The following is a 54632-nucleotide window of genomic DNA, read 5'->3' on the forward strand; positions in this document are numbered from 1 at the left end:
AAGGAGGGGGAAAGGGGAAAAAAGGAGAACCGCGGGGGGGGGAACCGCGGACCCCCTCCGCGGGGGTTGGGGGGGGGGAGTCTGTTCCACACCCACCCCCCCCCCCCACGACCTCCCCTGGCGCGGGACACCCCCGTGCCCCCGCGCCTCACACCCGCCGGCGGTAGGCCCAGGTGGCCAGCGGGAAGAACACGATCACCGCGCCGGCCATCCAGGCGAGCGCACCGGCCAGCGGACCGGCGACGGCGCCGCCGTTCATCAGGCCGCGCAACGCGTTCGCCATCAGGCTCACCGGGCTGATGTCGGCCCACGCCCGCAGCCAGCCGGGCATGGTGGCCGTGCTGACGAAGACGTTGCTGCCGAAGGTGAGCGGCATGATGAAGACGAACATCAGCGCCTGCGCCGAGCCCGGCGACTTCATCAGCATGCCGACGAACACCGAGCCCCAGCAGAAGCAGAGGCCGAACGCCAGCGCCAGCAGGATCGCCACCGCGAACTCGCCGGGGCTGGTCGCGATCCGGTAGCCCATGATCGTCGCGACGACCATCAGCACCACCAGGCAGACGATGTAGCGCACGATGTCCGCGAGCACCGCCCCGATCAGGGGCGCCGAGCGGGCGATCGGCATGCTGCGGAACCGGTCGAACACGCCCTTGGTGATGTCGGTGTTGAGGTTCGTGCCGACGGTGAGGCACGCCTGCAGGATGTTCATCACCATGATGCCCGGCACGACCATCTGGAGGTACGCGTCGGTCGACCCGGACAGCGCGCCGCCGAACAGGTAGACGAACATGACCAGGAAGATGATCGGCATCAGCGTGACGTCGGCCAGCTGCTCCGGGTTCTTGCGGATCTTCAGGATGCCGCGCCAGGCCAGCGAAAGCGCGTGCTGGAAGCCCTTGGCGGGGCTGATGTGCCGCGGCGGGGCCGGGCGGTCGAGCGCCAGCGTGGTCATGCCAGGCTCCCTTCGAGGTCTCGGGTGTCGTCGGTGGACGCTTCGGCGGCGTGCCCGGTCAGGGCGAGGAACACTTCGTCGAGGCTGGGCAGCCGCAGTGCCAGCTCGTCCGCGGTGATCCCGGCTTCGTCGAGCTTGCGGACCAAAGTGGACAGCAGCACCGGGTCGCCGACCGGCGCGGTGAGCAGCCCGGTCGCGTCGTCGCGGGTCGGCCGGACGCCGGACAGGTCACCGAGGATCCGGTTGACGGCGTCCATGTCGGACAGCTGTGTCGGCCGCACCTGCAGCGTCTGCCCGCCGACGCGGCGCTTGAGCTCGTCGGCCCGGCCGTCGGCGACGACCCGGCCGTGGTCGAACACGGTGATCTTGTCGGCGAGCTGGTCGGCTTCTTCGAGGTACTGCGTGGTGAGCAGCACCGTCGCGCCGTCGGCGACCAGGCCGCGGACGACCTCCCAGACCTCGTTGCGGGCGTGCGGGTCGAGCCCCGTGGTCGGCTCGTCGAGGTAGAGGACCTCGGGCCCGCCGACCAGGCTGGCGGCCAGGTCGATCCGGCGCCGCATGCCGCCCGAGTACGTCCGGATCGGCCGCTTCGCGGCGGCGGTCAGCTCGAACCGGTCGATCAGCTCGGTGGCCCGCGTCCGGGCCTGGGCGCGGGGCAGGCCGTAGAGCCGGCCGATGAGCATCAGGTTCTCGATGCCGTTGAGGTCCTCGTCGACCGACGCGTACTGCCCGGTCAGCCCGATCAGGCTGCGAACCCGCACGGGGTCGGTGACCACGTCGAAGCCGCCGACCGTGGCTCTTCCGGCGTCCGGTTTCATCAGCGTCGCCAGGATGCGGACGGCGGTCGTCTTGCCCGCGCCGTTCGGCCCGAGCACCCCCACGACCTGCCCGAACGGGACCTCGAGGTCCACCCCGTCGAGCGCCTTGGTGTCCCCGAAGTGTTTGACCAGGCCCTCGGCCTGGATCGCGTGCGACATGGGCGTTCCTCCTTCGCTGTCGCTGTCGAGCCTCACTTTGGCGGGGGCCGCTGGCAGCACACGCACAGCGCGCTGGCACGGGCTGGCAGCCGCTGGTGGAGATCTTGTGGAGGAGTGGCCGGCACCCGGGCCGGGCGGCGGGCGGATCGGCATACTCGGCACATGACCGTTGTGGAAGAGACGCGCGTCCGGCGGAAGAACCCGCTGGTCACGGCCCTGCTGGTGGTTCCGGTGGTGCCGCTGGCGGGGGTCACCGCGCTGCGCCTGATCGGCTACGACGGCAACTGGTACACCCTCGTCGCGCTGGCGCTGACGCCGTACGTGGCGGCCGCGGGGGTGGTGCTCGGCGGGCTGGCCCTGGCGCTGCGGCGCTGGTGGGTCGGCGGGGTCGCGCTGCTGCTGGCGGTCGCGCTGGCCGTGCTGGTGGTCCCGCGGCTTTCGGCGAGTGACCAACGCGAGGTGCACGGCAAGACGTTGCGTGTGCTCGCGTCGAACCTCCTCTACGGCCAGGCGGACCCGAAGGCCGTGGTCGACCTGGTGCGGTCGCAGCAGGTCGACGTGCTCAACCTGGTCGAGATGACCCCGCGCGTGGTCGACGGGCTGACCGCGGCCGGGCTGTTCGAGACGCTGCCGTACCGGGTCCTGCACCCGGCGCCCGGCGCGTTCGGCTCGGGGATCGTGTCGCGCTTCCCGCTTAAGGAGGTCAACCTGACGGGTGATTCGGCGGCCAAGCAGCCGGGCGCCCAGGTCGACCTCGGCGACGGCGTGGTGGCCGAGATCGTCGCGGTCCACCCGATCTCCCCGGACGTCGACACCCCGCAGTGGGAGCGCGAGATGAAGGACCTGTCCCGCGCATCGGGCGAGCACGGCCTGCGCATCCTGGCGGGCGACTTCAACGCGACGCTCGACCACGCGGCGTTCCGGACGGTGCTTTCCCGCGGCTACAACGACGCGGCGGAGGCGCGTGGCTCGGGTCTGACGCCGACGTGGCCATCGTCATCGCCGGTGGTGACGATCGACCACGTCGTGGTGGACAACCGCGCGGCGGTGCGTGACTACCGGGTGTTCGGGGTTGCGGACAGTGATCATCGGGCGGTGTACGCCGAGGTGCAGCTGCCTTAGCCGAGGAGGGCGGTGAGCGTCTCCAGCGCGCCGGCGCCGTTAAGGCCGCGGGATCACAGGAGTTTGGCGACTTCGGTCAGCAGCGCGTTGACCCGCGCTCGCGGCGGAATATCATCCATTTCGATGAAGCTGGCCGACGCGCTGATCGGGCGATGCAGAACGTCGTCGGCCTGCACCTTGAACTCGACGAGGAACTTGATGTACTTCGCGTCGGTTCTCGACCAGGCGTGGTTCGCGGCCACTGCGCCGAAATGTGCCTGGCCGAAGATCGGTGGCACGTGATCGAGCACCGCCCGCAACAGGGCGTGGCAGGCGTACGGATTCTGCTGAGCGAAATTCTGGTTCAACTCGTGGATCAGTTGCAGGAGTTTGTCCAGGTTGAACGAGGCGCTTCCGCGCTTCGCCTCGATCGCTTCGGTAACGCGTTGGCTCACGTAAGGTTCTGAAGCGGCGGGGTGACTGCCGCTCTTGTGCGAAGGCGCGATCGAAGAAGCGACGTGCACGCTGGAGAAATCGATTCGCCCGTCTGCCTGCTCGACGAGCGCGGACACGCGTTTGACGTATCCGAGTACAGTCTCCGCCCCTTCGTAAGCGAGCGCCTCCTGGCCGATGGTCAGCACCCAGTTCGGCGAGTCGTTCGGCAGCGAGTAGTTGCTGGCGATGCCGAACGGCTCGTGCTGCACGATCTGCGGTAGCCGGGCGAGGAAGTCGTCGCTGAGGTCCAAGCCTGCCTTGAGTTCGGCTGCGGAGATCCGGGGATCGGTCAGGTCGACGGGATCGTTCGGCGCCTCGTGGATCCTGCGGACGCAAGCCTCCAGGAACCTCATGAAGTTCGCCCCTGTCCGGCCGTACTCCGGCAGGTGCAGCGCCGCGGCAATCGTCAGGAACACCTGGCTCTGCGGGTACAGGTTCCGGCGATCGCACCACACGGTGCTGTAAGTCGGGTTGATGGGTCCATGACTTCCGACGAGCGGAAGGGAATCGAGAACGTCGCGCCCTCGATGCCCTAGACGGCGCATCTCCGTTTCGACGTAGCGCCAGGTCGGGGCGACTTGCTTCGTGAGGACGGGCTTCGCGATCACTTGGAGCAAGGTCCGCTGGGGCTCGCTCAAAGCTGCGGTCAGGTCGCTCATGGCCGCTGCCCCGGTGACTCCATGCTCGCCCGGTGCGGACGGTCGCCCAGGAGGGCGGTGAGCGTCTCCAGCGCGCCGGCCGCGATCGAAACGCCGCGGTTGTGGCGGATCTCCGGCTCCCGCGGGTTGATCCGGATCAACGCGCCCGTCGCCGCGCTCGCCAGTTCCGCGTAGCGGCGGACCGTCGGGATCGCCTGGCCCGCGCCCAGTTCGACCACCACCAGGTCGCGCACCCCGCGTCGCCACGCTGTCAGCTCGCCGAGCTGGGCCTGGCCGCGGTCCGGGATCCACGAGTCGTCGCCGAACATCAGGATGTTGGGGCGGGCCAAGCCGCCGCAGCGGGGGCACGACGGCAGCGGTGGCACCGCGCGCATCGTTTCGGGGTTGATGGAAACGTCGGTTTGCGGCGCCGGCCAGATGGCGGGTGAACACCCGGCGAGGCACTGCAGGTGGTGGATCGAGCCGTGCACCTCCGAGACGAGCCCGAAGCCCGCCGTCTGGAACTGGCCGTCCACATTGGACGTGAACACGCCCGTGCCGCCGGGCAGGCGTGAACCCAGCTCGAGCAGGAGCCGAAATCCTTCGTGCGGCACGGTCTTGCGGTACAGCGAAAGCCGGTGGCCGTAGAAACCCCAGGCCAGCTCGGGGTCGTCGGCGAAGTGGCGCGGGTCGGCGAGCTCCTCGAACCGCAGCCCGAGCCGGGCATACGGCGGATACGCGCGCCAAAACCCTTCGCCGCCGCGGAAGTCCGGCAGCCCCGAGTCGACGCCCATGCCGGCGCCGGCGCAGATCAGCAGTGCGCCGGCGCCGTCCAGGAGCTTCGCCGCCCGGTCGAGCTCACTCACCCGGCTGAGAGCCGAGGACGACCTCGAACTCCAGGAGGTTCGCCCCGGTCGACACGGGCTTGGCCCGCTCGCCCGAGTGCGCCGCCGCGGCCGGGCCGCCCGTCGCCCAGGCCTGGTACGCCTCTTCGGTCTCCCACTTCGTGTAGACGAAGTAGCGCGTCTCGCCGGAGACCGGGCGCAGCAGCTCGAAGCCGAGGAAACCGGGCTGCTGGTCGACGGCGTGCATCCGCGCGGCGAACCGCTTCTCCAGCTCGGGGCCGGCGCCTTCGGGAACCTCGATCGCGTTGATCTTGACGACACTCATGGCTCCACACTAGTTGGCCCCGCGGTGTGATCAGTGCCACTGTGGAAGGCATGGGGAGCATCGAGCGCGACCTGGCCACCGACATCGCCCGGATCGTTCGCGCCACGGCCGACGAGGTCGGCGACGGCCGGGCCGGCGAGCTCATCGAACGCGTGACCGGCCACCTGGGGGCGCAGCTGCCGGAGGTGGTGGTCGTGACCCGGTCCTGGCCGATGTGGGAGCACGCCAACATCCAGCGCGGGGTCGACGCCTACCTGGCCGAGCACGGCACGCTCGTGGACTGGTTCGGGATCGCCGGCGGCCAGCGCAGCCACGAGGACCTGATCGGGATGCTCGTGACCGCGCGGATGCGGGGCACGTACGAGCTCGGCGCGGTGGACTTCGCCACGACGGCGATCGGCCCGGACCAGGCGACCGAGGCGGTGCAGCTCGGGCTCGTCGGCACGAGCGCCCCGGGCGGTGAGCCGGTGCTGCTCGCCATCCGCGGTTCGAACGTGCAGTGGGGGCTCGAGCAGTGCCGGCTGGAGGTCCTCGCGACGTCGCGGGTGACCGCCACCGAAGTGCGCGACCGCGTCGAGCGGCTGATGGCCGAGCACGACCTCCTGCGCGGGCAGGTGGTGGCCTTCGGCACCAGCGAGCACCGCGGCAACGAGCTGCTCACGTTCCTCCCGCGGCCGGCGCTGACCGGCGAGGAGGTCGTGCTGCCGGACGGCGTGCTCGACGCGATCGAGCGGCACACGGTCGGCATCGCCGAACACGGCGAGCGGCTGCTGGCGGCGGGGCAGCACCTCAAGCGCGGGCTGCTGCTGCACGGCCTGCCCGGCACCGGCAAGACGCACACGGTCCGCTACCTGATGGGCCGCCTGCCGGACACCACGGTGATCATCCTGACCGGCACGGCGATGAAGTTCATCGGCAAGGCCGCGGAGCTGGCGCGGCGGCTGCAGCCGAGCGTGGTCGTGCTGGAGGACGTCGACCTGATCGCGCAGGACCGCAGCTACGGCCCGATGGTCCAGCCGCTGCTGTTCACCCTGCTCGACGCGATGGACGGCGTGGGCGGCGACGCGGACGTGACGTTCCTGCTGACGACCAACCGCGCGAGCGAGCTGGAAAAGGCACTGGCCGACCGCCCGGGCCGGGTGGATCTCGCGGTGGAGATCCCGCTGCCGGACGCGGCCGGCCGCGAGGCGCTGCTCCGGCTGTACTCGCGAGGGTTGAAGCTGACCGCGGATCTGGGCCCGGTGGTGGCGGCGACCGAGGGGGTGACGGCATCGTTCGCGAAGGAGCTGCTGCGGCGGGCGTCGCTGCTCGCACTGGCCGCGCGCCCGGAGGAGGACGTCGTGGTGGGCGACGCGGAGCTGACGACGGCACTGCGGGAGATGCAGGACGCACGCAGCGCCTTGACGCGGTCGTTGCTCGGCAGCTCAGCTGCGCAGTGAGCCGGGGAAGAGGTCGGCGTCCGCGGGGAGCTTCGTCCCGCGGAACCACGCGTCGAAGAACGGCCGCAGGTTGCGGCCGCTGACCTGGGTCGCCGTCGCTTCGAAGTCGGCCCAGGTCGCGTTGCCGTGGCGGAAGCGGGCCGGCCACTCGTGCAGGAGGCGGTCGAACGCCGGGTCGCCGATTTCGCGGCGCAGTGCGTGCAGGGCCAGGATGCCCTTGTTGTACACACCCTCGAACTCGTGGCCCTGGCCCATGCCGACCAGCTTCTGCGACCAGAAGTCCGTGCTGCCGCGGGTGATCTCGATCGCCGCGCGGTAGCGGTCGTCCAGGCTCTGGCCCTCACGCTCGGCCCACAGCCACTGCGCGTACGACGCGAAACACTCGTTCAGGCAGATGTCCGACCAGTTCTTCAACGACACCGAGTCGCCGAACCACTGGTGGGCGGTCTCGTGGACCACCGTCGGCAGGTCGGCCCACTTCGCGTACGTCGGCCGCGTCTGCGTCTCCAGCGAGAAGTGGACGTCTTCGTTCAGGAAGATCCCGCCGGCCGCCGACTGCGGGTACGGCCCGAACTTGCCGCTGAGGAAGCCGAGGACCTCCGGCAGGCGGTCGCCGATCGCGCGGCGGTCCTCGGTGCCCTGCGCGTACGCGTTCACGACCGGGGTGCCGCCCGGCAGTGTCGACCTGTCGACACTGAACTTGCCGATCGCGATGGTCGTCAGGTAGCTCGCCACCGGGTTCGGCTCGGTCCACGTCCCCGGCGGGCCTTCGCGGCCGTTCGAGACCACCGTCCAGCCGGCCGGGACGTGCGCGGTGAGCGTGAAGGACGCCTTGTCGCGCGGGGTTTCGTTCACGGGGTACCAGAACGCCGCCGAGTGCGGCTCGCCGACCATGTACGCGCCGCCGTCCGCGGAGTGCTGCCAGCCGTTCTCGCTGCCGCCCTCGTGGGACGTCTTCGCCGGGTCGCCGCCGTAGCGGACACGCGTGCGGAACGTCGTCCCGGCGCGGATCGGCGCGGGCGGCGTGACGACCAGTTCGAACGCCTTCTCGCGGGTGAAGCGGGCCGGCTGCCCGTCGATTTCGACGCTGTGGACGTCGAGCCCGCGCAGGTCGAGGTCGAACCGGCTCAGGTCCTGGGTGGCCTTCGCAGTGACGGTCGTGTCGCCATCGAGGTGCCCGCTCGGCGGGTCGTAGGTGGCGTCGACGTGGTAGTTCAGCGCGTCGTACCCGCCGTTGCCGTCATCCGGGTAATACGGATCACCGGCGCTGGCCGCACCCGGCGTGGGGTGCAACGGCGGCGGCTGGGGCGCGCCGGAGACGGCGTCACCGGTGCACGCCGCGGCGACGACCACCGCGGCGCAGACGGCGAGGGCGGCGAGTCGGCGGCGCATGCACCCCACCATAGGTGATGGAGCGCGACCGCTCGGTCACGTTCCGCACCAGGCATTTTGTGGTTAGGTGGCCGCGTGCTCTGTTTCGGCGGCAGCGGTGTGCCGATCGTCCTGCTCCACGGCCTGATGGGCCGGGCGCGGACGTGGTGGCGGGTCGCGGAGTGGCTCCGGCTCTACGGCGCGGTGTACGGGCTCGACGCGCGCGGCCACGGCAGCGCGCCGCGGGTCGGGCCGTGGACGACCGAGCGGTTCGCCGACGACGTCGCCGACGCGCTGCGCACCCTCGACGCCGGCCCGGCCGTGCTGATCGGGCATTCGATGGGCGGCCTGCACGCGTGGGCGACGGCCGCGCGGTACCCGGAGCTGGTGCGCGCGGTCGTGTCCGAGGACTTCGCGCCGGACCAGCGCGGGCGGACCGTCGAGACGTGGCGTGGGTACTTCGAGAGCTGGCCGGTGCCGTTCACGTCGCTCGAGCACGTCCGCGAGTTCTTCGGGGACGCGGGCGAGTACTTCGCCGACTGCGTCGAGGAGCGTTCCGACGGGTTTCACCTGGTCGCGGACCTGGAGGACCTTTACGTCATCGCCGCCGAGTGGGGCCGCGTCGACTACTGGTCCACTGTGGACAAGATCGGCTGCCCGCTGCTGCTGGTCGAAGGGGAGCACACGGCCATGCCGCCGGGCCAGCAGGCGCTCGTCGCCACTCGTGTCCCCGGCGCGAAACACCTGGTCGTGCCCGGGTCGGCCCACCTGCCCCACGACGAAGCCCCGGAGACCTACCGCGGCGCCGTCGAGGCGTTCCTATCCGACGTCTTGCTGCGCTAAACCCGCATCTTTCACGGCGAAAGATGCGGGTTTGCCACCCACAAGGGGGAAGTTACGGTTGGGAAAGGTCGGATCGCCAGGCTGCTGTCGAGCGGTCCGACGGGACGATCAGCGGCCAGACGTCCGAGCCGAGGAGGCCGGTTTCGTCGGCCGCCTTCGCCGCGGTGCACGTGTCGCGCGGCAGCCCGGCCTGAACCGTCAAAGCGGCCACAGCGTCCTTTGTGGACTGACCGAAGACGCCGTCGGTCGGCACGCCGAACCCGGACGCGCGCAGGAACCGCTGCGCCTGCTGCACGTGACGGCCCGTGTCACCCGGCTTCAGCAGCGGCCACTCCGCCTCGGCGCGCGCGACCGTGACGCCGAGGACGCGGCCCACCGCCGTCCGCAGCTCCGGCAGCCGGTTATAGAGCACTGTGCCGGGACACTCAGTCGTGTTGAAGTCGCGGTGGCCCTTGATGAACTCGGGGCTGATGCCGTACTGGTGCGCGATGTAGGCGACCAGGTTCACCAGCGAGTCCCAGAGCGCCTGCGGCACGTCGACCGTGCTGTAGAGGCCCTCGTTCTCGATGCCGATGACCTCGCTGTTGTGGTTGCCGACGTTCGCGCCCTGGACGTGCTGGGTGCCGCCGCGCAGGATCTCCAGGCTGCGGTGCCTGCCCTCGGTGACGAACCCGCCGCGGCTGTTCGTGAACTGCTGGCCGCTGTCGATCCAGCCGTTCTTGTCCATGTGCAGGTTCTGGATGAACTTCGCGACGTAGAAGGCGCGCGCCAGCGAGAAGTCGTTGTTCATCGGCGGGTCGACCGCGTGGTGCACGACGATGTACGTCGGCTTGTGGTTCTCCACCACGATCGGGCCGGTGGCGGCTCGCGCGCCCCATTCGGACGTCGGGTGGATCGTCGGTGTCGGCACGGCCGCCGAGGCCGTGCCCGTGGTCGTCATCCCCAGTGCGCCGGCCGCGGTGGCGGTCACCCCCGCCTTGAGCAGGGTCCGGCGGTCAACGTGGACCATCGGGAAAAGGTAACCCCGCATCGCGCCGTTGACAACTATTGACCAACTTTTGTCGTAGCGCGTTAGTGTTCGCCCGGCAGTGCGAAGAGGCCACCGGCGGTCTGTTCGAGCAGGCCGTCGACCAGCAGCGAGTCCAGGCAGCGGTCACGCTGGCCGCTGTCGTGCCACACGAGGTCGAGGCGGGTCTTCTCGACGGGCCCCTCGGAGCCGCGCAGGACGTCGAGCAGCAGCCCGCGGACCTGCCGGTCGGTGCCGGCGAACTTCTGGACCGGCTTGGCCGGGCCGGCGTATTCGGGCTTTCCGGCGAGCTGCCACGCGCATTCGTCGTAGATCGGGCAGTCCGCGCAGCGCGGGCTGCGCGCGGTGCAGATCAGCGCGCCGAGCTCCATGATCGCGGCGGAGAACTTCGCGGCCGGGGCGTCGCCGGCGGGCAGCAGCGCCTCGACGTCGGCCATGTCCCGGGTGTTCGACGCGGGCCCGGCGTCCCCGGCCCCGTGCACCGCCCGCGCGACGACCCGCCGCACGTTCGTGTCGACGACGGGCGCGCGCAGCCCGTAGGCGAACGCGGCGACGGCGCGCGCGGTGTAGGCGCCGATCCCGGGCAGCGCGAGCAGGGTGTCCACATCGGACGGAACAACGTCACCGTGCTCCCGCGCGATCACGCCGGCGGCTTCGTGGAGCCGCAGCGCGCGCCGCGGGTAGCCGAGCTTGCCCCAGGCCCGCACGACCTCACCCTGCGACGACGCGGCCAGCGCGGACGGCACCGGCCAGCGGGTCATCCATTCGTGCCAGATCGGCTGCACACGCGCCACCGGGGTCTGCTGCAGCATGATTTCGCTGACGAGGACACCCCACGCCGAGCATTCGGGCTCGCGCCACGGCAGGTTCCGGCCGTGCGTGGAGAACCAGTCGAGCAGCACGTCAGCGTCCACAGCCACGCGCCCATTGAACCCGACGGCGTTCAGGCCGGGGACTCCGCCTCGCTCCGGTGCACCGCCGGGACGACGAGGACGTACGGGAAGCCGGCCTGGTTCGGCCGTCGGCAGCCACGTCAGCGCCCCGGTTGATCAGCTCGTTGGCCGAGTGCGCCGAGGCGCCAGTGCGTCATCGGACCTCGGTCAGCACCCCGGTCTTGACGTCGTACACGAACCCCCGCACGTTGTCCGTGTGCGGCAGGTACGCGCTGCGCCGCACGCGCTCGACCGACGTCCGGACGCTGTTCTCGACGTTGCGGAACGCCTCGACCGCCCACGTCGGGCGCAGGCCGGTGGCCTCTTCGAGCTCGTCCTTGAAGTCGTCTTCGGTGACCGTCGAGAGGCCGCACTCGGTGTGCTGCACGATCAGCACCTCGCGGGTGCCGAGCTTGCGTTGCGAGAGGGCCAGCGAACGGATCATGTCGTCGGTGACGACGCCGCCGGCGTTGCGCAGGACGTGGGACTCGCCCTGGAGCAGGCCGAACAGCTCGAACACGCGGATCCGAGCGTCCATGCAGGTCAGGATGGCCACCTGCAGCGACGGCTTGGCCGACGAGCGGTCACCGGGGGTGACGTTGCCCAGTTCCTGGTTGCGCTTGAGCAGTACGTCGATCGAGGTCATCGGTCACCTTCCGGCCAGTGGCCCCGCAGTGCGGGCGTACCCCACCATTTGACCGGCCGGACACCTCGCGGGCAATGCACTACGAGCAACGTCACGGCAAAAGCCAGTGGTCAGCCGCCGAACCAGGGCTCCTCGACCGTTCGCGGGGGCGCCGACGTCCGGCCGATACGCAGCTCGGTCGGCAGCGTGATCACCTTCGGCGCGCTCCGCTCGGCCGAGCCGAGCAGCAGCCGGCCCGCCGTCTTGCCCTTTTCGAGCACCGGCTGGTGGACCGTGGTCAGGCCGATCCGCTCGGCTTCGGCGATGCCGTCGAAGCCGGTGACGGTCAGGTCCTGCGGCACGCGCAGCCCACGACGCTCGGCTTCGGCCATGGCGCCGAGCGCGAGAATGTCCGAGGTGCAGATCACGGCCGTGATCTGCGGATACGCGTCCAGCAGCTGCCGGGCCGCGGACGCGCCGTCGTCCACCGTGTGGTCGAACCGCTCGACCACCGGGACGCCGGCCCAGTCGACACCGGCGCCGGAGAACGCCACGGCGAGGGCTTCGAGCCGGGTGCGCTGGACGTGGAAGTGCGCGCCGCTCTGACGCGCCGGCGACACGAAGTCGTCGTTGCGTTCGCGGGCCAGCCGCATGCAGATGACCCCCACCTGCCGGTGGCCCAGCGTCACGAGGTGCTCGGCGATCTTGCCGACGGCGGCGGCGTCGTCCGGGCCGACGCGGTCGATGCCCTCGATGCTCGGCTGGTCGATGATCACCGTCGGCACCGGCCGCTCCAGCACGGCGGCCAGGTGCGGGTCGTCGTCCGGGACGGAGTAGACGACAAAGCCGTCGACGCCCGCGCGGTGCACCGCCGCGACGTCCTCGCGGCCCGGGCTGGCCGGCACCAGGTGGAGGCCGACACCGGCGTCTTCGCAGGCCAGGGCCAGTCCTTCGAGGACACCGACGGCCGCGGGGTCGCGGAAAGCGTAGGAGAGGTTTTCGGTGAGCAGCAGCCCGACGGCGCCGGCCTTGCGGGTGCGCAGCGAGCGGGCGACGGGGTCGGGTCCGGGGTAACCGAGGCGGCGCGCGGTCTCGAGGACCCGGCGGCGCAGTTCCGGGGACAGCTGGTCCGGCCGGTTGTAGGCGTTGGACACCGTGGTCCTGGACACACCGAGCTCCGCCGCGAGCGACGCCAGCGTCGCCTGCCTCCGGGTGCGAATAGGACGTCCCATCAGCAAACCGTAACGGTTCAGAACGTTTTCCTGAAGAGACACCCCGCGTGGTCGATGTCTCGATCCGCATGCATGAAGTCGCATACACCAAGGTCCGGTCGGATGGCCAGGAAGTCATCCGGATGGGGTAAGGTGAATCTGACAACGGTTTCCATTTGCGTCTCCAGGAGTCCTCCGATGAGTTCCCGCCGCGTGCTCGCCGCCGCTTCGGCCCTGTCCCTCCTCGCCCTGGCCGCGTGCTCCGGCGGGACGTCCGGCGCCGACGGCGGTGGGCAGTCCGGGGGTGACGGCAAGATCAAGGTCGTCGCCTCGACCGACGTCTGGGGCAGCGTCGTGAGCGCTGTCGGCGGTGACAAGGTCGAGGTCAAGGCGATCATCCACGACCCGTCGGCCGACCCGCACTCGTACGAAACCACCGCGGACGACGCCCTGGCGGCGAAGGACGCGAAGCTGCTGCTGTCCAACGGCGGTGGTTACGACGAGTTCTTCGGCAAGCTCACCGACCAGGCCGGAGACGCGAAGAAGCTCGTCGCCTACGACATCGCCGCGACCGGCGACGAGAACGAGCACGTCTGGTACGACCTGCCGGGGGTCGACAAGGTCGCCGACCAGGTCGCGGCGCAGCTCGGCGAGCTGCAGCCGGCGTCGAAGCAGGCGTTCACCGACAACGCGACCGCGTTCAAGGCGAAGGTCGACGCGCTCGAGAAGCGCCTCGGCGAGCTGGGTGCGTCGCACCCGGGCACGAAGGTCGTCGTCACCGAGCCGGTCGCGCACTACCTGCTCCAGAGCGCGAAGCTGACGGACGCGACTCCGAAGGCGTTCTCGGACGCCGTCGAGAACGACACGGACGTCCCGGCCGGCGCGGTGAACGAGTACAAGCAGCTCATCGCCACCAAGCAGGTCAAGGCGCTGATCAACAACGCGCAGACGGTGACGCCGCTGACCCAGGACGTCGTCGGCCAGGCGAAGGCCGCCGGGATCGGCGTGGTCGACGTGACCGAAACGCTGCCCGCGGGTGTGACGGACTACATTGGCTGGATGACCGGGGAAGTCGACGCGCTGGCAGGAGCGTTGAAGTAACCATGCCCGCCACCTCCGTCCCCGACGACGTACGCCCCGCGGTCCGCGTCCGCGGCGCGGGCCTCGCGTTCGGCCCCCGCACCCTCTGGTCGGGGCTGGACCTCGTGGTCGAGCCGGGGGAGTTCCTCGCCGTGCTCGGCCCGAACGGGTCCGGCAAGAGCTCGCTGCTGAAGGCGCTGCTCGGCATGCAGGGCCTGTCTTCGGGCACGGTCGAGATCGCCGGCGGCCGCCCGGGCGGCGCGAACCGCAAGGTCGGGTACATCCCGCAGCAGCGCGCGATCGACGAGTCGCTCACGCTGCGCGGGGTCGACCTGGTCGGGCTGGGCCTCGACGGCCACCGCTGGGGCCCGGGCCTGTTCGGCATGGCGGCCCGCCGCCGCCAGGTTTCCGAGGCGATCGACGCGGTGGGCGCGACCCGCTACGCGAAGCAGCCGGTCGGGCGCCTGTCCGGCGGCGAGCAGCAGCGGCTGCGGGTGGCGCAGGCCCTGGTCGGCGACCCCGAGGTGCTGCTGTGTGACGAGCCGCTGCTGTCCCTGGACCTGGCGCACCAGCGCGCGATCAGCGAGCTGATCGACTCCCGGCGGCGCACGGCCGGCACCGCGGTGCTGTTCGTGACGCACGAGATCAACCCGGTGCTGCCGTTCGTCGACCGGGTGTTGTACCTGGTCAACGGCTCGTTCCGGATCGGCAAGCCGGACGAGGTCATGACCACCGAGACCCTCTCGGAGCTGTACGGAACCCGCGTCGAGGTGCTGAAGGTGGGCGGGCAGATCCACATCGCGGGCGCGCAGAGCGCGTTGTGCGAGGAGGAGCCGCACCACCACGAGCACGACGTCGAAGAGCAAGTGGGCTGAGTCTTGGATCTGTTCGACTTCGGCAAGACCTGGGAGCTGATCACGGAGCTTCCTGGTGTCCAGACGGCGCTGCTGGCCGCTCTCATTCTCGGTCTGGTGGCCGGCGTGCTGGGCCCGCTGATCGTGATGCGCCGCATGTCGTTCGCCGTCCACGGCACGTCCGAGCTGGCGTTCACCGGCGGCGCGGCGGCGTTGCTGCTCGGCATCGGCGTCGAGTACGGCGCGCTGATCGGCGCGGTGGTGGCGGCCCTGCTGCTGGGCATCCTCGGCGCGCGCGACGCCGACCGCGACTCGGTGATCGGCGTGATCCTGTCCTTCGGGCTCGGGATGGGCGTGCTGTTCCTGTCGTTCTACAAAGGACGGTCCGGGAACAAGTTCGGGATCCTCACCGGGCAGATCATCACGATCGACTCGACGAACCTGACGTTGTTCGTGGTGTCGTCGGTGGTGGTGCTGGCGGTCCTGGCGGTCGTCTACCGGCCGTTGCTGTTCGCTTCGGTGGACCGGAATGTCGCGGTCGCGCGCGGGGTCCCGGTGAAGACGCTGACGGTGGTGTTCGCGCTGCTGGTGGGCGTCTCGACGGCGTTGAGCGTGAAGGTGGTCGGCTCGCTGCTGGTGGTGGCGCTGATGGTGACACCGGCAGCCGCGGCGGCTCGCGTGACGGCGTCACCGTGGAAGGCGACGGTGCTGTCGATCGTCTTCGCGGAGGTGTCGGCGATCGGGGGGATCGTGCTGTCGCTGGCGCCGGGCCTGCCGGTGAGCGCGTTCGTGACGGCGATTTCGTTCTTGATCTACGTGGTCTGCCGGGTGATCGCCTGGCAACGCGACCGCCGCACCCGGGTGAGCGCGGTGGAGCCGGCCCTCGTCGCGGCGGCCTGAAGCTACGCTTTGCGCGACAAAGCCGCACTTTCACGTGAAAGTGCGGCTTTAGCCGAGCATCAGCAGGACCTGCAGCTCGCCGACCAGGAACCCGATCACCCCGCCGACCGCGATCAGCTTCCACTCGTCCTGCCGGAACGCCGGCCGCAGCAGGCCCTCGAACTCCAGCGGCGTCAACGCCAGCATCCGCTGCTCGATCACCTTCGCGACGTCCATCGCCTCGGTCAGGTACCCCTCGGCGTAGCGCGCCGTGTCCGGCAGCTGCTCCAGGGCCTTCACCGCTGCCGCGTGCTTCATCTCCTTCAGCCGCGTGCCGCCGACCGCGAAGGACAGCGGCATCTGCCGGTCCACCGCCGATGACACCATCTGCTCGACCAGCAAGGCGAGCCGGTCCGCCCGCGGACCCCGCAACACCGCGTCCAGCAGGTTCTGGACCGTCAGGACCTCGGTCGCGATCAGCTCGCCGTACTGCCGCGCCACCTCCGCGCGGCGGCGCTGGAACTTGCCCTGGAAGATCACGCGGCCCAGCCGCACCGGCTCGCGCGGCACGAAGATCAGCTTGATCGCCAGCCAGTCCGTGCACAGCCCGATCACGCCGCCGAACGCCGGGAGCACCCACGGCTCGCGCGTGAAGGCCCAGACCAGAGTCTGGATGAGCCCCAGCCCGAAGCCGAAGTAGATGCCCATCCGCGCGATGAACGCCATCTCCGGGCGGGACGTCTCGCGGATCAGCCGCACCAGCAGCGCCTTGTCCCGCGTCAGCCGCTGGACCGTCATGTGCTGGACGTCGAGGACCTCGTCGAGGTTCTCGCGGACGTCTTCGAGGAACTCCCGGACCAGCCGCGGCGCCGACGCCTGGACCTGCTTGATCAGCATCTCCTGGGCGAGCGTCGGCATGACCTCCCACAGCCGCGGGTGGTGCTCGGCCAGCACCTCGCGCGCGATGTGGTCGACCGCGCGCAGCAACGGCTGCTCCAGCTCGCTCGTGATGATCACCGGGTCGATCCGCCCGAAGACCTCGCGCAGGTCGAGCAGGTTCGCCGTCAGCAGCTCGGTCGCCACCGCCGCCATCCGCCCGCCGTGCTTCGGGACGACCCCCTGCCAGCCGAGCACCGGCGGGATGCCGACGAAGTCCAGCGGCCGGAACATCATCTCGATGGCTACGCGCTTGGTGACGTACCCGATCAGCGCCGCGATGAACGGCATCGCCGCGTACAGCGGCCAGTGCAGCGCGAGGTCGTGCAGGACAGCGTCCACCCCGACCTCCTCATCCCGAGAGCGAAACCGTACCGGCTACCCGAGCAGCGCGAGCACCTGCAGCTCACCCACGAGCCCGCCGATCACCGCGCCGACGGCGATCAGCTTCCACTCGTCCTGCCGGAACGCCGGGCGCAGCAGCTGCTCGAACTCCAGCGCGCTCAGCTTCTTCATCCGGTCGACGATCGTGTTGCGCACGTCGAGGGCGTTGATCGCGTAGTTCTCGGCATACCGGATCGTCTCCGGGACGCGCTCCGCGGCCTTCGCCGCCGCCGTCTGCTTCATCTCCTGGAACTTCCTCGTCCCGACGGCGATGGCGACGAACGGCTTGACGACGCTCGCCTGCGCGTCGATCGTCTTCTGCACCTCGCGGGTGATCATCGTGAACAGCCGGTCGGACTTCGGCCCGCGCAGCACCGCTTCCAGCAGGTTCGGGATGGTGATGATCTCGCGCGCGATCATGTCGCCGTAGTCGGCGGCGACCTCGTCGCGGCGCTTCTGGAAGACGCCCTGCCAGGTGTAGAGCCCGAAGAACCGACGCGGCTCGCGCGGCAGGAAGATCATCTTCAGGGCGAGCCAGTCGGTGAACCAGCCGATGAGCAGGCCGAACACCGGCAGCACGATCGGCGACTTCGTCAGCGCCCACACGACCAGCTGCACGCAGCCGAGGATGAACCCGAACCCGATCCCCGACCGGGCGATGAACCGCATCTCCGGCCGCGAGATGTCGCGGATGAGCCGGTTCAGCAGCGCCTTGTCGCGCACCAGGTTCGTCACGACCATGTGCTTCAGGTCGAGGACGTCCTCGATGTTGTCGGCGATCTCCCGCATGATCTTGGTGATCGCCTTCGGCGCCTCGGCCTGCACGCGCTTGAGCAGCAGCTGCTGCGCGCCGTTCGGCAGCACCTCCCACAGCCGGGGCTGGTAGGTCTCCATGACGTCGCGGGTGACGTCCTCGACGACCCGCAGCAGCGGCTGCTCGATCTCCTTCGCGACTTGCTCCGGGTCGAGCCGGGCGAAGATCTCCTTCGGGTCGACGAGGTTCGTCGTCAGCATCTCGGTGGCCGTCGCCGCCATGCGCTCGGCGTTCGCCGGCAGCACGCCCTGCCAGCCGAGGAACGGCCTGATCCCGGTGAACTCGACGGGCCGGAACATCATCTCGATGGCGACGCGCTTGGTGACGTACCCGATCAGCGCGGCGATGAACGGCATGGTGACGTACACCTGCCAGTGCGAGCTGAAGTCCACCCGCGCACGCTATCGGCCCGTGATCAGTGCAGCAGGAGCAACACCTGGAGTTCACCCACCAGCCCGCCGATCACCGCGCCGACGGCGATGAGCTTCCATTCGTCCTGCTTGAAGGCCGGCCGCAGGATGCCCTCGAACTCGATCGGCGTCAGCTGACGCATCTTCTCGACGATCGTGTTGCGGACGTCGAGCGCGCCGGTGGCGTAGCTCTCGACGTGTTTCACCGTTTCGGGGAGGTAGGCGATGGCCTTCTCGGCGGCCGCGCGCTTCATCTCCTGGTACTGCTTGCCGCCGATGGTGAGCGCGACCAGCGGCTTGGCGATGCTCGCCTGGGCGTCGATCGTGCGCTGGACCTCGCGGGTGACCATGGCGAACAGCTTGTCCGCGCGCGGGCCGGTGAGCACGGCCTCCATCACGTTCCGCACGGTGAGGACCTCGTCGGCGATCAGCGCGCCGTAGTCGGCGGCGACCTCCTGACGTCGTTTCTGGAACATGCCCTGCCAGCGGAAGAAGCCGAAGCCGCGCGGCTCACGCGGGTAGAAGATCATCTTGAGGGCTAGCCAGTCCGTGACGAAGCCCGTGACAAAACCGAAGACCGGCATGATCAGCGGCTCTTTGGTCAGCGCCCAGGCGACGAACTGGACGAGCCCGATCACGAACCCGAACCAGATCCCCGACCGGGCGATGAACTTGAACTCGGGTGCGGCGACCTCGCGGATCAGCCGGCAGGTCAGCGACTTGTCGCGGACCATGGCGTTGATCAGCATGTCGTTGACGTCGAGGACGTCGTCGATGCTGGTCGAGACCTCCCGCAGGAGCCGCTTGACGACCTCGGGCGCCTGCGCGCGGACCTGGTCGAGCAGCAGGCGCTGCGCTCGCGACGGCAGCAGCTCCCACAGCCGTGGCTGATAGGTCTCCATGACCTCCCGCGTGACCTCTTCGACCGCCTTGAGCAGGGGTGTTTCGAGCTCTTTGACCATTTCTTCCGGGTCGAGGCGGGCGAAGATCTCCTGCGGGTCGACGAGGTTGCGGGTCAGCAGATCCACGGCGGTGGTGGCCATCCGCCGGGAGTTCGCCGGGATCACGCCCTGCCAGCCGAGGAACGGCCTGACACCGGTGAACTCGAGCGGCCGGAACATCATTTCGATCGCCACGCGCTTGGTGAGGTAGCCGATCAGGGCGGCGATGAGCGGCATGGTGGCGTAGACGTGCCAGTGCGCGCCGATGTCGGCGAGGACGGCCCGTATGTCCACAGTGGCCTCCTCGGTCAACCGCTGGTCAACGGAGGTCAGAATGCCAGGTGTCACCGGGGGTTCCCAAATTCGTGATGCATCCGTTTGGCGGTACGTCCGGACGGCCCCTTGCTCATTAAGGTGGCGCGATGGTCGCGCCTGAAAAGAGCCAGCCCGCCCCGAAGACCGCCCAGTTCGCCGTGGGTGTCCGCGGCTACAACCAGCGTCAGGTCGACGAACGCCTCGCCGAGCTGAACAAGGACCTCCGCGAGACGTCCCGCAGCCGCGACGAAGCCGTCGCGACGTCGTCGGATCTCACCAAGGCCCTCTCGTACGCGCAGAAGGAGCTGGCCGAGACGAAGGCCGCGCTCGCGCGGATGAGCTCGAGCCCGTCCGGCGCCGGCGCGATGGCCGAGCGCGTCCGGATGATGATGCAGCTGGCCGAGGAGGAGATCGCCGACCTCCGCGCGGCCGCCGAAGCCGACGCGGCGTCGACTCGCGAGCAGGCCGACAAGTACGCGCACGAGACCCGCCGCACGGCGGACAAGCTGGCGAAGGACGCGGAAGAGGAACGCGCCCGCCTGCGGTCCGAGGCGAAGAACGAGATCGAGAAGCTGAACGCGGCGGCGGGCGCGAAGCGCGTCGAGCTGGCCGCGGCGGCGGAGCGCTCCCGGAAGGAAGCGGACGCGAAGGCCGAGGCGGCGGCGGCCGAGGCCCGCGCCGAGGCGGACCGCGTGGCGGCGGCCGAGCTGGCCCGCCGGAAGAAGGACTTCGACGAGGAGAACGCCCGGAAGAAGCAGGAGACGGAGGCGGCGCTGGCGTCGGCCCGGTCCCAGCAGACGACGGCGGACCAGAACCGGAAGCTGGCGCTGGACCTGCGGTCGAAGGTCGCCGAGCGGATCGCGGCGACCGACGTCGCGGTCCAGGAGGCCATGCGGCTGCTCGCGCCGGTGGAGGAGGCTCCCGCGGCGGGCAACGGCGCGGCTTCGGCTTCGAAGCCTTCTCCGGCTCCCGCCGCCGCTCCCGCCGCTCCCGCCGCGGCCGGGAAGGCGCCGGCCGGAAAGGCGTAAATCCCCCGAGCGGGTAGGTGGCCGTGGCTCGTGGGTGGCTGGCAGTGTGCTCATCAGCTGCTTGATCACCCACGAGACGACGGGACCCGCGCATGATCCTCGAGACCGAGCGGGCCGCCGTGTGCGCCTACGCGCGCCGGATGGTGGGTGACGGCCTGGTCGTCGGGACGTCCGGCAACGTGTCGGTGCGGGCCGGCGAGCTGGTCGCTGTGACGCCGACCGGGGTGCCGTATTCGAGCATGAACCCGGCCGACGTCCCGGTGGTCGACCTCGGCGGCGCGGTGGTCGACGGCTCGCTCAAGCCGACCAGCGAGCTGCCCGTGCACCTGTCGGTCTACTGGGACGTCCGCGACCCGGACAGCGAGCCGGTCACCGCCGTCGTCCACACGCACTCGCCGCACGCGACCGCGGTGTCGACGCTGGTGCGCGAGGTCCCGCCGATCCATTACATCCTCGCGACGATCGGCCCGTCGGTGCGCGTCGCGCGCTACGCGACGTACGGCACGCCTGACCTGGCGGCGGCGGTCCTCGAGGCGCTCGAGGGACGCCGCGGCTGCCTGATGGCCAACCACGGCACCCTGACCTACGGCGACGGCCTCGAAGCCGCCTACCACCGCGCGCAGCAGCTCGAGTGGGCTTGCCGCGTCTGGCTGCTCGCGCAGGGGGCGGGCCGCCCGAGCCTGCTGCCGCCGGCCGAGCTGGCCAACGTCGTCGACCGGCTGCGCGGGTACGGCCAGGGTTAGCGAGGCATGGCGGGGCCGACTTGGTTGAGGACCATGATCAGCCCGACGACGAGCGCGAGGAACCCCACCCCGGCCGGCGGCTTCCCGCCGTGGCGTCCGACCAGGCCGAGGACCAGCGCGGCGATGCCGAGCCCGGGCCGCCGGAGGGTGCGGTCGGGCGGGGCCGCCGGGCCAGGGCTGTTGATACCCATAGGGCGGCGGTTCCCGGACCTGCCTGCGGCCAGGGCGCGCCGACCTGCGGCTCGCCCTGCGGCGGCTCCACATTCTGTCCGAGCGGTGGGCCTCAGTCATGCGAACTCTGCGGTGGCGAGCCGGCTTCACCGAATACCTGCCACCCTCGCGCCCGCCGCGGAAGAATCCGGAAAGACCCTACGACGCCAGTGCGTCCACCGCGTGGACCGCGTCCAGGAGCTCCACCACCGTCGGGTCGTCGACCGCCTCCTTGATGCACTGCCACAGCTGGAGGTTCGCCGTCGCCCAGCGTGAATACGTTGCCGCCGCTTCGGGGTTGTAGAAGTAGTACCCCTCGTCGTGGACGTCGCACTGCTCGCCGACGATCTTGTGGGCCAGCTCGCGCAGGCTCAACCCGTTCTCGCGCAGGTACCGGTGCGCGAGCACCACCGGTGTCACCGGCAGCGCCTTGAACAGCGTGTCCGCGTCGCTCAGCGCCTGCGCCTCCAGCGAAATGTCGCGGCCGCGGGTGGCCATCTCGGCTTCGTCGACGATGTCGTCGATCCAGCGCGCCACCCCGTCGGGCACGCCGCACTCCGCCAGGATCTCGCGGCGGAGACTGCTGCCGGCGGCCGCCGGCGAGTTGCGGAGCACCAGGTAGTTGACGTCGTGCACCAGCGCGGCGACCTCGACCACCGCGCTGTCGGCGCCGTTCGTCCGCGCGAAGGCGGCCGCCTTCGCGCGGACGAAGCTGACGTGGTGCCAGCCGTGGAACTGGAGCCGCTCGGCGTACTGCCGGCACAGCCGGTGCACCCGGTTTTCGACGGCGTCGAGGGTCACCTGGTCGATCGTGCTTTCCTGCGTGCGCATACACCTCTCCCATCCCGGCCGTGGTGTTCAGACGGGTGGAGTAATGGTAAGCGCCGCTGACGCCGGTGTGTAGCTAGATGCGGTCGGCCAATTCCCCCAATCGGCTCTCTACCGGAACGTGACGATGCCCGATTCCGCGCGCTGGATCAAAAGAAAGGCTGAAACTGCTCACCGGGCGTGATTTCACGAGGAAAGTCATCGTCCCGGCGGCCGCCTCGGGGATCCGGTGGAACTCGTCGGCCAGCATGGTGATGCAGGCGCCGGCGCCGCACACCGTGTTGCGCCGCAGCCGGGCGGACGTGATCAGCCCGGTGCCGGTGTCGACCGTCGTTTCGTACCTTTCGTGGAGGTAGTCACCACGGAGGATGGTGGTGCAGAAGTGGTACCTGTGGTTGTGCACGGAATCGGCGTACCCCTCCCGCCAGTCCTCCTGCGCCTTGTATTCGTGCAGCCAGAAGGAAAACGGGTCGGCCGGCGAGTCGAGCAGGCACCAGGCGAAGTGCGTGGTCGTTTCCCGGGACGAGCGCAGCAGTTTCGCGGCCTGCGCGGCGGACAGCGTGCGGAGCTGTGTGCGCAGCTCCTCCCGCAAGCCGGACTGCGTGGCCCACGGCCGGAACCAGCCGTCGACGGCACGCCAGTCGGTGGCCAGTGGGAACTCGGCCGCGCGCAGGCGCGTGGCCAGTTCGGTGACGGGGGACAGACGGGTGAGCAAGGTCAGCTCCCTAGCTCGGCGACTTCGGAGAACTCCGCGCGGAAGGCGTGGAACTTGCCTTCCAGCTCACGGAACTGCTCCTCGGACAACGGGGATCCGGTGATCTTTTCGAACAGCGCCAGGAAATCCGTCCGCGTCGTCGCGGACGTGATGCGGAAGTGGCGGCCGGTCCGGGACTGCGAAACGCGCACGAACTCGGCGCGTTCCATGTTGTAGAGGAAGGAACCTTCGGTGAAGCGCAGGGACCGCGGGTACAGCTTCGTGGCGCCGCGGACGTCGCTGTAGAGCGACACCCACACGCTGTCGTCGAACAGCTCGAGCCGGTCCAGCGGCGGGTCGGCGACCACGGTGATCTCGACCTGCGCGCAGCGGCTGCGCGCCAGGAAGAGGCCGACCAGCCCGATCCGGATCTCTTCGTCGAGCCGGGTCTGGATCTGTTCGTAGTCGACGTCGCCCGCCTCGCGGCGCAACAGGTAGCGGGCGCGCCCGCTGATCGAGTTGGCGTCACGCGGATCGGCGATCACGGCCCGCAGCTCGCGTTCCGTGCGGGAGAGCAGCAGGCGGGCGGCGGCGTGCCGCGCGGAGAAGCCGCGGAAGAAGTACTGCCGGGTCGCGTTGAGGTCGGCCATCAGCCCGCGGTTGAACGCCGGGTCGGGGTCGGTCGTCGCCTCGAACACGTCGGTGGGGAAGAACTCCTTGTTCAGCGCGCGGTATTCGGCGCTGAGGTCTTCCAGCGCGCGCCTGCTCTCCTCGATCACCGGGGTCACCAGCGCCTTCTGCGACGCGCTGGCGGTGATCAAGGTCGTGCCGAACCCGACGATGGCGGAGATCAGCGTGCCGGTGCCCAGGGACGTCACCAGGTTCTTCCCGGTGCCGGCGTCCATCAGGCCGGCGAGCCACAGGCTCAGCCCGGCGACCACGACGAGCACCGTGAGGAGCAGGCTCGTCCGGGTCCAGAAGATCTCCTGCAGCGGGGTACGTCGGAGGCGCCCGCCATCCGCGGCCACGTGCTTCACCTCCCTCGAACCACCCGAACGGACGAGTGCATAAAGTGTCTGTTCGAGCGCGGGGAGTCACTTTACGCGCCTGGCGGGGAGCGCGATATAAGAGATTCGGGGGACAATGCTGACGGACGGACGTCACTCTCGGCAATAACTAACCAGATCGGGAGGTTTTCCGAAAATAGCGGAAAACCATGGTCAGAGCGTCGCCGGGAGCCCCTTTTCGTACCAGCCGGCGCCGGGTTCGGCGTGCATCAGGAAATCCACGACGACCGGTGCGGGCGCCGGGTGGATCTCAAGGAGATCCCGTTCGCCGCGCGCGGTGTCGACCGGCCAGGCCAGCTGTTCGACGTCGAGCGAGAACTCCCCGCGCGCCCCGGTGCGGTTGCCGCGCGCGTCGAGGCGCGCCCACTTGCGGTGCAGGTTCACGGCGTTCAGCCCGTGCAGCGCGGAGAGCTCCTGGTAGCAGAACCCGGCCGGAATCCCTTGTGCCCGCAGCAAAGCGGCCAGCAGGTGTGCCTTGGCGTGACAGATCCCGACCCGCTCGCGGAGCACGTCCGACGCCCGCCAGGTGACCCGCGGATCACCGGCGTCGATCACGTGCTCGATCTCGTCCCGCACGAAGAGGTAGGCGGCCCGCGCGCGCTCGACGGTGTCGCGACTCGTGGACGCCAGCGCGTCGGCTTGCGCTCGGATGGCGGAGTGGTGGTGATCGACAACGGCGTCCGCGACGAGGTAGTCGCTCAGCCGAACGGACGTCGGCGACGGAACGGGACTCATCCGGCCATCGTGACAGGTTCGGCCATTCGGGCGAGAGCCGTTTTTGGCGGCGGCGACGCTCCGCGTTTGCCGATTACGGAACGTAGAAGTCGGGTGGAAAGCCGGTCCACCGCAGTTCGGCGGGCAGGTGGCTCAGGTCGTTGTACGTCAGCAGCGCCGCCGGCCGCCCCGGCGAGTAGCGGATCACGGTGAGCCCGGCGTTGGCGTGGTTGAGCGCGAGCCACCGCCACTTCGGCGCGTCCTGCGAGGCGCTCACGAGCCAGCCGACGAGGAAGTTGTGCGTGACGACGACGTCGTAGCGCGGCTCGGTGGCCGGCACCGGTCCGGTGAACCGCCGCTCGGCTTCGGCGGCGAGCTCTTCGTCGGCGGGCGGCTGCTGGCGCGCGAAGGCGAGCAGGAGATCTCCGGACGTCTCGGGGAGCTCCTCGCGCATCGGCAGGTACGGGACGAAGTCGCCCGCGGCGTTGTCCTCGTGGAGGGGAACCCCGGGCAGCTGACCGGCGATCAGCTGGGCCGTGTGGGCCGCGCGCGGCAGGGGCCCGTGGTGGACGGCGGTGACGGGGACGTCGCGCAGGCGTCGCCCGAGGAGGACGGCCTGGCGCTGCCCGGCTTCGGTGAGGGTGCCGTCCGGGGCCGCTTCGCCGTGGCGGGTGAGGAAGAGGAAGCGCGTCGCGAGCACCGGTCAGCCAACGGGGACGAGCGCGCCTTGCGGGCCGTGGCCCGGCACGAACCGGCTGAGCAGCCGCAGGGGCGCGGGATGGGGTGAGAGGACGATCGAGGCGAACGGCGTGATCGTGTGGTCGCGCCCGCTGTTGGTGTGCAGGTGCACGCTGACGTGCACGTTCCGGTCGGCGGGGATCTCGAAGGTCACCGACCCCCAGGAGACGACGTACTGCCGGCCGTCGATGCTGGCGATCGGCGCGTACGCGAGCACGGTGCTGCCGAGGTGGGGGATCTCGATGGTGAGCATCCGGCGCGGCCCGTCGTGGTGGTCGACGTAGGGGATCACGCCGGGGACCTTGGCCAGATCGGTCGGCTCGGTCATTCTTGCTGCCTTTCCGGACGGGGTCGCCGATCATGCTGCCAGGTCGGTGTCAGCCGGGTGTGCGGTCGGTGCCAGACGGCGGCGACAGGCTCGGGGCATGACGATCATCTTGAAGCCGGGCAGCACCGTGATGTTCACCGGCGATTCGATCACCGATCTTCGACGGCGGGGAGCTGACCGGTGTGGTGGCTGAACACTGGGCATGCCGGGGACAAAGTGGGGGATCTGGAGGCTCGGTGGGAGTCGGATCTGCTGGACGCTCGTCCGGATGTCGTGTCGATTCTCGTCGGGGTCAATGACGTCGGGTGGGCGACTTTGGATCCTTTCGGCCGGGTTGTTCCGGTTGAGGAGTTCGCTGCTCGTTATGACCGGCTGTTGGCTCCGTTGGCTTCTCGGGGGTGGAGCTGGTTCTCATCGAGCCGTTTCTTCTGCCGATCGGGGTGTCGTCGAGAAGAAGCTTCTGAAGATTCGGGCTGTGCGGGGGCTTGCCGATGAGTACGGTGCGCATTTGCTGGCGGCGGACCGGATTTTTGCCGAGCTGTCGGGGAAGGAAGCGCCGGAGTACTGGGCGGATGACGGTATTCATCCGACTCCGGCGGGGCATGCTGTTCTTGCTGACGCTTGGTTGCGGTTGGTTGCTTAGGTTCCCCGACCCGGGCGCGCGATTGTTCCTGGGCCTCGCTGCCTCAGAACTGGTAGTACAAGAATGGGCTGAATGTTCCCGTTGCGATCAGGATTGCCGCGTAGATCAGGCCTACCGTCATCACCCCGATGCGCAATGCCGTGGCCGGCTTGCTTCTCGACGACTCCAGTAGTGGTCCCGTCACCGGGTGCGCCGGCAGTAGGAACACCGCCAACGCCGCCAGCAGCAGTACCAGCCTCTGGTTCGTGAACGCCTGTGCCACCCCCGGGCCCAAGCCGTCGAAGTCGGGGATCAGCATGTGGCCGATCATCGACAGTGCGTGGCCGATGTCCGCTGATCTGAAGAACACCCAGCCGAACACCACCAGGAGCATCGTGAACGCTCGGCGGAGGTAGCGGTGCCAGCGGACCGCCGGGTCCAGGTCCAGGCCGAAGCGGCGCTCGATCACCAGCAACGCTCCGTGGTAACAACCCCACACCAGGAACGTCCATTGGGCGCCGTGCCAGAAGCCTGTCAGGACGAACACTATGCACAGGTTTCGATACGTGCGCGCCGCTCCGTTGCGGTTGCCGCCCAGGGGGATGTACACGTAGTCGCGGAACCAGCGGCTCAAGCTCATGTGCCAGCGGCGCCAGAACTCCGTGATCGTCACCGACGAGTACGGCCTCGCGAAGTTCTCCGGAAGACGGAAGCCCAGCATGCGGCCGAGGCCGATCGCCATGTCCGAATATCCCGAGAAGTCGAAGAACAGCTGGAGCGTGTACGCCACCGCGCCGAGCCACGCCGTCGAGAACGTCATCTGGTCCGATGGGACCTTGAAACACGCCTCGACCAGGGGACTCAGGGAGTCCGCGATGATCGTCTTCTTGCACAGGCCCAGTGCGAACCGGGGGAAGCCGGCCGCGATGTCGTCGAGGCGATGGGATCTCAGCTGGGGGAGCTGGTCGGCGATCTCCCGGTACCGCACGATCGGGCCCGCCACCAGCTGCGGGAACATCGCGATGTACGCCGCGAACGACACCGGGTTGCGCAGCGCCTGGCGCTCGCCGCGGTAGATGTCGACCACGTACGAAATGTGGTGGAACGTGTAGAACGAGATGCCGATCGGCACCACCAGGCTCGCCACCGGGACACTGCCGCCGAACCAGTGGGCGACCGCCGCGATCTGCTGGGTCGCGAACCCCGCGTACTTCCAGATCACCAGCACCGTGACGTCGAGCGCCACGACCGCGATGAGGATCCGGCGCCGGCGGGTGCCGTGGACGTCCCACGGGCTCGGCTCCAGCAGGGGGCCGGCCAGGAAGTTGACCACCATGCAGCCGAGCAGCAGGAACACGAACGGCCCGGCGCCGATCGTGTAGAACAGCAGGCTGCCGACCGCGACGATGCCGTTGCGCCACGTCCGCGGGCACACCAGCACGGCGACGAGCACCGCCGGCATGAAGTACCACAGGAACAGTGGCGAAACGAACGACATCGGGTCCCCTCGGTTTATCCGACGGTGACCTTAACCCGACTGGGTGGTGGTGTCAGACCCGACCGGCGAGACGACGGCGTCGCGCCACCTCGGCCAGCAGCACGCCGGCCGCCACCGAGGCGTTCAGCGACTCCACGCCCGCCGCCATCGGGATCGACACCGTCGCGTCGCACGTCTCGCGGACCAGGCGCGACAGGCCGCGGCCCTCCGAGCCGAGCACGATGACCAGCGGGTCGGCCGCCAGCTCGAGCTCGTCGATGTCGACCGAGCCGTCCGCGTCCAGGCCGACCAGCATCAGGCCGTCGTTCGCCCACGCCTTGAGCTGACGCGTCAGGTTCGTCGCCACCGCGATCGGCAGCTTCGCCGCCGTGCCCGCGCTCGTGCGCCACGCCACCGCCGTCATGCCCGCGCTGCGCCGCTCCGGCAGCAGCACCCCGTGGGCGCCGAACGCGGCCGCCGAGCGGATCACCGCGCCCAGGTTCCGCGGGTCGGTGACGCCGTCGAGCGCGACGAACAGGGGCACCTCGCCCGAGTTGCGCGCGGCCGCCATCAGGTCGTCCGGGTGGGCGTACTCGAACGGCGGCACCTGCAGGCCGAGGCCCTGGTGCACGGCCCGGTTCGTCTTGCGGTCCAGCTCCTCGCGCGGGATCTCCAGGATCGAGATGCCCTTGTCGCCGGCCAGCCGGACGGCGTCGTTCACGCGGTCGTCGATCTCGATGTTCAGCGCGACGTACAGCGCCGTCGCCGGGACGTCGGCGCGCAGCGCCTCGACCACCGGGTTGCGCCCGGCGATCAGCTCCGGCTTGTCGGCCTTCTTCTGCCGGGCCTGGTCGCGCTTGGTCGCGGCGTTGTTCTGGCGGTACGCCTTGTGCCCGGGACGGTCCTCCGCCTTCGGGGTCGGCCCCTTGCCTTCGAGGGCCTTGCGGCGCTGACCGCCCGAGCCGACGACGGCGCCCTTCTTGGTGCCCGTCTTACGGATCGCGCCCTGGCGCCGCGAATTGCCTGCCATGGTGAAAGTTCCTTGCGTTGAAAAGCTCAGTCGGACTTGACTGTCCACTGTGGTCCGTTGGGGGTGTCCTCAACCACGATGCCCGCCTGCGAGAGGCGGTCACGAGCGGCGTCCGCGCGGGCGAAGTCCTTCTCGGCCCGGGCCTGCTGGCGCTCGGCCAGCAGACTGTCGACGAGGAAGCTCAGCGCCTCCTTGGTGGGCGTTTCGGAGCCGCCCGCCTCGGACCAGCGCGCGGACAGCGGGTCGAGACCGAGCACGTCGGTCATCGCGCGGACGGCCGCGGCGAGTTCGAGTGCCTTGGGGGTGTCGCCCGCGTCGAGGGCGGCGTTACCGTCCCGAACCGTGGTGTGGACCACGGCGAACGCCTGCGGGGTGGCCAGGTCGTCGTCCATCGCCGCCGCGAACTCGGCCGGGATCGTGCCCAGTGTCACCTCGCCGGACTGGGCGGCGCGACGCAGGAACGTCTCGATCCGCCGGTAGCCCTGCGCGGCCTCGGACAGCGCGCCGTCCGAGTACTCGATCGTGGAGCGGTAGTGCGGCTGGACCAGGTAGTAGCGCAGCTCCGGCGCGCGGTAGCGCTCCAGCATCGACGGGATCGACACGGTGTTGCCGAGCGACTTCGACATCTTCTCGCCCGACATGGTCACCCAGGCGTTGTGCAGCCAGAACCGCGCGAAGGCGTCGCCCGCCGCGTTCGACTGGGCGCGCTCGTTCTCGTGGTGCGGGAACGCCAGGTCGATGCCGCCGCCGTGGATGTCGAACTCCGCGCCGAGGTACGCCGTGGCCATCGCCGAGCACTCGAGGTGCCAGCCCGGCCGGCCGTCGCCCCACGGGGTCGGCCATGACGGCTCGCCGGGCTTCGCGCTCTTCCACATCGTGAAGTCGCGCGGGTCGCGCTTGCCGCGGGTCGGCGTCTCGCCCTGCTGGACGTCCTCGAGGACCTGGCCGGAGAGCTTGCCGTACTCGTCGAACGACTTGACCGAGAAGTAGACGTCGCCGTCCGCGACGTAGCCGTGGCCGCTCTCGATGAGGCGTTCCATCAGCTCGATCATCTGGGTGACGTGCCCGGTCGCGCGCGGGCTCACCGACGGCGGGAGGCAGCCCAGCTGCTCGTACGCGGTCTCGAACGCGCGCTCGTGCGTGGCCGCCCACTCCCACCAGGGCCGATCGGCTTCGGCGGCCTTGGTGAGGATCTTGTCGTCGATGTCGGTGACGTTGCGGACCAGCAGCACGTCCAGTCCACTGTGGACGAGCCAGCGGCGCAGGACGTCGTAGTTCACGACGCCGCGGACGTGCCCGATGTGCGGCACGCCCTGCACGGTGGCGCCACACACGTAGATCGACGCCGTTCCGCTACGGACGGGGTGGAACTCCCGCACGCTCCGGGTCGCTGTGTCGAACAGGTGTAGGGCCACCCTGAAAGGGTACGGGGCGAGGTGAGGGATCTCGCAAGCACCTGCTGACGGGTCAGCCGACGCCGAACTCCCGCAGCGCCGAGAGCAGGGCATCCGGGCGTTCGCTGGTCGGCAACGGGTCTACCAGCGCGAACTCGCAGCCGAGGGCGCGCGCGCCGCCATCCGCCTCTTCGCTGTCGCCCACCATGAGCGTCTCGGTGGCCGGCACGCCGAGCGCCTGAACCGCAACCCGGAAGATCTCCAGCTCCGGTTTGATCGTCCCGACCTCGAAGGACAGGACGAACTCGTCGACGTAGGCGTCCCAGCCGCGAGTGGTGAACGCGGGCCGGATGTCGAAGGCGATGTTGCTCAGCACGCCGACCTTCAGGCCACCCTCGGCGGCGGCCTTCAGCGCGGCCTCGGTGTCCGGGTAGGGCGTCCACTGGGTGGGGGTGATCAGCCGTTCGTACAGCGCGACGGCCTGTTCGGGCCGCGGGACACCGGACCTCTTGAGAACCTCGAGGTACACCTTCCGGTGCAGCGCGGGGTCGCGGTCGCGGTGCTGCCAGGCGTGCACGTGCTCGGCGTCGAGCTCGACGACCTGCCCGACCGGGGCGGTCATCCGGCGCATCAGCTCGGTCTGCGCCTCGACGTCGAGCGGGCTGCCCTCGTGGTCGGTGAGTTCCGCGAGCCAGGTTTCATCCTGCTCGAGCCGGAACAGCGTGCCGGAGAAGTCGAACAACACCGCCCTGATCGTCATGGTTTCACCCTAACGGGAGCGTCAGGCCGAATGCCCCGTGATGTGATCGGGAACCACCCGCACCAGCACGCGCACGACCTCCGGCGGCTCGGGCGGGAAGACGGCGCCGGTGTACTTGCGGGCCAGCTCGTCGTTCAGCTCGGGCCCGCCTTCGACGGTGACCTCGGCGCGGCCGCGGATCTCGACGTAGTTCTCCGGATCGGCCAGGTCGAAGACGGAGACCGAAACCCGCGGGTCCCGGCGGATGTTGCGTTCCTTGCGCCGGCCCTGGACGGTGACGAAGAGAACGGTGTCCCCGTCCCGGCGAGCCCAGACGACGGAGCTCTGCGGCGAGCCGTCGGCGTTGGTGGTCGCGACGACGGGGTAGTTGCGGCCGTCGAGGAGCGCCTTCGTGGCGTCGTTGAATGTCACACCCATGGTCTGGACCCTATTGGACGTTGCCCGCGACCTTCTCGACGTGGAGGCGGACGATCACGCGCTCGGTCTCGGGGCCCTCGGCGGGCGGGTCCTGGGCGAGGTACTTGTGGCTGAGCGTCTTCGGGAGGGTCTTGCCGGGGTCCGGCTCGATGGAGACCCGGCCGCGCAGCTGGGTGTGGCGGTAGGGGTTGGCGGCGTCGGTGATCGAGACGCTAACGCGCGGGTCACGGCGCAAGTTGCGGACCTTGCGGCGGTCTTCGGTCGCGCTGAAGACGAGGTCACCGCCGTCGAGCCCGACCCAGACGACGGAGGTCTGCGGCGAGCCATCGGCGTCGAGGGTGGCGACGGTGGCGAAGTTCTTGCCGTCGATCAGCGCGCGGACCGCGTCCGAGAGGGTGAGGGCCATATCACGCCGAACCAGCGCCGGCGTGGGCCTATTCCGGCTTCCGGCGGGCTGGTCCCGAACGCTCCAATGTGGCCTTCGGCGCGTTGAACGCACCCAAGGGCCCCTTCGGTGCGTTCAACGCACCCAAGGCCACATTGGGGCGCTGGCAAACCGGCAACAGCCGGAGCCGGAGCTGGAGCCGGAGGCGGGGCCTATTCCGCCGCGAGCAGCAGCGCTGTCGCGAAGGCGGCAATTCCCTCGCCGCGGCCCGTCAGGCCCAAGCCGTCCGATGTTGTCCCCGACACGCTCACCGGGCCGCCGATCGCCTCCGACAGCACCTTCTGCGCTTCCTCGCGCCGCTTTCCGACGTGCGGCGCGTTACCCACGATCTGGACCGACGCGTTCGCCACGCGCCAGCCCGCCGCCGTGATCAGGCCGCTGACCTCGACGAGCATGTCCGCCCCGTGGGCGCCGTTCATGCGGGGGTCGCCCGTGCCGAACACCGCGCCCAGGTCGCCCAGGCCCGCCGCGGACAGCAGCGCGTCGCACAGGGCGTGGGCTGCCACGTCGCCGTCGGAGTGGCCGGCGCAGCCGTCGGCGTCCGGCCAGAGCAGGCCCGCCATCCAGCAGTCGCGGCCCGCCTCGATCGGGTGGACGTCCACCCCGTTGCCGATCCTCACAGCGTCTCCTCGTTCTTCGGGGCCGCCGCGATCGCCTCGGCGAGGGAAAGTTCGAAGGCACTCGTGACGCGCATCGCGTCCGGGTGCCCGGGGACCGTCGACGCGCCGAGGGGAACGGCGAGATCGGCCGACCGGAACGCCGGGACCGTGTAACCGACCGGGGTCTGGGCCGTGCGCAGCCGTGAGCGGTCCTCCGTGCCGACGATCAGCGACGCCGCGTCGGTCACCTTCACCGTGTCGGCCATCGGCAGCACCGGGACGACCACCGGGTGCTCGTCACTCACCGCGGCAATCACGTCACGCACGGTTTGCGCAGGACAGAAGGCCCGCAGAGCGTCATGGAGTAGTACAACTGAGTCATGGGTCAGCTCGGACTCGACGGCGGCGAAGGCCTGCCGCGGCGAGCCGGGGACGACCCGGCAGTCCATGCCCCGGACCGCATCCGAAAACGACAACGCACACCGATGGGGGGCCGCCACGAGCACCGATTCGATTTCCGGTACGTCAAGCAGCCCCCGCACGGTGTGCGTGAGTAGCGCTTCACCATGGACCGGCGTGAGAGCGAGCTCCCCGTCGGAGGCATGATGTGCGACGGTCACGATCGCGACGACGTTCATCGGTTCGCGATCGTAGAGGCACCCGCCCGCCCGTCGAGCAGGATGCCCGGGGTTCAGACCGTCGCGGTTTCCAGAACTTCGTCGAGGAGGACCTCAGCCTTGTCCTCGTCGGTGCCCTCCGCGAGCGCGAGCTCGCTGACCAGAATTTGCCGAGCCTTCGCCAGCATGCGCTTCTCGCCGGCTGAAAGGCCTCGGTCCTTCTCTCGCCGCCAGAGGTCGCGCACCACTTCGGCCACCTTGTTCACATCGCCGGAGGCGAGCTTCTCGAGGTTGGCCTTGTACCGACGAGACCAGTTCGTTGGTTCCTCGGTGTGCGGAGCACGCAGAACGTCGAAGACCTTGTCCAGTCCTTCTTGCCCGACGACATCGCGCACGCCTACGATCTCGGCGTTGTCAGCGGGCACGCGAACCGTGAGATCCCCTTGCGCGACCTTGAGGACGAGGTACTTCTTTTCCTCGCCCTTGATCACGCGGGTCTCGATGGCTTCGATGAGTGCGGCACCGTGGTGCGGGTAGACGACGGTCTCTCCGACCTTGAAAACCATGTGTCCTCTGCCCCTTTCGCTGACTCCATCCTAGCACGGTCCGTCAGCGCCCACCTAGTGACCCGGACTCGTCCTCGCAGGTCAGCGGCCTGGGCGGGGGTTGACAAACGTCGGACCCCCGTGCTCACGCAGGTGGCCGGGGCGGGTGTCAACGGGCACAACGAATTCCTTTGTGGACGGTTGATCTTGAGCGCTACGCGGACCGGTTCCGCGCGGGAGATCGCTCCCGGCTAGTCTTCGCGGGGACGAGGCCGTGAAAAGGGAAGGACTGCGACGTGAGGCTGCAGAATCGTCGCGTGCTCGGCGCGGGCGTGCTGGCGCTCGGTGCCGCGCTCGTGCTCGCCGGGTGCGGGGCCGGCCAGATCACCCAGACCGACACGCAGCAGCCCGCGGTCAACGGCACGTACGCCCAGGTCAAGACCCTTGTCCTGCGTGACGCCGCGGTGCAGTACCCGACGTCCGGCGCGGGCTACGCGACCGGCGCGACCCCGGCGCTGACCCTGACGATCGTGAACCAGGGCGCCCAGGACGACTCGCTCGTCTCGGTCTCGACCGAGGACGGCACCCAGGCGACCGTCGGCGGCTCCAAGGACGTCGTCGCCGGGCACTCCCTGGTGATCGGCCCGGACGACGCCGTCGAGTCCACCAATGAGGCGCAGCCCACTTCTTCGGGTGCGCCGACCTCGTCCTCGGAAGCTCCGACCTCCACCGGCACCAGCTCGACGGGAACCGTCACCGCGACGTCGTCTCCCTCAGCCGAAGCGCCGTCGAGCAGCGTGACGCCGACCGCCGCCCCGGCGACCGTCGGCAAGGGCACTGTGACGCTGGCCGCGCTGAAGCAGCCGCTCTGGCCGGGTCAGGTCATCAAGGTCACGTTCGTCTTCAAGAACGCCGGACCGGTCACCGTCGAGCTGCCCGTGGCGGCGCCGGCGCACGTCAAGGAGTAGGTCCCCGGTTTTGTCGGTGGTCGCCGTTAGCCTCGCGGGGTGAAGAAGGGGACCATCTACCGCTGCGGCAGCTGCGGGTACGAAGCGGCCAAGTGGCTCGGCCGGTGTCCGGAGTGCCAGGAGTGGGGCTCGCTCGAAGAGCGCGGGGCGCCGACCAAACCGGCGATCCAGCGCGTCGCGGCCGGAGCGCCGAGTGCGCCCGCGCGGCCGATCGGCGAAGTCGACGTCGAAGCCGCGCGAGCCCGTCACACCGGCGTCTCGGAGCTCGACCGGGTGCTCGGCGGCGGCCTGGTGCCGGGCGCGGTGGTGCTGCTCGCGGGTGAGCCGGGTGTCGGCAAGTCGACCCTGCTGCTCGAAGTCGCTTACCAGTGGGCGAAAACGGTCGACCGCTCCCTGTACATCACGGGCGAGGAGTCCGCGGGGCAGGTCCGGTTGCGCGCCGAGCGAACGGGCAACGTCCACGACCGCATGTACCTGGCCGCCGAGAGCGACCTTTCCGCCCTGCTCGGGCACGTCGACGACGTCAAGCCGGGTGTGCTGATCGTCGACTCGGTCCAGACCATGGCGTCGCCGCAGGTGGAGGGCTCGCCGGGCGGGGTGACGCAGGTCCGCGCGGTGACGTCCGGGCTGGTCGCGCTGGCCAAGGAGCGCGGGCTGCCGGTGGTGCTGGTCGGCCACGTCACGAAGGACGGCTCGGTGGCCGGCCCGCGCGTGCTGGAGCACCTCGTGGACGTCGTCCTGCAGTTCGAAGGCGACAAGCACTCGACGCTGCGGATGCTGCGCGGCATCAAGAACCGGTTCGGCGCGTCCGACGAGATCGGCTGTTTCGAGCTGCAGGAAGAAGGCATCGTCGGGGTGCCGGACCCGTCGGGGCTGTTCATCAGCCGCACGGCGGAGCCGGTGCCGGGCACGGCGATCACGGTGTCGATGGAGGGCAAGCGGCCGCTGCTCGGCGAGGTCCAGGCGCTGGTGTCGTCGACGTCGGCGCCCCAGCCGCGCCGCGCGGTCAGCGGGCTGGATTCGGCGCGGGTGGCGATGGTCCTGGCGGTGCTGGAGAAGCGCGGCGGCCTGAAGCTCGGCGACAAGGACGTCTACGCGGCCACGGTCGGCGGCATGAAGATCACCGAGCCGGGCATCGACCTGGCGCTGGTGCTGGCATTGACGTCGTCCTTCGGCGACGTCGCGTTGTCACCCCGGCTGGTGTCGGTGGGCGAAGTGGGGCTGGCGGGCGAGATCCGCCGCGTGCCGAGCGTCGGCCGGAGACTGGCGGAAGCGGCGCGGCTCGGGTTCACGCACGCGCTGGTGCCACCGGACTCGGGCAAGCCGCCGGCGGGGATCAGGGTGCTGGAGGTGGCGAACGTCGCGGACGCGCTGAACGCGGCCAGTCACGCTCGCTGATCACCCCGCCGTCCGGGTGATCGCGAACGAGTACACCGTCGGCAGGTCGTCCGGAAGGGGGACCGAACCGTCGGCCCTCGGGACGGTCGTCGTAGTCGTCTGGTGCTCCAGCGTGTTGGTCGGCGGGGGCAGGACCGCGCTCGACGGGGTCTCGGCCGTGCTCACGGGCGGCCCGGGGCGGCTGGTCGTCAGGACGACGTCCGTGCGGTCCTGCCAGGCCAGGAGCACGGCCGTTTTCGGGTCGAGGTACAGGCGCTGGCCGCTGTCCTTGGCGACCAGGACCGTGGCGGGCCGGCCGTCCGGGGTTTGGCCGTCCGGTGCCACGAACCCGCCGGGGATTCCGCCGAACGTGTCCGACAGGGCGAACCGGATGTCCTTGCGGACCAGGCCCGTCTCCAGCGCGGTGCGCACCATCGTGAGCGCTTCGGTGGGGGTGTGCGCCTTCCCGCTGTCCTTCTCGGTGATCGTGTCGAAGTTCAGGCGCTTGGACAGCTTCCCCCGGTCGGGAGTCAGCGAGGCGATGAAGGCCGCGTCCGGGGTCAGCCAGTTCTCGAACGGTGTGTTCCACGTCGGGTTGGTCTGCCCGCCCAGGTTCTGCGTGGTGCCGAACCAGCCGGCCGGGCCGTTCTCGTCGAACGGCCGGAGGCTCAGTTCGGGGTTCTCCGACTTGTCGAGCCCGCGCACGGCGCCCGTCCACTTCGTGCGCCGGTGCCAGACGCCAGTCGGGTCGGCCGGGATCCACAGCTCGACCGACTGCTGGATCTTGACCGGCTTGTCGAGCAGGATCCCGTCCAGCCAGGTGAGCTTCTGCGTGTAGTGGTACTCGCCCGGCGCGAGCGGGCGGTCGACGTCGGGGAGCGTCGCGGCCGGCTGGGCAGGGTCCGAGGGCGGCGTCCGCAGGGACGTGACGATCGCGAGCCCGCCGACCAGCATGACGACGGCCGCGGCCACCGCGATCCACCGCCAGGTCCCGGTCCGGCGGGGCGGGGGTGGCGCCTCGGACGTGCCGGCGGCCGCCATGAGGGACGCGCGGGCGAAGGCCAGCCCGTCGTCGTCGCCGGCGCCGGCGTGGAGGTCCGACAGCGCCGCGTCGAGTTCGGCGTCGGACCAGATCTTCCGGACGTTGTCTTCACGCAAGGTCCTGCACCTCCTCCTGAGCCGGGGCGTTCGTCCTGAGCCAGCGTCTGATCCGGTGCAACCGGGACCGGACCGTACCCGGCGGGATCCCGAGGGCTTCGGCGACCTCGGCCGGCTCGAGCCCGGCCCACGACACGAGCAGCAGCGTGTCGCGGTCGGCCGGGCTGAGCTTGGCCAGCGCGCCGGCCAGCTGCGCCGCGCGGACCTGGGCGTCGACCTGCTCGGCGACGCGGCCGTCGTGCGCGGCGTGGCTGTTTTCCCCGGTGCGCGCCAGCCGCGCGGTGGCCTGCAGCCCGCGCATCTCGGACCGCACGTGGTGGCGCAGCAGGTTGGTCGCGATGCCGTAGAGCCACGACCGCGCAGTGCCCAGCTCCGGCCGGTAGCTCTCGCGGCGCCTGAGCGCGACGAGGAAGGTCTCGGCGACGAGGTCGTTCGCCGGTTCGGCGCCCACGCGCCGCGCGAGATACCGCCGCAATGCGACGGCGTGGGCGTCGAAGAGCCGGCCGAACGCCGGCCCGGGATCGGCTCCGCCCAGGTCAGGGCGGTCGTGCCCCCAGATCTCGGCTCCCTCGTGGATCACCTGCATGCCCCCTGTTGCCCGCAGTGTCCACGAGCGTTCACGGCCATGATGAGAAGAGCGTCCGTTTGAGGGAGGGCTTGCGGCGTGTCTGTTGACGATCTGCTCAAGGCCGTGGCTGTGAGCATAGGGAACGCGGGGAAGGCGAAGGAGTGCTATCGGGAGGCTGAGCAGCTGCTCACCGAGGCTTGCGACGCGCTGACTGCGGCGACCAAGGGGTCGCGCGCTCCGGAGCCGGCCGCCGCTCGGAGTGAGCTGGGTGCGGTTCTCTCTGGGATCCAGGAGGTGCATCGGAAGGTCATCGTGGCCATCAGCCGGTTGGAGACCTACGCGAGCCGCATCCGTGGCGAGGATGGCGAAGGCGCTGCCCAGACGGCTAAGCGCTACACCAACGAGCATGGGGACTGCTACCCGCCGGAGGCTGCCGAACTTGCGAAGCGCCTACCCAAACGAGTGATCCCGCGGACCAACGACCGGACTGTCGGTGTTTGTCCGCCGCAATGGCCGGTACATGATGACGATCAGATCCGGAAGCACTGGTGACGCGCTGGCCAAAGACGCTGAGGTGTTGCTCAAGTCGATCGGCCTCAAGCCAAATTTTCTCCGGCACCACGTGGAAATCAAGCTGGCGGCGTTGATGCTGCAGAAGCCATACCTCACCGACCTTGAGGTGGCGATCAACTACACACCCTGCGGTATCGAAGAGCAGAAGGAGCTGGCCGTGGTGTGCGACACGGTGCTGACCAGGCTGTTTCCTCGGGATGGTGATCGAAGTTTGACCGTCTATGGTACTTACCAGAACAACGAACCATTCCGGAAGCACTACGGGAGAAGCAAGCCGTGACCTCTGAGTTCGACATCGAGGTCGCCCGCCGTGATCAGCGGACGACTCTCGCTCTCCTGCGTTCGTTGCCGGATCCCATCGAGTTCGTGCTTTCCGCCGCGTACACCAGGCCAGAGACCGGTGAGGTCTGCGGGTACATCTGGGAATTCTGGAGTGGCGAACTCAATCGGAGCTCACAGCTCGCCCTCGGCATCCGGGGTGACTGGGGGGCCTTGACCTGGACAGGCGAAAGCATCAAAGAAAGCTACGTGCCGACGGGAACCGATGAGAGCGGTGAGTTCCATGACTACTGGCTGGGTGGTCACTCGACCGGCTTCTACAGCGGCTCCGAGATCCCCGTCGGGTACGTCTTCGCCGCGCTGGGCGAGTTCATCGTCACCGGTGAACGGCCCAAGCTCATCAACTGGGTCCACGCGTCGACGATCCCTGAACGCGAGGTCGTTCCGGACGAGACTGACCTCGAGGCGCAGCGGGCGCTCGAGGAGATCGAGCGGGAGCTGGGGCTGAGGTAGCCCGGAACCTACCTTCGGTGTGATCCATTCAGGGCAGGTGAGAGACGGAAGTGATCCGCTGCCCGGATCATCCCTCAGTGAGGCGTTGGCCAACCGACGTCAAAACTGGGGAAGGACTGTCATGCGCAGATTCCGGTTGGGATTCGTCACGCTCGTGGCCGCCATGGGGCTCGTCGCGCTGCCCGCGGTGGCGCAAGCCTCCACCGAGGCCGTGCTCAACATCCAGTACCAAGTGCAGCAGACGGGCTATTGGTGCGGCCCGGCTGCCACCCGCATCGCCATGTCCGCGCGGACCGGGAACCTGCCGAGCCAGGGCACGCTCGCGTCCCAGCTCGGCACGACCACCAACGGCACCGACTGGATCGGGCAGGTCACCGGCGTCCTCAACCGGGATCTCGGCACCTCCTGGTACGAGACCAAGGAGATGCCGAACGACCCGCCGACGCAGGCCCAGCGCGACCTGCTGTGGAACGACATCGTGCTCGACATCAACAACGGCTACGCGATCGTCGCCAACATCGTCGCGCCCGCGAACAACCACCCGCCGGGCTACCCGAACTACACGATCTACCACTACTTCACCGTGATCGGGTACGACAGCTCCGACCGGACGGTCAAGATCGCCGACCCGGCGAGCTTCGGCGGGAACCAGATCTACTGGCTCGGCTTCGACCAGCTCGCGACGCTGATCCCGCCGAAGGGCTACTCCGCCTAGATCCCCAGCAGTCCCCAGTAAACCGCCCAGGGGACGAACACGACGCCGCCCGCCAGGAGCACGCCGAGCCGTGGGGTGCGGTGCCGCCACCACGCCATCGCCGTGCCGATGGCGGCGGCCACCGCACCCAGCGACAGCAGCTGCAACACCAGCCACGGCAACGGCCGGCCGGCGAGCACCGGGCCCAGGCTCCGGCCCATCGTCACCTGGGTCAGGACGTCGAACGCCAGGAAGCCCAGTACCGCGAGCAACCCGGTCACCGCCAGCCGGCGGGACGGCCGCGCCGCGCCGCGGCCCAGCCCGAAGCCGAACGCCACCAGCAGGAACACCAGCACGACCAGCTGCAGCCACGTCGATTCGTACCAGGCCAGCGGGGTCACCGCGGTGCTCGGCCGGTCCTGCGCCGGCGCCGGGTCGGCGGACGACGCGCCGGGCGGGTTGTGCACCCACGTGCCCACCAGCTCCAGGTAGCCGGGCGCGTACCCGGGCAGCTTGTCGTAGCCGTCGGTGGTGCGGCGCAGCTGGTGCTGGGCGTCCGGGAAGACCCGCAGCGTGGACCGGCCGACGGACTCCCGGAAGATCCGGACGGCCTCACCCGGCGGCGTCAGGACGTCCTTCGCGCCCCACAGCCCGAGCACCGGCTGCCGCAGGCTCTTCAGCACCGGCACCGGGTCGTAGTGCGCCTCCGGGAACACCCCGCCACCGACGAGCTGACGCATCATCGTCGACGACGCCATCCGCACCATCGACCCGGCCATTCCCAGCTGCCGCAGCTGGTTCTCGATCGCCCACGCCTGTTGCCGCGACGGTTCGACGCCGTTCGCCCCCAGCGTCACGACAAACGCGACGTCGGCGGACTTCGAAGCCGCCAGCGGCGCCACCCAGCCCCCTTCGCTCAACCCCCAGACGCCGACCCGCGCCGGATCGACCTCGGGCCGTTTCCGCAACGCCTCGACCGCCGCCAGCGCGTCGTCCGCCAGCGTCGAGTAGGAACGCGAGAACTGCGAGTACCCCTCGGTGCGCTTGTCGTAGATGAGCGTCGCGATGCCTTCTCGCGCAAAGGCTTCCGCCTGGTCGCGGTAGTCCTCCCGGCTGTGCGCCCCCGAGCCGTGGACCATCACCAGGCCCGGCAGCTTCGACCCGCCGGGTGGTGCGACGACGGTGCCGTGCAAGGTCACCCCGCCGTTCGTGAACGTCACGTCCGAGCCGCCGGCCGCCGAAGCCGGTGGCGCGGAAAGTGCCAGGATCACCCCGGCCAGCAGTAGAGCCCCTCTTCGCATGTGAGATCCCCTGTCATGTCGTTTCCCCTGGGTCCGGGAACGCGAGCAGGCGCACGAGCACGCGCCGCGCATCCGGTGACCGGTCGTCCTCGGGCCGCCAGTGCCGGCGGAACAGCTCCATGTAGTCGTTCCAGAACGCGAGTAGCTCCTCGGCGGTGAGCCAGGTGCCGCCGCGTGCGTAGAGCAGTGCGTCCGGCCAGTCGCCGGGCAGTTCGTCGCGCGTCTCCGCGAACCGGTTGAGCTTTTCGAGGTCGTCCTCGAACCCCTGGCGCTGCATGTCGTCGAACAGCACCTGGGATTCGGCGCTCTGCTCGCTGCGCCGCGGCCAGCGGATGTCCCGCGGCCGCGTGCGCCACCACCGTTCCTTGCCCCGCGCGAGCTCCGGGACGTCCTCGACGAACCCGAACCGCGCCAGCTCCCGCAGGTGGTAGCTGGTCGCGCCGGTGTTCTCGCCGAGGGTCTGGGCGAGCTTCGTGGCGGTGGCCGGGCCCGCGGACAACACGCCGAGTATCCGGCGACGCAACGGGTGCGTGACGGCCTTGAGGGCGTCCGGGTCGAGCTCTTCCGGTGGTGGAGCGCTGGTCATGACCCCAAGGTAGCCGTGCAAAGGAAATTGTGCAAAGAAATCTGTGCACGTGGGATTCCCGAGTCGGCGGACCCGTCTCTTACTATCCGTGCCCATGTGGTTCCGAGGGGTCAGCCGTGGGTGAGCCGAACCTGCCCGCCCGGCAGATGGGGCGCCAGCTGAAGCGCATGCGCGAGCGGCTGGGGATGACTCAGGAAGAAGCGGGCGCGCCGCTGCGCATGTCGACGAGCAAGCTGTCGCGCATCGAGACGGGGTACCTGCCGCCGTACCACGACTTCCGCGCGCTGCTGGACCGGTACAACGTGGTCGTCTCGGACTGGGACGAGTACATCTCCGCGTATGACCGGGCCAAGGAGAAGGGCTGGTGGCACCACTACGGGGTGGGAAATCGCGGGTTCCTGCCCATCGAGGCGGAAGCGAGCGCGGTGAAGGAGTTCCAGTTCGGCTACATCCCCGGACTGCTGCAGACCGAGGCCTACGTGCGCGAGGTCTATTCGGGTGCTCGGCGGCCGATGAAGCCGAAAGTGCTGGAAAACGAAGTCACCGTACGGCTGCTGCGGCAGCTGCGGCTCACCGACGCGCCGGTGCTCAGCTACCACGTGATCATCGACGAGAGCGCGCTCCGGCAGCCGATCCTCTTCGGTGACGCCCGGGGCGAGCAGTTTCGCGCGATCGTAGAGCGGGCGGCGCTGCCGAACGTGACCATTCAGGTGGTGCCCGAAGGGGTCGGCGCCTATGACGGTCAGGTCGGCAATGTGGTCGTGGCGAGCTTCGACGACCCCGCAGAGGCGGATGTCGCCTACATCGAGCACATGCTGGGGTCGGTTCACCTTGAGAAAACGGACGAGGTATCCGCTGCTAAGCTGGCCTTCAAGGATTTCGCCGATCGGGCCTTGGATGCGGAGGATTCGATCGCGCTGATCGAACGGCTGTGAGCGGGAGGCTGCGGTGTCCACTGTAGACACACGGTGGTTCAAGAGCAGCTACAGCACCAGCGGCGAAGGCAGCAACTGCGTCGAGGTTTCCTTCAACGCGCCCATCGCGATCCGTGATTCCAAAGCGCCCCACGGCGAACTGCACCTGAGCGCCGCCGCCTGGACCGCTTTCCTCACCAAATCGGGTGGTCGCTGAATCTCCGCAGCGTCCGCACCGACGGCCGCACGGAGACCATCCCCGCCGCGAACCCCAGGGTCGCGAAGGCGAGCGTCGCCAGAGTCGTGAGCAGGTCCGGCCACCCGCGGAACACGATCGACGCCGCGTACGAGCCGAGGATCAGGATCAGCGTCAGCACGTACGTGAACACCAGCGTGTTGCGGGCCGCCGCCGCGCTCGCCACGACCAGGTAGTCCCCGCGCAGGCACCGCCGGACCGACAGCACCAGCACCGCGATCGCCAGCACGCTCAGCGGCGGCAGCACCGCCGCGGCCGTGCCGATCAGCGTGTCCGGGAAGGCGTGGCCGTGGACCATGCCCTTCAGGAACGTCGTGAGCCCGAACAACAGCACCATCCCGGCGATCATCGACGACCCGACGACCACCGAGCCCCAGCGCACCCGGTCGGCGAACCGGGGCGGCAGCGGCACGTACTCGACCTGCCCGAACGTCCCCTGCACGCACCTCACCTCCGAACGCCGTGAAGGCCACCATAAGGAACTCGAGGTTCCTCGCGGTGGCCTTCACGGACAATCAGACCGAAAGGGCTAACTGGCTGCCAGCAAGTTGGCGCACCGGATGAGCCCGATGTGCGAATACGCCTGCGGATGATTGCCGAGGGACCGTTCGGCGATGGGGTCGTACTGCTCCGGCAGCAGCCCCGTCGGGCCGGCCGCCGCGACGATCTGGTCGAACAGCTCCTGCGCCTCGGTGCGCCGCCCGGTGAGCAGGTACGCCTCGATCAGCCACGCCGCGCAGATGTGGAAGCCGCCCTCGCCGCCCGGGAGGCCGTCGTCGCGGCGGTAACGGTACACAGTGGACCCACTGCGCAGCTCCGCCTCGATCGCGGTCACCGTGTGCTGGAAGCGCTCGTCGGCCGGGTCGATCAGCCCGGTGAGCCCGACGAACAGCGAAGCCGCGTCGAGGTCCGTGCCGTCGTAGGCCGTCGTGAAGGCCTGGACCTCGTCGTTCCAGCCGTGGGTGAGGACGTCGTCCTTGATCGCGTCGCGCAGGGTGGGCCACGCGCCCGGCACGCCCCGGCCGTACTGCTCGCCGAGCTTGACCGCGCGGTCGATGGTCACCCAGCACATGACCCGGGAGTAGACCCGGTGGCGCGGCACGTGCCGCTCCTCCCAGATCCCGTGGTCGGGCTCGTTCCAGCGCCGCGTCACGGCTTCCGCCATGGCGCGGACCATCTGCCAGTCCTCGTCACGCAGGTCGCCGCGCGCCGCGGCGAGGGTGCCGACCAGCTCGACGACCGGGCCGAAGACGTCCAGCTGCACCTGGTGGTTCGCCAGGTTGCCGACCCGCACGGGCCGCGAACCGGCGTACCCGGGCAGCGACTCGATCACGGCTTCGGCGCCGATGACACTGCCCGAAAGCGTGTACAGCGGGTGGAGCCGCTCCGGGCCGGCCAGCGTCGCGAGCACACCGTGGAGCCACTTGAGGTACCCCTCGGCCTCCTCGATCGAGCCGAGGTGCACGAGCTCCCGCACGGTCATCGCGGCGTCGCGGATCCAGCAGTAGCGGTAGTCCCAGTTGCGGACACCGCCGATCTCCTCAGGCAGCGACGACGTCGCCGCGGCGAGCACCCCGCCGGAGTCGGTGTTGACCAGGCCGCGCAGCGTCAGCGCCGAGCGCAGTACCAGGTCGGTCTGCACCTTCGGCAGCTGCAGCTTGGACGTCCACTCGCTCCAGTAGCGGCCCGCGCGGTCCCGGCGTTCCACTTCGGACAGTTCGTGCGGGCCGAGGTCCGGCGTGCCGCAGCGCAGCTCCAGCACGACCGGCTGGGTCGGCGTCGGCTGCACGAGCGCGGTCGCGGTGTCGTGCATGCCGTCGGAGGTGATGGTCCACTCGACCCCCGGCGCGTAGAGCACGAACGGCTCCGACGTGCCGAGCACCTTGACCCCGCCCTCGGTGATCTCCAGCTTGACCGGCACCCCGCCGAACTCCGGACGCGGCGCGAACGTGACGTCCGCCTGCGCTTCCCCGGAGATCACGCGGATCAGGTCCGTCCGGTGCTGCGGGCTCTCCGGCTCGAGGTAGTCGGTGACGAGCAGGCGCGACCAGCGCGTCTCGACCGTCATCGTGTTCGGCAGGTAGCGCTGGCCCAGCGGCAGGCCGTTGCGGTGCGGCTTGATGGAGAAGTGGCCCGCGCCCTCGCCGCCGAGCAGGTCGGCGAACACCGCGGGCGCGTCCGGCCCGGGGTGGCAGAGCCAGGTCAGCTTCGCGTCCGGCGTCACGAGCGCGACCGAGCGCTCGTTGGCCAGCATCGAGAGCCGCTCGATCGGCGGGGCCGACTCGCCGTAGAGCCAGTTGCGCCGCTCCTCCAGCAGGAAGCCGAGGACCAGCGCGACGTCGACGGTGTCGGGCACGCGGAAGCCGGCGAGCGTCTCGCCGTCGCCGACCTTGATGCCCAGGTCCGGGCCCGAGAGGCGGGCGAAGGCCTTCTCGTCGGTGACGTCGTCGCCGAGGAAGATCGCCGCCGTGGCGCCGACCTGGTGGCGCAGGATGTCGAGCGCGCGGCCCTTGTCCGTCTGGACGACCGCGAGCTCCACCACCTCCTTGCCGTCGGTGGTCGACACGCCCTCCCAGGTGGACGGTCCGTTGTGGACGGCCGCGAGCACCCTTCGGCCGGCCTCGTGCTCGGCTCGGCGCACGTGCACCGCGATGCTCGCCGGCTTGACCTCGAGCGACACGCCCGGGACGTCGAGCACGAGCTGCTCCAGCTCGGTCTCGAGCCGCCGGTGCAGCTCACGCGCCTTCTCGTCGAGGGCGTGGATGAAGCCGATGTCGAACTCGGAGCCGTGGCTGCCGACGAGGTTCACCTCGGACGGCAGCCGCGAGAGCGTGGCGAGATCGCGGAGCGCGCGGCCGGAGATGACCGCGGTCGTCGTCTCGTGCAGACCGGCGAGCGATCTGAGGGCGCCCACGGACTCGGGCAGCGGGCGTGCCTCGTCCGGGTTGAGCGTGATGGGTGCCAGCGTGCCGTCGTAGTCGCAGGCGACCAGCAGTCGCGGAGTACGGGCGATCTGCACGATCGCGCGCCGTAGCTCGGCGGGCAGGGCCTCGGCAGTCAACACTCCTCCTCAGGAGCTCGTGCATGGTCGTTCGGTTAATCGACCGCCTCGGCACCCAGAGCTTGCAGGAACGAGCGCGCCCAACGATCGACATCGTGCGTGAGGACCTGGCGACGCATGGCGCGCATCCGGCGACGGCCCTCTGCCGGGTCGAGCGTAATGGCAGCCACCAGAGCGTCCTTCACCCCGTCCAGGTCGTGGGGATTCACGAGGAATGCGCTAGAGAGCTCGGCGGCCGCGCCGGCGAACTCGCTGAGCACCAGCGCGCCCCCGAGATCGTGCCGCGCGGCGACGTATTCCTTGCACACGAGGTTCATGCCGTCACGCAGCGGCGTCACGACCATGACGTCCGCCGCGGAGAAGAAGCCGGCCAGCTCGGTGCGGTCGACCGACTGGTGGAGGTAGTGCACGACCGGGTGGCCGACGCGGGCGAACTCGCCGTTGATCCGGCCGACCATCTGCTCGATCTCGCCGCGCATCCGCTGGTAGTGCTCGACGCGCTCGCGGCTGGGGGTGGCGAGCTGCACGAACGTGACGTCGTCCGGCTGCAGGCGGCCCTCGTGGAGCAGCTCGTGCAGCGCCTGCAGGCGCAGGTCGATGCCCTTGGTGTAGTCGAGGCGGTCGACGCCGAGCATGACCGTCTTGGGGTTGCCGAGGTCGCGCCGCAGCTGGGCTGCGCGCTCCTGGACGCCCTTCGTGCGCGCGAGCGTGTCGAGCCCGGCGGCGTCGATCGAGATCGGGAAGGCGCCGACCCGGACCGTCCGGTCGCCGACCTGCATGGTGCCCGGCCGCGACCGGACGCCGACCGCGCCGCGCGTCGACTCGAGGCCGATCAGCTGGCGGCACAGCCAGAGGAAGTTCTGCGCCCCGCCGGGGCGGTGGAAGCCGACGAGGTCCGCGCCGGTGAGGCCGCGGATGATCGCGGCGCGCCACGGCATCTGCATGAACAGCTCGACCGGCGGGAACGGGATGTGCAGGAAGAAGCCGATGCGCAGGTCGGGCCGCAGCTCGCGCAGCATCGCCGGCACCAGCTGCAGCTGGTAGTCCTGGATCCAGACCGTCGCGCCCTGGGCGGCGACCTCGGCGCTGGCCTGGGCGAAGCGGCGGTTCACCTTGACGTAGCTGTTCCACCACGCCCGGTCGAACACCGGGCGCTCGACGACGTCGTGGTAGAGCGGCCAGAGCGTCGCGTTGGAGAAACCTTCGTAGTAGTCACGGACTTCGTCGGCGCTCAACGAGACCGGGTGCAGCACGAGACCGTCGTCGTCGAACTCCTCGACGTCGACGTCCGGGATGCCCGGCCAGCCCACCCACGCGCCCTTGCGGGAGCGGAGGAACGGCTCGAGCGCGGAGACCAGCCCACCCGGACTGGCCGTCCAGCGGCGCTCACCGTCCGTCGTGCGCTCGAGGTCCACCGGAAGCCGGTTCGCCACCACGACGAAATCGGCCGATCTCGTGTTCTCCTTCGGTTCACTCACGTCGCTCGCTCCTCGCGTCCCGGGTCGCGGCCCCAGAGTGAAACCCTATCGCGTGAGCGATGAACAGCCGGTGACCGTCGGGTTACTCCAAGCGTCGATCAGCCGGTTCGAGCGGACCAGCCATGCGTGGTCCGGCGAACCGCCGCTCGAGCCTGCCCAGACCGGTCCGTACCGGCTGGGCGAGCCATTCCCCGAGTACCACGCCCGCTGCCAGCGCAAGCCCGATTGCGACGGCTGTCATCAGCGTCGAGATGTCGCCACTGGGCTCGACCCCGATCCGGTACAGACCACGGTAGGTCGAAAGGCCCGGAAGCAGCGGAGTGATCCCGGACACGGCGACCACGAGCGGGGTCACGCCGAGCCGCCGCGCGAGCACACCACCGCAGAACCCGACCAGCGTCGCCGCGATGGCGGACGAGCTGACGCCGTCGAGCTCGGACAGCATGAGCGCGCCGTAGACGGCGGCGCCGATGGCCCCGGCGGCCGCCGCGACCAGCATCGCGCGCATCTTCGAGTACGAGGCGAGCGCGAAGCAGGCGGAGGCGCCGGCCCCGCCGATGATGACCTGCGGCAGCTGCTGCGGCGTCGAGCTGGGGACGTCCGGCAGCGGCGTGAGCGGCAGTTCGAAGAAGACGGCGATCCGCAGCGCCAGCACGACCCCGGCGATCAGGCCCGCCGACATCAGCACGGTTTCCATCGTGCGTCCGGCGGCGGTGACGTTGTAGCCGGTGATGGCGTCCTGCACCGCGGACACGGTGGAGAGCCCGGACAGCAGCACGGTCAGCGCGGCCGCGACGACGAGCGTCGGCCGGTCGGTGGTCAAGACCCCGCTGCTCACGACGGCCATCGCGGAGAGCGTCGCGACCAGGCCGCCGATCACCTGCTGGAAGAAGAACGGCAGGGAGTACCGGTTCACGAACCGGCCGATCCGGTCGATCACGCCACTGATGACGAAGGCGACGAGCGCGATGTCGAGGCCACCCCCGAGCAGGATGGTGATGAAGGCGGCGACCCCGCCCCAGGACAGCGTCGCGACCCAGCGCGGGTAGGGGTGCGGCGCCCGCGTGATCCGTTCGAGCTCGGTCTGCGCCTGCTCCGCGCCGACGTTGCCGCGCACGATCTGCCGGATCAGCTTCTCGGTCTCGGTCAGCCGGGTGTAGTCGAGGCTCCGGCTGCGCACGACGCGCAGCGCGGTGACCGGCGAGAGGTCGCTGCCGCGGTGGCAGGTGACGGTGATCGACGTGAAGATGACGTCGACCTCGCAGTGCGGCAACCCGAGCGCGGCGGCGATGGCGATGATGGTCGCGGTGACGTCCGACGCGCCGGCGCCGCTGGCCATCTGGACCTCCCCGATGCGCAGCGAGAGGTCGAGCACGAAGTTGACGGTGGCCTCGTCGGGCAGCTGAGGCCCCATGGCCTCCTCGGCGTCGACGGCGGGAAACTCACCGGTCGGAGCCTCGAGCACCTGCCACGGCCGCCGCCGGAGGAGGTTCGGGCGATGGGTCTTCGGGGTTCTTTGCGCGGGAGGTTCCAGGACGGGCCATCTGGTCGCCTTGCCCCCGTTGGCGCGCTCGTTGATCTTCATGATCCATCCACCTCCTCGCTCTCTCCTCCCGGACCATCGACGCGGGCAGGCCGGCTGTTGCAGTGGCGTTGACCACGTTGCCCATGGTGGCCTGGACCTGGCGATGCTGCCTGTCGAACGGATCTTGAGCGGAGCCCGATACACTGTGGGCGGCGCCGAGGGCGCCAGGCCGCTATAGCTCAGCTGGTAGAGCATCTGTCTTGTAAACAGAAGGTCAGGGGTTCGAGCCCCCTTGGCGGCTCCAAAAAAGTGGCCTTGAGCTGCTGATCTGACGCTAATCTTCATTAACTTGCAATTTGCAGGTGTGCCCGGGTGTGCCCGAGAGTTCTCAAGGGTGGCTCGCGGGTACCTAGCGCTTGGAGCGCGCTCCGGCCAACGGGAAGGCGCTTAGCTCTTGAAGTCGACAAGTCGATTCCCGCTCTGCGTGGTCTATGCGAAGTAAGGTGACTAACCGCGCGTGGCATGAGCTGACGCGTCGTGATGCGCCAGCACGCGACTCGACGGCTGACGGCCTTACTGATGCCAGTGCGTGGCTTGCGAGACGGCGTTGACCATGCGGGTCACCGCTGCTGCGACGGACGCGTCAGCGAAGGCTGCGGGTTGGTTCTGGGTGTTGAGGACGTCGGCGAGTTCGTTCCAGGTGATCCACGCCGCGGAACGCCCTAGGTGGTTGCGGAGCTGGGCAAGAGTCCACGGGTGGTGCCCGAGCCGGGCGTAGACGGCGTCGAGATGTTGGTCGATTGCGTCGGTGATGGTGATGCGGCCGCTGCCGGCTACGCGCACCGGAGGCGCGGCGCCGAGAACAAGCAGCAGAAGGGGTACGCGGGCGCCTGCCAAGGCGGTGACGGTGAGGTATTCGCGGGTGAGCTGCTCGGCCTGGAACGAGCTGGCGCGTAGGCGCTTTGCCTCGAGCAGGACCAGGCTGGACTGCCCGTGCAGCAGTGCGTCGGGCTGCACCACGACCTGGGCGGCTTTGCCGATGCCCTGGGGGTTGAGCACGACTTCGGGCAGGAACTCGATCGTGAATGCTTCCGCGTCGTGGGCGGCTTGGGCTGTTGCGGTTCTGGCGTCGTGGGCGGCGGCCAGGACGGCGCCGAGGAATCGGGCGCGGGGAAGGTAATCCAGCGCGGTCAGAACTTCAGCGGTGAGGACGTTCTCCCGGCCGCGGCCGCCGTGGCGGTAGTTGCGAGTGGCCGAGCCTTCCCACGAGATCTCGGTCAGCAGCCGAGCGAGGATGGTGGCTGCAGGCTCCGGTGGTGGTTGACTCACCGTCGCAACGGTACGGCGACTACAGACGTGAAGCAGGACTGATGCCGGATGCCGGGTCGGTGAGTTCGGTGCCCTTGTGGATCGTGGCATCGATCGCGCTGTGGTCTCGTACCGACTGGTCAGTCCGTGGCGCGTAGGGTCTGCGGAGGCTTGCAGCAACGGCGCCCACTTGGGCGGAGGTCTGCTGTGGACACAGACGAAGGGATGTAGTGGTGGCGCAGAAGATGCGGGTGGAGGTCCTCGACGATCTCGATGGCAGCGAGGCCGCGGAGACGGTCGCGTTCACCCTCGACGGAATCTCGTATGAGATCGACCTGTCGGCCGAGAATGCTGATGCGCTGCGTGGGGAGCTCGAGCGCTACGTGCAGGCGGCGCGACGGGTCGGGGGCCGGCGCGCACGGACTGCGCTCGGCCGGACGGCCGGAACCAACGGCGGCTCTGCGGCGTCGGAGCGGGGCAACTCGCGCGAGTACAACCAGTCTGTCCGGGAATGGGCGGCGGCCAACGGCTACGAGGTGGCCGAGCGTGGCCGGCTGTCCAGCGAGCTGATCAGTGCGTACGAGTCGGCACAAGCTGCCCCGGTGGAGGTGGCCGCGCCGAAACAGGCGCGGAAGCGGGCGTCACGGAAGTAGGCCTGCTACCGAGATCGTTCACGCCCGGTGAAGGGGGATTCTGGCCGCTGATGCAGATGTGGCCAGGTTAGTCACGGGGGTGGGCGCTCTGAGCATCCAACGCGGGCGCGGCGATGAGCGCGGATGTCAAAGTCAGCTTCAGCTTGTGAGTGGTCTCGTCGCCTTGCTCGCTATCGATGCCCAGGTTGATAGCGCCTTCCTCGGTCACGGCGAAGACCAGCTCTACTGAGCTCTCCTTGAGCACGAACGGATCGTCACCGTCGAGCGCCGCGGCCATCACGTCCCGAATTGTCTCGATGGCCTCGACGAGGACCTCCTCCGCAGCGTCGCCGCGTACTTCGTGCCGCGGAGCAAGGTCGGGCGGTACCAGAGTCATGTCCAGAACATGAGTGTTCTTCACCGTCACTGATCGCCCCAGCTTCACCGCCATGCCCAGGACTGGCACTTTGAACTCGATCTTCCCGCCCGCTTTCTCGGTGGCGATGGTGTTCAGTGTCAGCTGGACAGCCGACACTTTCATGTCGCGGTCGGACCGGGAGGCGGACAACCCAGCTCCGACAATCGCAGCTTTCACCGTGGCCACGAGGTCGGCAACCGGCACTCCATCGGACGTGATACGCATGTTTTCTCCTTCGACGACTAGGAGCTATACGGCGACCGCGTCGGGATCGCCGTACACGCTGTATGCCAGCCAGGTCGGGTCCATTCCATCCGACTTCGACGCTGACAATCTTGCCTTCTGTGTAGCGATCCCCAGTGTGTCACCGTTGCTGAGGTTCTCGTAAAAAAACTGAGCAAAGTTACCGGCGGTTTCGCTGCGGACCGGCCACAGCGTGCCAACGAACGCGCCGGCGCCCGCGCCCATGAACTGTTCGGCCCATCCGATCATCCGGCTGTATTGAGGTGCCACGCTGGCACTTCGGCAGGCATTGAGAAATACTAGTGGCGCCCGCGCTGACAGGCTTTTTGTCGTGACAGCGCTGTTGAGTAGTTCGGGCACGAAGGGTCCCCCTGACATCGCGATCGTTGAACCGCCATTGTCGGAGCTGAAGCTGTTGTGGCAGGAAAAGTGTAGCGATCCGCAGGTGCCGGATGCGATAAGTGAAAGTATATCTCGCAGTTCGCGCAGGACCGGTCCTGTGCCGAGAATCTCGGACAACGTCGTCAGTTCCTGTTCGACGTCCCGAGGGGATTTTTGTGAAACGATGTACGAGCACCCGGCAAGGCTGATCAGTCGAGACCGATGCTGCTTGAGTACCCTCCGAAGCACGGGAAACTGTTCCACGAGGAAGCCATGGTCTTCCGAGGGATGCAAGGGGTACAGCAATTCCCATGGTAGGACATCGTCTTTAGTGGCGACGGTGAACGAGGAGATGTCGTCCCGCAGTTGCCAGAATTGATCCTTGATAACATCGGGGACTACGTCGTTCCATAGACCGATTCCAATCTCCCTCGTCCAGTATGCGGCGTTGTCCGCCGTGTATGGGCCGCGGCCCTGTGCCATCAGTCGCAGAGTGTCCATGGTGCGCTCTACCGCCAGCGAAGGATCGGCAGTGAGTGATTGCGCCAGCGCCGGCTCAGAGTAGTAGCGATCGGACAGCAACTGGAAGGTGTAGCGACGCCGGACAGACGTATCAGAGTGAACCAGCAGCGTGACTTCGCCCCGATGAGCGGTCACGTCCGCAAGAGGAGCGACGACCGGTTCTCGTTCGGCGAGCTTCCCGCCGGACTCGACGGACACCTGTAAGGTCAGCTCGCCTGCGAACGTGCCGCCTGCGAACACGATGACCTGTAGTTGATGAAGGCCCGGCACGCGGGGGGCGAATTCGAACAACACGGGCTCAGCGTCGCCGGACGCCGGGACGGTAACGGCACGGCGCAACGATGTCTTCGCAGGTAGCGCATCTGGAGCGCGCACCAGGATCAGTACCTGCGTGCCCTCGGGCGGTATTGCGAAGCCTTTCAGTTGTCTGGATGACGACGAGCGCCTTGGTGCCGAGGGGTGCTCGGTGATCCGGATGAGCAGGCTTAATTCTTCGGACAGCGGTGCACGGGCAGGAAGATCGGCGCAGAGGTAGCGCTGCGGGAATCTGCTGGACGTTATTGAGCGGGCTGAAGGCGAGACGGCAGAAGCCTGCCAGCGATCAACGGAGTGCAGGCTGGCCAGCTCGGGGTGGGGAGCATGCTCGGAGGAGCGAGGAGCCGAAGGTCGAGGCCGACGTGGTGGTCGGGCCGGCAGCGCAGTAGGCGCAGCGCGCTCCGTCCTTCTGAAACTCTCGTCGGGCTCGCCCGCGCCGTAGACCTCGCGAGACTCTACCGCCGGTCTCGTATCGGCGGTAGATGCGCGCTGTTCGGCTCCAGTTTCTCGCCGGAGCGTGCGGCGTGCCCAGGCTAGCCCGCGCTGAAGACTCGACATCCGGTCTCGTGCCGTAGACGCCGGGCCTAAGTCTGGTTCCAGTGGTTCATCGGTGTCGTACCGGTCGAACGCATGTGCCGATTCCGGCGGCAGCTGCGAGGCTGTAGTTCGCCGGGGCAAGCTCTTCGGAGCGTCCACACGGTACTCCGAGGGTGACCTCCTTGCCCGCCCAGCGTTGCCAGAGGTGCCGGGCGGGTCAGCAGAGCGTGGTTCCGCGAACTCCGATCCCGCGGTGTCCCGCTGCGGCCAGGAGGTATCCGTGCCTCGAACGATTGGTATGGGGTGCGTGGGCGCGTCGTCGACGGAACGGGGCTTGTTCGCTGAGGCGGACCGGGCATCGCCGCCGGGCCCCGCCGGCGGCGACAGTTCGCCCGGCGCTCCCTTCGCAGTGCGCTCCGGCGACCGCGAAGGCTGAAGGCTCGTAGCAATACGGACCATCTGGCCAATAATTGTGGCGAACTCGCTGTCGATGCGGGCGGCGCTGTCCACCGCTTCGCGCAGCCTTCGTAGCCGCCGCGGCCGTGCAGTGGAAAAAACGTAGAGGTCTGATCGCACCGTTGCAGCTGCGTCAATCACGAACTGCGGGTTGATAGCCGGGTCCTGCAGCACATCCAGCACGAAGAAGACCACGGAAGACCGGGAGCGGTGTACATCCACCGGTCTATCAAGGAGCGAGGCCACTAGTTGGCCCAAGGTCTGGTCGTCCGGTGACATGCCTTAGCTCCTGTGTTCCTCAATTGCCGTAGATCTTCCGAGCGGTGCCACCCTGTCGGCTGTCCCAGTCGCTGAGGCGGTCGCATTCGTTACGAGCGGCAGCGCGTTGTCGGCATTCATCCGCGCCGGCCGGCGACCTGGCCGGATGCTGTCGCTGCTGGATCGCCATAGATTGCGTATGCGAGCCAGGTCGGGTCGGCGTTGGGGCCGCTGGTCATGTGTCGCGCGACGTGTGCAGCCTCGCCTAGGGTATGGCCGTTGCGCAGTTGGCTGTAGAACGCGCAGGCGAACTCGGCTGCGGTTTCGCTTTGGACCGGCCAGAGCGTCCCGACGAACGCCCCTGCTCCGGCGGCCATGAACTGCTGGGCCCAGCCCAGCATGCGTCCGAACTGCGGCACCGCCCCAGCCGAGCGGCACGCGTTGATGAAAACCAGTGGCGACCGCTTCGCGAGACTTCTCCTGGTCGCGGCGCTGTTCAGGAGTGTCGGAACGAACGGTCCTCCATCGAGCTTGATCGAAGATCCGCCCCCATCCGCCACGAAGTTGTTGTGGCAAGCGAAATGCAACGCGCCGCACTGTCCTGAAGCGATCAAATCCAGGAGCGGGTCCAGGCTGTCGATCACGTCGCCGGTGCCGA

General features: G+C 69.2%; 59 protein-coding genes and 1 tRNA gene (1 of these 60 running past the window's edge). 19 read left to right on the top strand and 41 right to left on the bottom strand.

Annotated features, from left to right (window positions below):
* Positions 1-148: 148 nt before the first annotated feature.
* The gene (locus ACZ61C_RS00730) at positions 149-955 is read right to left on the bottom strand and encodes an ABC transporter permease (protein ID WP_465301357.1); all 807 of its coding nucleotides are present in this window, start codon (positions 953-955) and stop codon (positions 149-151) included.
* Positions 952-1932 carry an ATP-binding cassette domain-containing protein gene (locus ACZ61C_RS00735; RefSeq protein WP_465301359.1) on the bottom strand — a complete coding sequence of 327 codons (981 nt, stop codon included), beginning with the start codon at positions 1930-1932 and terminating at the stop codon, positions 952-954. The genes ACZ61C_RS00730 and ACZ61C_RS00735 overlap by 4 nt, the downstream gene beginning before the upstream one ends.
* Positions 1933-2094: 162 nt before the next feature.
* Between ACZ61C_RS00735 and ACZ61C_RS00740 the strand changes: the two genes are divergently transcribed.
* Positions 2095-3054 (top strand): endonuclease/exonuclease/phosphatase family protein, encoded by a 960-nt coding sequence (locus tag ACZ61C_RS00740; RefSeq protein ID WP_465301361.1) that lies wholly within the window; start codon positions 2095-2097, stop codon positions 3052-3054.
* A 53-nt stretch (positions 3055-3107) separates the two neighbouring features.
* Here the strand turns inward: ACZ61C_RS00740 and ACZ61C_RS00745 are convergent, their stop codons facing one another.
* Genes ACZ61C_RS00745 through ACZ61C_RS00755 form a run of 3 tightly spaced genes read right to left on the bottom strand, consistent with a single transcriptional unit; the run spans position 3108 to position 5336 of the window.
* Entirely contained in the window at positions 3108-4187 is a 1080-nt protein-coding gene (locus ACZ61C_RS00745) for a hypothetical protein (protein WP_465301363.1), read from the bottom strand.
* Entirely contained in the window at positions 4184-5032 is an 849-nt protein-coding gene (locus ACZ61C_RS00750) for an SIR2 family NAD-dependent protein deacylase (RefSeq protein ID WP_465301365.1), read from the bottom strand. Before ACZ61C_RS00750 ends, ACZ61C_RS00745 begins: the two co-directional genes overlap by 4 nt.
* Complete coding sequence (locus ACZ61C_RS00755; protein ID WP_465301367.1) at positions 5025-5336, bottom strand: antibiotic biosynthesis monooxygenase family protein; 312 nt, start codon at positions 5334-5336, stop codon at positions 5025-5027. The genes ACZ61C_RS00750 and ACZ61C_RS00755 overlap by 8 nt, the downstream gene beginning before the upstream one ends.
* Positions 5337-5386: 50 nt before the next feature.
* On the opposite strand from ACZ61C_RS00755, the gene ACZ61C_RS00760 reads away from it, so the two are divergent.
* Positions 5387-6775: an AAA family ATPase gene (locus tag ACZ61C_RS00760; protein ID WP_465301369.1), complete on the top strand. Its 1389-nt coding sequence runs from the start codon at positions 5387-5389 to the stop codon at positions 6773-6775.
* On the opposite strand, the gene ACZ61C_RS00765 is transcribed toward ACZ61C_RS00760, so the two are convergent.
* Positions 6761-8167 carry a M1 family metallopeptidase gene (locus tag ACZ61C_RS00765; RefSeq protein WP_465301371.1) on the bottom strand — a complete coding sequence of 469 codons (1407 nt, stop codon included), beginning with the start codon at positions 8165-8167 and terminating at the stop codon, positions 6761-6763. The two genes, ACZ61C_RS00760 and ACZ61C_RS00765, sit on opposite strands and share 15 nt — an antisense overlap.
* 75 nt (positions 8168-8242) lie before the next feature.
* Here ACZ61C_RS00765 and ACZ61C_RS00770 point away from each other — a divergent pair, with 75 nt between their 5' ends.
* Positions 8243-8989: an alpha/beta fold hydrolase gene (locus ACZ61C_RS00770; RefSeq protein WP_465301373.1), complete on the top strand. Its 747-nt coding sequence runs from the start codon at positions 8243-8245 to the stop codon at positions 8987-8989.
* A gap of 52 nt (positions 8990-9041) precedes the next feature.
* On the opposite strand, the gene ACZ61C_RS00775 is transcribed toward ACZ61C_RS00770, so the two are convergent.
* From ACZ61C_RS00775 to ACZ61C_RS00790, 4 genes are all read right to left on the bottom strand, one after another.
* Entirely contained in the window at positions 9042-9998 is a 957-nt protein-coding gene (locus tag ACZ61C_RS00775; protein WP_465301375.1) for a peptidoglycan recognition protein family protein, read from the bottom strand.
* Positions 9999-10060: 62 nt separating this feature from the next.
* Positions 10061-10936 (bottom strand): HhH-GPD family protein, encoded by an 876-nt coding sequence (locus ACZ61C_RS00780; RefSeq protein ID WP_465301377.1) that lies wholly within the window; start codon positions 10934-10936, stop codon positions 10061-10063.
* Between the two features lie 166 nt (positions 10937-11102).
* On the bottom strand, positions 11103-11594 hold the full coding sequence (locus tag ACZ61C_RS00785) for a beta-class carbonic anhydrase (RefSeq protein ID WP_465301379.1): 492 nt from the start codon (positions 11592-11594) through the stop codon (positions 11103-11105).
* Between the two features lie 110 nt (positions 11595-11704).
* The gene (locus ACZ61C_RS00790; protein WP_465301381.1) at positions 11705-12805 is read right to left on the bottom strand and encodes a LacI family DNA-binding transcriptional regulator; all 1101 of its coding nucleotides are present in this window, start codon (positions 12803-12805) and stop codon (positions 11705-11707) included.
* 177 nt (positions 12806-12982) lie between these two features.
* Here ACZ61C_RS00790 and ACZ61C_RS00795 point away from each other — a divergent pair, with 177 nt between their 5' ends.
* Genes ACZ61C_RS00795 through ACZ61C_RS00805 form a run of 3 tightly spaced genes read left to right on the top strand, consistent with a single transcriptional unit; the run spans position 12983 to position 15618 of the window.
* Positions 12983-13885, top strand: a complete 903-nt coding sequence (locus tag ACZ61C_RS00795; protein WP_465301383.1) for a metal ABC transporter solute-binding protein, Zn/Mn family — start codon at positions 12983-12985, stop codon at positions 13883-13885.
* A 2-nt stretch (positions 13886-13887) separates the two neighbouring features.
* The gene (locus tag ACZ61C_RS00800) at positions 13888-14739 is read left to right on the top strand and encodes a metal ABC transporter ATP-binding protein (protein ID WP_465301385.1); all 852 of its coding nucleotides are present in this window, start codon (positions 13888-13890) and stop codon (positions 14737-14739) included.
* 3 nt (positions 14740-14742) lie between these two features.
* Positions 14743-15618: a metal ABC transporter permease gene (locus ACZ61C_RS00805; protein WP_465301387.1), complete on the top strand. Its 876-nt coding sequence runs from the start codon at positions 14743-14745 to the stop codon at positions 15616-15618.
* 48 nt (positions 15619-15666) lie between these two features.
* Here the strand turns inward: ACZ61C_RS00805 and ACZ61C_RS00810 are convergent, their stop codons facing one another.
* From ACZ61C_RS00810 to ACZ61C_RS00820, 3 genes are read right to left on the bottom strand one after another with little or no spacing between them, the layout of a single operon-like run.
* The gene (locus tag ACZ61C_RS00810; protein ID WP_465301389.1) at positions 15667-16875 is read right to left on the bottom strand and encodes a DUF445 domain-containing protein; all 1209 of its coding nucleotides are present in this window, start codon (positions 16873-16875) and stop codon (positions 15667-15669) included.
* Positions 16876-16911: 36 nt separating this feature from the next.
* A complete protein-coding gene (locus ACZ61C_RS00815) occupies positions 16912-18087 on the bottom strand; it encodes a DUF445 domain-containing protein (protein WP_465302728.1) in 1176 nt (391 codons plus the stop codon).
* A gap of 59 nt (positions 18088-18146) precedes the next feature.
* Positions 18147-19376 carry a DUF445 family protein gene (locus ACZ61C_RS00820; protein ID WP_465302730.1) on the bottom strand — a complete coding sequence of 410 codons (1230 nt, stop codon included), beginning with the start codon at positions 19374-19376 and terminating at the stop codon, positions 18147-18149.
* A 128-nt stretch (positions 19377-19504) separates the two neighbouring features.
* Between ACZ61C_RS00820 and ACZ61C_RS00825 the strand changes: the two genes are divergently transcribed.
* Positions 19505-20425, top strand: a complete 921-nt coding sequence (locus tag ACZ61C_RS00825; RefSeq protein WP_465301391.1) for a coiled-coil domain-containing protein — start codon at positions 19505-19507, stop codon at positions 20423-20425.
* Between the two features lie 92 nt (positions 20426-20517).
* A complete protein-coding gene (locus tag ACZ61C_RS00830) occupies positions 20518-21168 on the top strand; it encodes a class II aldolase/adducin family protein (protein ID WP_465301392.1) in 651 nt (216 codons plus the stop codon).
* Here ACZ61C_RS00830 and ACZ61C_RS00835 read toward each other — a convergent pair.
* The 7 genes from ACZ61C_RS00835 to ACZ61C_RS00865 all read right to left on the bottom strand — a co-directional run bounded on the left by ACZ61C_RS00835 (position 21165) and on the right by ACZ61C_RS00865 (position 25747).
* Positions 21165-21359, bottom strand: coding sequence for a hypothetical protein (locus ACZ61C_RS00835; protein ID WP_465301394.1), 195 nt, complete (start codon positions 21357-21359; stop codon positions 21165-21167). The genes ACZ61C_RS00830 and ACZ61C_RS00835 overlap by 4 nt on opposite strands.
* A gap of 178 nt (positions 21360-21537) precedes the next feature.
* Complete coding sequence (locus tag ACZ61C_RS00840) at positions 21538-22209, bottom strand: HD domain-containing protein (protein WP_465301396.1); 672 nt, start codon at positions 22207-22209, stop codon at positions 21538-21540.
* 73 nt (positions 22210-22282) lie between these two features.
* Positions 22283-22921, bottom strand: a complete 639-nt coding sequence (locus ACZ61C_RS00845) for a hypothetical protein (protein WP_465301398.1) — start codon at positions 22919-22921, stop codon at positions 22283-22285.
* Positions 22922-22923: 2 nt separating this feature from the next.
* Positions 22924-23937 (bottom strand): hypothetical protein, encoded by a 1014-nt coding sequence (locus tag ACZ61C_RS00850; protein ID WP_465301400.1) that lies wholly within the window; start codon positions 23935-23937, stop codon positions 22924-22926.
* A gap of 183 nt (positions 23938-24120) precedes the next feature.
* Complete coding sequence (locus ACZ61C_RS00855) at positions 24121-24702, bottom strand: transglutaminase-like domain-containing protein (RefSeq protein WP_465301402.1); 582 nt, start codon at positions 24700-24702, stop codon at positions 24121-24123.
* Positions 24703-24775: 73 nt separating this feature from the next.
* Positions 24776-25381: a histidine phosphatase family protein gene (locus ACZ61C_RS00860; RefSeq protein WP_465301404.1), complete on the bottom strand. Its 606-nt coding sequence runs from the start codon at positions 25379-25381 to the stop codon at positions 24776-24778.
* Positions 25382-25384: 3 nt separating this feature from the next.
* Positions 25385-25747, bottom strand: a complete 363-nt coding sequence (locus ACZ61C_RS00865; RefSeq protein WP_465301406.1) for a hypothetical protein — start codon at positions 25745-25747, stop codon at positions 25385-25387.
* A 216-nt stretch (positions 25748-25963) separates the two neighbouring features.
* On the opposite strand from ACZ61C_RS00865, the gene ACZ61C_RS00870 reads away from it, so the two are divergent.
* Positions 25964-26242 carry an SGNH/GDSL hydrolase family protein gene (locus ACZ61C_RS00870; protein WP_465302732.1) on the top strand — a complete coding sequence of 93 codons (279 nt, stop codon included), beginning with the start codon at positions 25964-25966 and terminating at the stop codon, positions 26240-26242.
* A gap of 191 nt (positions 26243-26433) precedes the next feature.
* On the opposite strand, the gene ACZ61C_RS00875 is transcribed toward ACZ61C_RS00870, so the two are convergent.
* The 9 genes from ACZ61C_RS00875 to ACZ61C_RS00915 form a co-directional block, all read right to left on the bottom strand.
* Complete coding sequence (locus ACZ61C_RS00875; RefSeq protein ID WP_465301407.1) at positions 26434-27867, bottom strand: MBOAT family O-acyltransferase; 1434 nt, start codon at positions 27865-27867, stop codon at positions 26434-26436.
* Positions 27868-27919: 52 nt separating this feature from the next.
* Positions 27920-28876, bottom strand: a complete 957-nt coding sequence (gene rlmB / locus ACZ61C_RS00880) for a 23S rRNA (guanosine(2251)-2'-O)-methyltransferase RlmB (RefSeq protein ID WP_465301409.1) — start codon at positions 28874-28876, stop codon at positions 27920-27922.
* Positions 28877-28902: 26 nt separating this feature from the next.
* A complete protein-coding gene (gene cysS / locus ACZ61C_RS00885; RefSeq protein WP_465301411.1) occupies positions 28903-30291 on the bottom strand; it encodes a cysteine--tRNA ligase in 1389 nt (462 codons plus the stop codon).
* Between the two features lie 52 nt (positions 30292-30343).
* Positions 30344-31030 carry an HAD family hydrolase gene (locus ACZ61C_RS00890; RefSeq protein ID WP_465301413.1) on the bottom strand — a complete coding sequence of 229 codons (687 nt, stop codon included), beginning with the start codon at positions 31028-31030 and terminating at the stop codon, positions 30344-30346.
* A gap of 21 nt (positions 31031-31051) precedes the next feature.
* Positions 31052-31447 (bottom strand): PPOX class F420-dependent oxidoreductase, encoded by a 396-nt coding sequence (locus ACZ61C_RS00895; RefSeq protein WP_465301415.1) that lies wholly within the window; start codon positions 31445-31447, stop codon positions 31052-31054.
* Positions 31448-31457: 10 nt separating this feature from the next.
* The gene (locus ACZ61C_RS00900; protein WP_465301417.1) at positions 31458-31853 is read right to left on the bottom strand and encodes a PPOX class F420-dependent oxidoreductase; all 396 of its coding nucleotides are present in this window, start codon (positions 31851-31853) and stop codon (positions 31458-31460) included.
* Between the two features lie 191 nt (positions 31854-32044).
* On the bottom strand, positions 32045-32512 hold the full coding sequence (gene ispF / locus ACZ61C_RS00905) for a 2-C-methyl-D-erythritol 2,4-cyclodiphosphate synthase (RefSeq protein ID WP_465301419.1): 468 nt from the start codon (positions 32510-32512) through the stop codon (positions 32045-32047).
* On the bottom strand, positions 32509-33129 hold the full coding sequence (locus tag ACZ61C_RS00910; protein ID WP_465301421.1) for an IspD/TarI family cytidylyltransferase: 621 nt from the start codon (positions 33127-33129) through the stop codon (positions 32509-32511). The genes ispF and ACZ61C_RS00910 overlap by 4 nt, the downstream gene beginning before the upstream one ends.
* Before the next feature lie 53 nt (positions 33130-33182).
* A complete protein-coding gene (locus tag ACZ61C_RS00915; RefSeq protein ID WP_004559016.1) occupies positions 33183-33674 on the bottom strand; it encodes a CarD family transcriptional regulator in 492 nt (163 codons plus the stop codon).
* A 275-nt stretch (positions 33675-33949) separates the two neighbouring features.
* On the opposite strand from ACZ61C_RS00915, the gene ACZ61C_RS00920 reads away from it, so the two are divergent.
* Positions 33950-34621: a hypothetical protein gene (locus ACZ61C_RS00920; RefSeq protein WP_465301423.1), complete on the top strand. Its 672-nt coding sequence runs from the start codon at positions 33950-33952 to the stop codon at positions 34619-34621.
* Between the two features lie 39 nt (positions 34622-34660).
* Positions 34661-36019, top strand: coding sequence for a DNA repair protein RadA (radA, locus tag ACZ61C_RS00925; protein WP_465301425.1), 1359 nt, complete (start codon positions 34661-34663; stop codon positions 36017-36019).
* Here radA and ACZ61C_RS00930 read toward each other — a convergent pair whose 3' ends face one another.
* Positions 36020-37156, bottom strand: a complete 1137-nt coding sequence (locus tag ACZ61C_RS00930) for a CU044_5270 family protein (RefSeq protein ID WP_465301427.1) — start codon at positions 37154-37156, stop codon at positions 36020-36022. It abuts the gene before it with no gap.
* Positions 37149-37742: an RNA polymerase sigma factor gene (locus ACZ61C_RS00935; RefSeq protein ID WP_465301429.1), complete on the bottom strand. Its 594-nt coding sequence runs from the start codon at positions 37740-37742 to the stop codon at positions 37149-37151. Before ACZ61C_RS00935 ends, ACZ61C_RS00930 begins: the two co-directional genes overlap by 8 nt.
* A 78-nt stretch (positions 37743-37820) precedes the next feature.
* Here ACZ61C_RS00935 and ACZ61C_RS00940 point away from each other — a divergent pair, with 78 nt between their 5' ends.
* From ACZ61C_RS00940 to ACZ61C_RS00955, 4 genes are all read left to right on the top strand, one after another.
* Positions 37821-38276: a hypothetical protein gene (locus tag ACZ61C_RS00940; protein ID WP_465301431.1), complete on the top strand. Its 456-nt coding sequence runs from the start codon at positions 37821-37823 to the stop codon at positions 38274-38276.
* Complete coding sequence (locus tag ACZ61C_RS00945) at positions 38245-38577, top strand: DddA-like double-stranded DNA deaminase toxin (protein ID WP_465301433.1); 333 nt, start codon at positions 38245-38247, stop codon at positions 38575-38577. The genes ACZ61C_RS00940 and ACZ61C_RS00945 overlap by 32 nt, the downstream gene beginning before the upstream one ends.
* Positions 38574-39089 (top strand): Imm1 family immunity protein, encoded by a 516-nt coding sequence (locus ACZ61C_RS00950; protein WP_465301435.1) that lies wholly within the window; start codon positions 38574-38576, stop codon positions 39087-39089. Before ACZ61C_RS00945 ends, ACZ61C_RS00950 begins: the two co-directional genes overlap by 4 nt.
* A gap of 121 nt (positions 39090-39210) precedes the next feature.
* Positions 39211-39804 carry a C39 family peptidase gene (locus ACZ61C_RS00955; RefSeq protein ID WP_465301437.1) on the top strand — a complete coding sequence of 198 codons (594 nt, stop codon included), beginning with the start codon at positions 39211-39213 and terminating at the stop codon, positions 39802-39804.
* Here the strand turns inward: ACZ61C_RS00955 and ACZ61C_RS00960 are convergent.
* A complete protein-coding gene (locus ACZ61C_RS00960) occupies positions 39801-41084 on the bottom strand; it encodes an alpha/beta hydrolase family protein (RefSeq protein ID WP_465301439.1) in 1284 nt (427 codons plus the stop codon). The genes ACZ61C_RS00955 and ACZ61C_RS00960 overlap by 4 nt on opposite strands.
* Before the next feature lie 13 nt (positions 41085-41097).
* Positions 41098-41670 (bottom strand): ArsR/SmtB family transcription factor, encoded by a 573-nt coding sequence (locus tag ACZ61C_RS00965; protein WP_465301441.1) that lies wholly within the window; start codon positions 41668-41670, stop codon positions 41098-41100.
* A gap of 116 nt (positions 41671-41786) precedes the next feature.
* Here ACZ61C_RS00965 and ACZ61C_RS00970 point away from each other — a divergent pair, with 116 nt between their 5' ends.
* On the top strand, positions 41787-42605 hold the full coding sequence (locus ACZ61C_RS00970; RefSeq protein WP_465301443.1) for a helix-turn-helix domain-containing protein: 819 nt from the start codon (positions 41787-41789) through the stop codon (positions 42603-42605).
* 13 nt (positions 42606-42618) lie between these two features.
* Complete coding sequence (locus tag ACZ61C_RS00975) at positions 42619-42801, top strand: DUF397 domain-containing protein (protein WP_465301445.1); 183 nt, start codon at positions 42619-42621, stop codon at positions 42799-42801.
* On the opposite strand, the gene ACZ61C_RS00980 is transcribed toward ACZ61C_RS00975, so the two are convergent.
* From ACZ61C_RS00980 to ACZ61C_RS00995, 4 genes are all read right to left on the bottom strand, one after another.
* Positions 42779-43282, bottom strand: coding sequence for a hypothetical protein (locus tag ACZ61C_RS00980; RefSeq protein ID WP_465301446.1), 504 nt, complete (start codon positions 43280-43282; stop codon positions 42779-42781). The two genes, ACZ61C_RS00975 and ACZ61C_RS00980, sit on opposite strands and share 23 nt — an antisense overlap.
* An 87-nt stretch (positions 43283-43369) precedes the next feature.
* The gene (otsB, locus tag ACZ61C_RS00985) at positions 43370-45901 is read right to left on the bottom strand and encodes a trehalose-phosphatase (RefSeq protein ID WP_465301448.1); all 2532 of its coding nucleotides are present in this window, start codon (positions 45899-45901) and stop codon (positions 43370-43372) included.
* A gap of 35 nt (positions 45902-45936) precedes the next feature.
* On the bottom strand, positions 45937-47379 hold the full coding sequence (locus ACZ61C_RS00990; RefSeq protein WP_465301450.1) for an alpha,alpha-trehalose-phosphate synthase (UDP-forming): 1443 nt from the start codon (positions 47377-47379) through the stop codon (positions 45937-45939).
* An 82-nt stretch (positions 47380-47461) separates the two neighbouring features.
* The gene (locus ACZ61C_RS00995) at positions 47462-48964 is read right to left on the bottom strand and encodes a threonine/serine exporter family protein (RefSeq protein ID WP_465301452.1); all 1503 of its coding nucleotides are present in this window, start codon (positions 48962-48964) and stop codon (positions 47462-47464) included.
* A 168-nt stretch (positions 48965-49132) separates the two neighbouring features.
* Here ACZ61C_RS00995 and ACZ61C_RS01000 point away from each other — a divergent pair.
* Positions 49133-49208 (top strand) — tRNA-Thr (locus ACZ61C_RS01000).
* 269 nt (positions 49209-49477) lie between these two features.
* On the opposite strand, the gene ACZ61C_RS01005 is transcribed toward ACZ61C_RS01000, so the two are convergent.
* Positions 49478-50233, bottom strand: coding sequence for a hypothetical protein (locus ACZ61C_RS01005; RefSeq protein WP_465301454.1), 756 nt, complete (start codon positions 50231-50233; stop codon positions 49478-49480).
* 212 nt (positions 50234-50445) lie between these two features.
* Here ACZ61C_RS01005 and ACZ61C_RS01010 point away from each other — a divergent pair, with 212 nt between their 5' ends.
* Positions 50446-50865 carry a histone-like nucleoid-structuring protein Lsr2 gene (locus tag ACZ61C_RS01010; protein WP_465301456.1) on the top strand — a complete coding sequence of 140 codons (420 nt, stop codon included), beginning with the start codon at positions 50446-50448 and terminating at the stop codon, positions 50863-50865.
* A 67-nt stretch (positions 50866-50932) separates the two neighbouring features.
* Here ACZ61C_RS01010 and ACZ61C_RS01015 read toward each other — a convergent pair whose 3' ends face one another.
* From ACZ61C_RS01015 to ACZ61C_RS01025, 3 genes are all read right to left on the bottom strand, one after another.
* Positions 50933-51487 carry a trypco2 family protein gene (locus ACZ61C_RS01015; RefSeq protein ID WP_465301458.1) on the bottom strand — a complete coding sequence of 185 codons (555 nt, stop codon included), beginning with the start codon at positions 51485-51487 and terminating at the stop codon, positions 50933-50935.
* Positions 51488-51511: 24 nt separating this feature from the next.
* On the bottom strand, positions 51512-52702 hold the full coding sequence (locus tag ACZ61C_RS01020; RefSeq protein WP_465301460.1) for a CHAT domain-containing protein: 1191 nt from the start codon (positions 52700-52702) through the stop codon (positions 51512-51514).
* A gap of 1409 nt (positions 52703-54111) precedes the next feature.
* Positions 54112-54632, bottom strand: the end of a protein-coding gene (locus ACZ61C_RS01025) for a CHAT domain-containing protein (protein WP_465301462.1). It continues 1828 nt past the right edge of the window; 521 of the gene's 2349 nt are visible here — the last part of the coding sequence; its start codon lies off the right edge, out of view — the gene reads right to left on this strand; the stop codon is at positions 54112-54114.

The sequence above is a fragment of the Amycolatopsis sp. NPDC104587 genome, from assembly GCF_055583645.1.

What these genes read in the sequence shown, in the direction of transcription:
- ACZ61C_RS00835 (WP_465301394.1), bottom strand. Translation starts at nt 21,359, where the DNA reads ATGGGTATCAACAGCCCTGGCCCGGCGGCCCCGCCCGACCGCACCCTC.
- ACZ61C_RS00910 (WP_465301421.1), bottom strand. Translation starts at nt 33,129, where the DNA reads ATGAACGTCGTCGCGATCGTGACCGTCGCACATCATGCCTCCGACGGG.
- ACZ61C_RS00775 (WP_465301375.1), bottom strand. Translation starts at nt 9,998, where the DNA reads ATGGTCCACGTTGACCGCCGGACCCTGCTCAAGGCGGGGGTGACCGCC.
- ACZ61C_RS00900 (WP_465301417.1), bottom strand. Translation starts at nt 31,853, where the DNA reads ATGGCCCTCACCCTCTCGGACGCGGTCCGCGCGCTGATCGACGGCAAG.
- ACZ61C_RS00815 (WP_465302728.1), bottom strand. Translation starts at nt 18,087, where the DNA reads ATGCCGTTCATCGCCGCGCTGATCGGGTACGTCACCAAGCGCGTCGCC.
- ACZ61C_RS00735 (WP_465301359.1), bottom strand. Translation starts at nt 1,932, where the DNA reads ATGTCGCACGCGATCCAGGCCGAGGGCCTGGTCAAACACTTCGGGGAC.
- ACZ61C_RS01015 (WP_465301458.1), bottom strand. Translation starts at nt 51,487, where the DNA reads ATGCGTATCACGTCCGATGGAGTGCCGGTTGCCGACCTCGTGGCCACG.
- ACZ61C_RS00935 (WP_465301429.1), bottom strand. Translation starts at nt 37,742, where the DNA reads ATGCAGGTGATCCACGAGGGAGCCGAGATCTGGGGGCACGACCGCCCT.
- ACZ61C_RS00745 (WP_465301363.1), bottom strand. Translation starts at nt 4,187, where the DNA reads ATGAGCGACCTGACCGCAGCTTTGAGCGAGCCCCAGCGGACCTTGCTC.
- ACZ61C_RS00755 (WP_465301367.1), bottom strand. Translation starts at nt 5,336, where the DNA reads ATGAGTGTCGTCAAGATCAACGCGATCGAGGTTCCCGAAGGCGCCGGC.
- ACZ61C_RS00945 (WP_465301433.1), top strand. Translation starts at nt 38,245, where the DNA reads ATGATGACGATCAGATCCGGAAGCACTGGTGACGCGCTGGCCAAAGAC.
- ACZ61C_RS00730 (WP_465301357.1), bottom strand. Translation starts at nt 955, where the DNA reads ATGACCACGCTGGCGCTCGACCGCCCGGCCCCGCCGCGGCACATCAGC.
- ACZ61C_RS00865 (WP_465301406.1), bottom strand. Translation starts at nt 25,747, where the DNA reads ATGACCGAGCCGACCGATCTGGCCAAGGTCCCCGGCGTGATCCCCTAC.
- ACZ61C_RS00740 (WP_465301361.1), top strand. Translation starts at nt 2,095, where the DNA reads ATGACCGTTGTGGAAGAGACGCGCGTCCGGCGGAAGAACCCGCTGGTC.
- ACZ61C_RS00855 (WP_465301402.1), bottom strand. Translation starts at nt 24,702, where the DNA reads ATGAGTCCCGTTCCGTCGCCGACGTCCGTTCGGCTGAGCGACTACCTC.
- ACZ61C_RS00760 (WP_465301369.1), top strand. Translation starts at nt 5,387, where the DNA reads ATGGGGAGCATCGAGCGCGACCTGGCCACCGACATCGCCCGGATCGTT.
- ACZ61C_RS00875 (WP_465301407.1), bottom strand. Translation starts at nt 27,867, where the DNA reads ATGTCGTTCGTTTCGCCACTGTTCCTGTGGTACTTCATGCCGGCGGTG.
- ACZ61C_RS00790 (WP_465301381.1), bottom strand. Translation starts at nt 12,805, where the DNA reads ATGGGACGTCCTATTCGCACCCGGAGGCAGGCGACGCTGGCGTCGCTC.
- ACZ61C_RS00785 (WP_465301379.1), bottom strand. Translation starts at nt 11,594, where the DNA reads ATGACCTCGATCGACGTACTGCTCAAGCGCAACCAGGAACTGGGCAAC.
- ACZ61C_RS00890 (WP_465301413.1), bottom strand. Translation starts at nt 31,030, where the DNA reads ATGACGATCAGGGCGGTGTTGTTCGACTTCTCCGGCACGCTGTTCCGG.
- ACZ61C_RS00795 (WP_465301383.1), top strand. Translation starts at nt 12,983, where the DNA reads ATGAGTTCCCGCCGCGTGCTCGCCGCCGCTTCGGCCCTGTCCCTCCTC.
- ACZ61C_RS00830 (WP_465301392.1), top strand. Translation starts at nt 20,518, where the DNA reads ATGATCCTCGAGACCGAGCGGGCCGCCGTGTGCGCCTACGCGCGCCGG.
- ACZ61C_RS00840 (WP_465301396.1), bottom strand. Translation starts at nt 22,209, where the DNA reads ATGCGCACGCAGGAAAGCACGATCGACCAGGTGACCCTCGACGCCGTC.
- ACZ61C_RS00915 (WP_004559016.1), bottom strand. Translation starts at nt 33,674, where the DNA reads ATGGTTTTCAAGGTCGGAGAGACCGTCGTCTACCCGCACCACGGTGCC.
- ACZ61C_RS00895 (WP_465301415.1), bottom strand. Translation starts at nt 31,447, where the DNA reads ATGGGTGTGACATTCAACGACGCCACGAAGGCGCTCCTCGACGGCCGC.
- rlmB (WP_465301409.1), bottom strand. Translation starts at nt 28,876, where the DNA reads ATGGCAGGCAATTCGCGGCGCCAGGGCGCGATCCGTAAGACGGGCACC.
- ACZ61C_RS00995 (WP_465301452.1), bottom strand. Translation starts at nt 48,964, where the DNA reads ATGAAGATCAACGAGCGCGCCAACGGGGGCAAGGCGACCAGATGGCCC.
- ACZ61C_RS00965 (WP_465301441.1), bottom strand. Translation starts at nt 41,670, where the DNA reads ATGACCAGCGCTCCACCACCGGAAGAGCTCGACCCGGACGCCCTCAAG.
- ACZ61C_RS00825 (WP_465301391.1), top strand. Translation starts at nt 19,505, where the DNA reads ATGGTCGCGCCTGAAAAGAGCCAGCCCGCCCCGAAGACCGCCCAGTTC.
- ACZ61C_RS00955 (WP_465301437.1), top strand. Translation starts at nt 39,211, where the DNA reads ATGCGCAGATTCCGGTTGGGATTCGTCACGCTCGTGGCCGCCATGGGG.
- ACZ61C_RS00765 (WP_465301371.1), bottom strand. Translation starts at nt 8,167, where the DNA reads ATGCGCCGCCGACTCGCCGCCCTCGCCGTCTGCGCCGCGGTGGTCGTC.
- ACZ61C_RS00960 (WP_465301439.1), bottom strand. Translation starts at nt 41,084, where the DNA reads ATGCGAAGAGGGGCTCTACTGCTGGCCGGGGTGATCCTGGCACTTTCC.
- ACZ61C_RS00800 (WP_465301385.1), top strand. Translation starts at nt 13,888, where the DNA reads ATGCCCGCCACCTCCGTCCCCGACGACGTACGCCCCGCGGTCCGCGTC.